Source organism: Catenulispora yoronensis (assembly GCF_039531695.1).
GTDB classification, from domain to species: domain Bacteria; phylum Actinomycetota; class Actinomycetes; order Streptomycetales; family Catenulisporaceae; genus Catenulispora; species Catenulispora yoronensis.
Genome location: NZ_BAAAQN010000002.1, coordinates 284,657 through 337,276, shown reverse-complemented (window position 1 = coordinate 337,276; position 52,620 = coordinate 284,657). Strand labels below are relative to the sequence as shown.

Below are 52,620 nucleotides of genomic sequence, written 5' to 3'. Positions count from 1 at the left end.
GTGTCCAGCTGCACCGCTCCCAGGCCGTGCAGCACGCCCGCCACCCCGGCCCGGCGGGCAGCGCGGCGGGCGGCTGGCCGCGTGGTGGGCCGGCGTGACGCCGGAGCCGGGGCCGCAGCGGGCCCTGGTGGCGTCCAGCTTCGTGAACCGGTTGGGGACCGGCATGTTCGTGGCGGTCTCGGCGCTGTACTTCACGCTGGTGGTCGGCATCCCGGCGCGCCAGGTGGGGACCGGACTCACCATCGCGGGGACCGCCGGCCTGATCGGGTCGGTGCCGGCCGGGATGCTGGCCGACCGGGTCGGCCCGCGGGCGGTGCAGCTGGTGACACTGCTCGTGCAGACCGTCACGATGGCCGGGTTCGTGTTCGTGCACTCGTGGTGGGTGTTCACGGTGGTGGCGGCGCTCGACCGGATCGCGGACGCCGCGAACAACGCCGCGCGCGGCACGCTCATCGGACGTGTCGGCGGCGAGCGCCCGGCGCTGTTCCGGGCGAAGCTGCGGACGTTCGTGAGCATCGCGGTGGTGCTCGGGACGCCGGTGGCGGGGATCGCGATCCAGATCGGGACGCGCGCCGCCTATGTGACGCTGATCCTGGTGAACGCGGCGACCTATGTGGTCTGTGCGTTGTTGCTGCTCCGGGTTCCGGAGTTCCCGCCGCTGCCCCGGCCGGCCGGGGCTCGGAGGTTCGCGGCGCTGGCGGACCGGCCGTACGCGGCGTTCGCCGCTCTCAATGGCCTGCTGAGCCTGCAAGGGGTGGTGACGGCGTTGGTGATTCCGCTGTGGATCACGGCGCGGACGCAGGTTCCGCCCTCGGTGGCCGCCGCGGTCTTCGGCTTGAACTTCGTGGTCGGCATCGTGTTGATGCAGCCGATCGGGCGGCGGGTGGAGACCACCGCGCAGGGCGGCCGGGCGCTGCGGGCCTCCGGGCTGGCGGCGGCCGCGGGCTGCGCGGTGCTCGCCGGCAGTGCCGCGGGTCCGCGCTGGGCGCAGACGTCGGTGCTGCTCCTGGGCGCGGCGATCGTCTCGGCCGCCGGGGTGTGGGCGCTGGCCGCCGGGTTCTCGTTGGCGTTCGGCCTGGCGCCGGACCATGCGCAGGGGGAATATCAGGGCTTGAATCTGCTCGGCCTGGACACCGCCGCGGCGGCCGGGCCGGCCGCGCTGACCGCTTTGGTGCTGGGGTTCGGCGCGCCCGGGTGGTTCGTGCTGGCCGCCGGGTTCGCCGCCGCCGGGCTGCTGGGGCCGGCGGTGACGGGGTGGGCCGGGCGCTGCCGGCCCGGGGCGGCGGTCACTGGCCGTGCCGCTCGGCCTTCAGCGGCCGGGTCATCAGCTCCTTGAGCATCTCGGCCGGCGAGCGGCCGTCGTGCACGATCGCCACCACGGTCTCGGCGATCGGCATCTCCACGCCGTGCCGGTCGGCCAGCTCCAGCACCGCCTCGCAGGACTTCACGCCCTCGGTGGTCTGCTTCACCTCCGCCTGTGCCTGCTCCAGGCTCAGGCCGCGGCCGAGGTACACGCCGAAGGTCCGGTTCCGGGACAGCGGCGAGGCGCAGGTGGCGACCAGGTCGCCCATGCCGGCCAGGCCGGCGAAGGTGTAGGGGTCGGCGCCCAGGGCCGCGCCGAGGCGGGCGGTCTCGGCCAGGCCGCGGGTGATCAGCGTGGCCTTGGTGTTGTCGCCCAGGCCCATGCCGTCGGCGATGCCGACGGCCAGGCCGATGACGTTCTTCACCACGCCGCCGAGCTCCACGCCGGTGACGTCGCCGACGGTGTAGGTGCGGAAGTAGGGGCCGTTGGTCGCGGTCTGGAGCCGCAGCGCCACGTCCTCGTCGCGGCTGGCCACCACGGAGGCGGCGGGCTGGCGGCGGGCGATCTCCGGGGACAGGTTGGGGCCGGACAGCACCGCGACGCGCTCCCGGCCGAAGCCGGTGACTTCGCGGATGACCTCGGTCATCCGCTTGGCGGTGCCCACCTCCAGGCCCTTCATCAGCGACACCAGCACGGTGTCCGGGCCGATCCGGCCGCCCCAGGCGGTGAGGTTCGCGCGCAGCGTCTGGGCCGGCACGCTCAGGAACGCGAACTCGGCGCCGGCCAGGGCGTCGGCCGGGTCGGTGGTGGCGCGCACCGCGTCCGGCAGCCGCACGCCCGGGAAGTAGTCGGGGTTCTCGTGGCCGGCGGTGATCGCCGCGACCTGGTCGGGCCGGCGGCCGACCATCACGACGTCGTTGCCCGCGTCGGCCAGGACGATGCTCATCGCCGTGCCCCACATCCCGGTGCCGAAGACGGCGCAACGCCTCATGCGGTGTCGACCTGCTTTCCGATCTCGTCCTCGCCGGGCAGGCCGGCGGTGGTGTGGCCGGCCGTGTCCTCGACGGCTTCAACGACGGTGGCGCCGAAGGCGTTCCGGGGGCGCGCGCCGTCGCCGTTCGCACCGTGCTCCGAAACGTACCGTGTCGCGGGCGGTTCCTCGCCCCGGAGCTTCGCGAGCAGCTCGGTGATGGCGTCCATGATGCGGTCGGTCGCGGTCTTCAGCGTCTCGGCGGTGACCGGGACGGTGCGCAGGTCGTCGAGGTCGACCGGGGGTCCGGCCAGCATGATCATCCGCTTGCGGGGCAGCAGGTGCGGCTTCTTCTCGCTGTAGGCCAGGATCTCCTGCGGGCCCCACTGGGCGACCGGCACCACCGGACAGCCGGTGGCCAGCGCGATCCGCGCCGCGCCGCTCTTGGCGGCCATCGGCCACAACGCGGGGTCGCGGGTGATGGTGCCCTCCGGATACATCGCCACCGCCTCCCCGGCCTCGACCGCCGCGATGGCGTCGCGCAGCGCGTTGGCGGCGTCCGCGGTGTCCCGGTACACGGGGATCTGCCGGGCCGCCCGCAGCACGCCCCCGACGAACTTGTTGCGGAACACCCCGGACTTGGCCAGGAACCGCGGGATCCGGCCGTTGCCGTACACGAAGTGGCCGAACGCCAGCGCGTCGACGTGCGACAGATGGTTGGCCGCGATGACCACTCCCCCGCTGCGCGGGATGTTCTCGCCGCCGCGCCAGTCCCGCTTCATCAGCAACCGGAGCAGCGGCAACAGCACGACGGAGATGAAGCGGAACGCCGGGCCTTGCTTCCTGGGCGGCCGGTAAGGGGTGGATGAGGGCATCCACCAAGTGTTGCCGAGGGCCGGGCCTCGGAACAAGTAGCGGGGTCTGCGCCCCGGCATGACAGGATCAACGCATGCCCCGGTCAGCCCCTTCCGACCCTTCCGAAGCGACACGCTGGTGTCTGGTGGTTCCGGTGAAACGGTTGGGACACGCCAAGAGCCGGCTGGGCGGCCCCCGCGTTCCACCAGCCCTGCGCGAGCAACTGGCGCTCGCCTTCGCGACCGACGCGGTGAGCGCCGCCCTGTCCGCTCAACGCGTGACCGCCGTCCTGGTGGTGACCGACGACCCGACAGCAGGAGCGGTCCTCGGCGCCCTGGGCGCGATAGTGGTGCCGGACGAACCGGACGCCGGCCTCAACGCGGCCTTCGCCTTCGGGGCCCGCACCGCGCGGGCGAAACTCGGGACCGACATCGGCGTCGCCGCGTCAGCTGCTGATCTTCCGGCTTTGCGGAGCGGGGAGTTGGACATTGCGTTGGGACGCATTGTCGACAAGCTCCACGAAATCGACGAGGGAGATATCACCCTCACCCGTCATCACAATAAGCGCTTTTTCGTTCCCGATGCGCACGATATCGGCACCACGATGCTTTTCGCGCCACCGGGAGTGGAGTTGGCTCCCCGTTTCGGCGGACCGTCCAAGACAGCGCACAGCGCATCCGGCGCCATCGAGCTGACCGGCCCGGACATCAGTTCGCTGCGACGCGACGTCGACACTGCCGAGGATTTGGCGGCTGCGCTACTACTTGGAGTGGGACCCGCCACCGCGATGGTGTGGAGCCAACGGGATGGGTCAGGAGCGGGGCCGGGTGTATAAACGGTCCGTGACGAGCACAGAGGTCCAAGCCACCGCTCGGGTTTTCGACCCCGCGACGCGCACCGGCACCGTTCTCCTGGACGACGGCACTGAGGTTGCTTTCGACGCTGCTGCCTTCAACGCTGGTGGGCTGCGGTTGCTGAGGTTGGGTCAGCGCGTGCGGATGCGGCGGGATGAGGGTGGGCGGGTGACGGTTTTGACGCTGATTACGTTGCCGTTGCCGGTGGGGTTGGTGTAGCAGGCGAGGTTCGTGTAGGTGGGGTTGAGTCTGCTGGGTTGAGGTTGAGAGCCAGGCAAAGTCAAAAGCTGGGTAAGGCAGGCGCCTCCGGCGAGGGCCTCTGATCCCTCGGAGAACTGGCGCTGCTCCATAGGTGGGCCCGGCTAGTCCCTGCGCTGGCGGTTTGTGAGGTGGGGGTTTGTTCCCCTCGCTCACGTCGGCAGCCCTACGGGTACAGCACCGCCGCCCAGGTATCAAGTCCATGCCGGAACCTTGTTGTTCTGGCGCTGCGGTTGCGCTTGCATGAACTTGACACCTGGTCGGCGGTACTGTAGGCAAAGCCCTGCCGACGTGACCGAGGAGAACAAACCAAAAACCCAGGCAGAGGTCTGACAATCACTGGGTAGGAGGCTGGGCGCCTTGCTGACTACGGCCGCCGGGAAGGTTCAAAGCAAACCCAAAGGCTGAAGACCTCGCGAAGGCGGTCAGTCGAAGTCCTGCCCCACCGGTGACTGAAGGTCGGCCTCACCGGGGGCTGAAGGGTCGGCACCGCTGAAGGCTGGCCTCACCGGCCGCCGCAAGATTCTCCTCGCCGAAGGCTGGCCCCCACCGGCAGCCGAAAGGTCGGCCCCGCCAAAGGTTGGCCTCGCTGGCGGCCGAAGGTTGGCCCGCCAAAGGTTTGACCTCACCGGCAGCCGAAGGTTGGCACTCCCCAGCGGTCGAAGGTTTGCCCCACCGGCGGCCGCAAGGCTGAAGCGTGCCGCCTCCGCCCCCGGATCCTTCAGTCCTCTCCCTGGGTTTTTGGTTTGTTCTCCTCGGTCACGTCGGCAGGGCTTTGCCTACAGTACCGCCGACCAGGTGTCAAGTTCATGCAAGCCCAACCGCAGCGCCAGAACAAAGAGTGCGGGCATGGACTTGATACCTGGGCGGCGGTGCTGTACCCGTAGGGCTGCCGACGTGAGCGAGGGGAACAAACCCCCACCCCACAAACCGCCAGCGCAGAGACTAACCAGACCCCCCTATGGAGCTGGCGCCAGTTCTCCGAGGGATCCGAGGCCCTCGCCGGAGGCGCCTGCCTTACCCAGCTCTTGACTTTGCCTGGCTCTTGACTGGCTCTTGACTTCAACTAACGCTCGACCCTCGACCCAAACACCGCGAGGCGGCATCCCAGTCACCCGGAACACCGCCTCGTACCGGCCCACACGGCCCCACACGGCCCACACAGCCGACACGGCCCACGCAGACCCAAAAAACCCACGTAGAGGAGCGCAGACCCAACTACCGCTTAGCAGCAGTCTTCTTCGCCGGCGCCTTCTTCGCGGTGGTCGCGGTGGTTCGCTTAGCAGGCGCAGCCTTCTTCGCCGGGGCCTTGGCGACCTTCTTCGCGACCGGTCGGGCGGCCGCCTTCTTGGCCGGGGTGGCCTTCTTGGCCGGGGCCTTCTTCGCGGTGGCGGCCTTCTTCGCCGCCGCCTTGACGACGGTCGCCTTCTTGGCGGCGGCCTTCTTCGCGGGGGCTGCCTTCTTGGCGGGGGCGGCCTTCTTCGCGACGGTCTTCTTCGCGGCGACGGCCTTGGTGGCGGTCTTCTTGACCGGGGCGGCCTTCTTCGCGGGTGCCTTGGCCGGGGCCTTGGCGGCGACGGCCTTGGTGGCGGTCTTCTTGGCCGGAGCGGCCTTCTTCGCCACCGCCTTGGCGGTGGTCGCCTTCTTCGCCGTGGTCTTGGCGGCGGCCGGGGCCTTCTTGTCGCCGTTGACGATGTCCTTGAAGCCCTGGCCGGCCTTGAACTTCGGCGCCGAGGAGGCCTTGACCTTCACCGACTCACCGGTGCGGGGGTTGCGGGCGGTGCGAGCCGGGCGCTTGACCTTCTCGAAAGAGCCGAAGCCGGTGATGGAGACCTTCGTCCCACCGGCCACCGAGGAGACGATCGCGTCCAGGACCGCGTCCACCGCGTCGCCGGCGTCCTTCTTGCTCGCGTTGAGCTTGTCGGCGACGGCCTCGATCAGCTGGGCCTTGTTCATGTCTACCTACCCTTGGGCTGTTGGTGCGTTTTCGCTCTGATTTCGGCCGTACGTCGCATCCTTGCTCCGTATCAGAACCAATCGCACCGTATGGGGGCGCCAGAGGGCGAATCAAATACCTAGGGGTTAAATCACCCTTGTGTCGCAGTGTTTTTCCCAGAAGGGGTGTCTGCGGGGCTTGTGGCGGCCTCCGGGACGAGCGCCGACAACTCGCTGAAAAACGCTTCCAGCCGATGGGCCGCGACCGTCACGTCATGCCGCGCCAGGGCGGTGATCGCGAGCACTCTCTTGGTGAGTTCGGCCCGTCGCGGCGCCGGGATCCGTGGGTCGCCCAACGCCTTGTGCGCGTCCTTGAGGCGCGCGGCGAAGGCCGCGTAGCGCGAAGGACGAGGCCGAGAGGGGAGATCCGAGGGCATTCACCAATACTGCCCTCGGGAGCGGCCGAAGCAGAAACCGATCAAGACCGAGGGGCGCCGGTCCCGGACCGGCGCCCCTCGGTGTGGTGCTCGCTGTAGTGCTCACTGTGGTGCTTCAGCGGTGCTTCAGCGGTGCTTCTGTGGTGCGTGCTGCTGCTCGCCCCGGTACTCGCCGTACTGTCGAGCCTCAGGCAGCCTCAGACAGCCGCAGGCAGCGTACGCGGCTTGTAAGCCGGCCGCTCCGTCTCGAACTCGTCGATCACCTCGCCGTGGCGCAGCGTCAGGCTGATGTCGTCCAGCCCTTCCAGCAGGCGCCACCGCGTGTAGTCATCCACCTCGAAAGTGAACACATGCCCCTCGACGCGCACCTCGCGCGCTTCGAGGTCCACCGTCACCTCAGCCTCGGGGTGGTTCTCCAACAACTTCCACAACAGCTCGATGTCGTCCTGCGCCAGCACCGCCGTCAGCAGCCCGTCCTTGGCGGAGTTGCCGCGGAAGATGTCCGCGAAACGCGCCGAGAGCACGACCTTGAACCCGTAGTCCTTCAGCGCCCACACCGCGTGCTCGCGCGAGGAGCCGGTCCCGAAGTCCGGTCCGGCCACCAGGACCGAGACGCCCTGGTACTGCTCCTGGTTCAGGATGAACTCGGGGTCGGCGCGCCACGCGGCGAACAGCCCGTCCTCGAATCCGGTGCGGGTGATGCGCTTGAGGTACACCGCCGGGATGATCTGGTCGGTGTCGACGTTGGACCGGCGCAGCGGCAGCGCGCGCCCCGTGTGCGTCGTGAACTTCTCCATGTCCTGCCAGCTCCTTCTCGTCGGCCGGTTCAGGCGGCCAGGTCCGACGGGGACGACAGCGTCCCCCTGATCGCGGTGGCGGCGGCGACCAGCGGCGACACCAGGTGGGTGCGGCCGCCCTTGCCCTGGCGGCCTTCGAAGTTGCGGTTGGAGGTGGACGCCGAGCGCTCGCCGGGCGCCAGCTGGTCGGGGTTCATGCCCAGGCACATCGAGCAGCCCGCGAAGCGCCATTCGGCGCCGGCCGCCAGGAACACCTCGTGCAGACCCTCGGCCTCGGCCTCCAGCCGGACCCGCGCGGAGCCCGGGACCACCAGCATCCGCACGCCGTCGGCGACCTTGTGGCCCTTGATGACGGCGGCCGCGGCGCGCAGGTCCTCCAGCCGGCCGTTGGTGCACGAGCCCAGGAAGACGGTGTCGACCCTGATCTCGCGCAGCGGGGTGCCGGCCTCCAGGCCCATGTATTCCAACGCCTTGCGGGCCGCGGTCTTGTCCACCTCGGCCTCGAAGTCGGCGTCCGGGTCCGGGACCGAGGCCGACAGCGGCAGGCCCTGGCCGGGGTTGGTGCCCCAGGTGACGTACGGGGTCAGCGCGTCGCCGTCGATGACCACCTCGGCGTCGAAGGTCGCGCCCTCGTCGGTGCGCAGCGTCCGCCAGTACTCGACGGCGGCGTCCCAGTCGGCGCCGGCCGGCGCGTGCGCGCGGCCCTTCAGGTAGGCGAAGGTGGTCTCGTCCGGGGCGATCATCCCGGCCCGGGCGCCGGCCTCGATGGACATGTTGCAGACCGTCATCCGGCCCTCCATCGACAGCTTCTCGATGGCCTCGCCGCGGTACTCCAGGACGTAGCCCTGGCCGCCTCCGGTGCCGATCCGCGCGATGACCGCCAGCACCACGTCCTTGGCGGTGACGCCCTCGCCCAGCGCGCCGGTGACCGTCACGGCCATCGTCTTGAACGGCTTGAGCGGCAGCGTCTGGGTGGCCAGCACATGCTCGACCTCGCTGGTGCCGATGCCGAAGGCCAGGGCGCCGAAGGCGCCGTGGGTGGAGGTGTGGGAGTCGCCGCAGACCACGGTCATCCCGGGCTGGGTCAGGCCCAGCTGCGGGCCCACCACGTGCACGATGCCCTGCTGGGCGTCGCCGAGCGGGTGGATCCGCACGCCGAAGTCCGCACAGTTCTTGCGCAGCGTCTCGATCTGCAGCCGGGACACCGGGTCGGCGATCGGCTTGTCGATGTCGAGGGTGGGGGTGTTGTGGTCCTCGGTGGCGATGGTGAGCTCGGGGCGCCGCACCTGGCGGCCGGCCGCGCGCAGGCCGTCGAAGGCCTGCGGCGAGGTCACCTCGTGCAGCAGGTGCAGGTCGATGTAGAGCAGGTCGGGCTCGCCGTCGGCCGAGCGGACCACGTGGTCCGCCCACACCTTCTCGGCCAGGGTGTGGGGCATCGTCGCTCCTGTCTTTCCCACTACGGTTCGCATCTGTCGCCATCGGCGGCCCGGGGATTCGATCTTTCCGGGCCGGACGCCTTGCGTCTCGGGATCTGAGACGGCAGAATTCGGTCTATGGACAACTCTAGCGGAGTCGGCGTCCTGGACAAGGCCGCCGTCGTACTCAGCGCCTTGGAGGCGGGCCCCACCACCTTGGCGGGACTGGTCACGGCCACGGGTTTGGCCCGTCCCACGGCCCACCGTCTGGCCGTCGCACTCGAACACCATCGTCTCGTATCCCGGGACATGCAGGGCCGGTTCATCCTCGGCCCCCGACTGCAGGAACTGGCCTCGGCGGCCGGCGAGGACCGGCTGCTGGCCGCGGCCGGACCGGTGCTGGCCGCGCTGCGCGACCACACCGGCGAATCGGCGCAGCTCTACCGGCGCCAGGGCGATCTGCGGGTCTGCGTCGCGGCCGCCGAGCGCATGTCAGGGCTGCGCGACACCGTGCCGATCGGCTCGGCGCTGCCGATGACCGCCGGCTCGGCCGCGCAGATCCTGCTGGCCTGGGAGGAGCCGGACCGGCTGCACCGCGGGCTGCAGGGCGCCCGGTTCACCGCCACCACGCTGGCCGGCGTGCGGCGGCGCGGCTGGTCGCAATCGGTGGCCGAGCGCGAGCAGGGCGTGGCCTCGGTGTCGGCGCCGGTGCGCGGACCGAACAACCGGGTGATCGCGGCGGTGTCGGTCTCCGGGCCGATCGAGCGCCTGACCCGGCAGCCGGGGCGGCTGCACGCGCAGTCGGTGGTGGAAGCCGCGGCGCGGCTGAGCGAAGCGGTGAAGCGCGGCTCCTGACCGGAGCGCGCAGGACTCGTACCAGTCGGCGCGCATGGCGCACACTGGTCGCGTGGGATTCATTCGGGATCGACGACACAACGGCGTGTCCGTCGCCCGGCTCCGGCCGATGGCCGCGGTGCTGGCGACGATGGCCATGGGCACCGCCGCGGGATGCTCGGGAAGCAGCACCCGGGCCGATTCCCGACCCGCCATCTCCACAGTCTCCACAGTCTCCACCGCTTCCAACACGTCCAATGCTTCCAACACTTCCACCGCCTCCACCGCGGGGGTATCAGCGGTCAGACTCGACGGCGCGGTCTACGGACGGCCTGCGGACGGCGGCACTCAAGTCTTCGCCGCAACGGAGAACAACACGGTCTACGCACTCTCACCGACCGACGGATCGGTGAAGTGGAGCAAGCACTTGGCCGCACCGTTCCGGCCGCACGGATGCGGGAACATCGTCCCGCTGGGGATCACCGGGGCCCCGGTCTACGATCCCGATTCCCATCTCGTCTACGTGGTCACGGAGGACCCGGACGCGAAGCACGTCCTGTACGGACTGGCCGCCTCGGACGGCCACGTGGTCTCGCAAGTAGAGGTCGACGCACCGGTCGGCGACCGAGCCTTCTTGCAACAGCGCCCCGCACTCACCTTGTGGCACGGACATGTGTTCGCGGTCTTCGGCGGTCTCGCCGGCGACTGCGGCGACTACACCGGCGCCGTCGCATCCGTCGACACCGCCACAGGATCCGTGCATTGGTTCGAGGCCTCGACCTCCGGACGCGGCGGCATGTGGGCGCCGGGCGCACCCGGGATCGGCGACGACCGCTTGTATTTCTCCATCGGCAACGGCAACGCCGACAAGGCGGGCGAGCCCTTCGACGGCACCGACTCGGTCGTGGCGCTGGACGAGAACGCCCAGCGCGTGGACCTGTTCGCGCCGACGTCCTGGGCCGCCGACAACGCCAACGACGCGGATCTGGGTTCGATGAACCCCGCACTGGCCGCCGGACATGTGATCATCGCGGGGAAATCAGGACAGGGATATCTGCTGGACCCGGAGCACCTCGCGACCACGACCCCGACCACCTTCCCGGCCTGCGCGGCCTTCGGAGCGGCGGCGGTCGACGGGGACGTGGTCTACCTGCCGTGCGCGGACGGCACACGCGCCTTCCGGATCAGCGCCCAGCCGACCGCGCTCTGGCACGCGCCGAAGGCCAACGGACAACCGGTGCTGAGCAACGGACGGATCTGGGTCACCGACTGGGACGACGGCGAGCTGTACGCACTCGACCCGGCCACCGGCGCCACCGACCGCCGCTTCGCAGTCGGCACGCTGCCGCATTTCGCCACCCCGACCGTCGTCGGCGCCAAGCTGTTCCTGGGCACGACGGACGGCGTGGCGATCGTGACTCCCTGAATCAGCGGCGCCCGAGCTGCCGCCGCGCCGCCGCGACCGTCTGCTCCAGCAGCACCGCGATCGTCATCGGCCCGACCCCGCCGGGCACCGGCGTGATCAGGCTCGCCGTCCGCGCGGCGGAGTCGAAGTCCACATCACCGACGTTGCCGGGGTTGTAGCCGGCGTCGATGACGACGGCACCGGGCTTCACGGCGTCACCGGTGAGGAAACGCGGCTTGCCGACAGCGGCGACCAGGACATCGGCCTGGCGCGTCAACGACGCCAGGTCGGCCGTCTTCGAGTGGCAGTACGTCACCGTCGCGTCCCGCGCCAGCAGCAGCATCCCGACCGGCTTGCCGAGGATCGGGCTGCGGCCGACGACCACCGCGTGCTTGCCCGCGAGCTCGACGGAGTACGCCTCCAGCAGGCGCATGATCCCGCCCGGCGTGGCGGAGGCGAATCCGGGTTCGCCGAAAGCCATCGCGGCGAAGGAGTGCATGGTGACGCCGTCGACGTCCTTCTCCGGCGCGATGGCCTCGAACGCGGCGCGCTCATCGATGTGCGCCGGGACCGGGTGCTGGAGCAGGATTCCGTGGACCCGCGAGTCCTCGGACAGCTCGGTCAGGACCGCGACGAGTTCGGCGGTGGTCGCCGACTCCGGCAACTCCACATGCCGGGAGTCGATGCCGGCCTTCGCGCTGCGGCTCTGCTTCATCCGCACGTAGGTCACGGAAGCGGGGTCGGCGCCGACCAGCACAGTGGCCAGACACGGCGTGACGCCGGTGACGGCCTTCAGCGCCGCGGCGTCCGCGGTCGCCTGCTCGACGATGCGGCGAGCGACCGCGGTGCCGTCCATCAGCACGGCGGAGGTGGTCTCGGTCATGGGCGTGCCTCCTGGGCGTCGTCACTACGAATCGCCCAGGCGCACGGCAGAAGACCAGAGGGTCGGGCCGCTCCCCGGTGGTGACCCACCTCAGCGCCAGTCACGGCCTGACGCAGAGCTTACCCGCGGCCCGCCCCACCCCGCCGAGCCGTAAATCAGGACTCACGCATCCGGAGCGATCTTCGCCATCACATTGATGATGCGGTCCATCGCGTCGCCGCCCTGGGGGTCGGTCAAGTTCGCGAGCATCTTCAGCGTGAAGCGCATCAGCATCGGGTGCGACAGGCCGCGCTGGGTGGCCAGGCTCATCACCTTCGGGTTGCCGATCAACTTCACGAACAGGCGGCCCATCGTGTAGTAACCGCCGTAGGTGTCCTTCAGCGCGCGCGGGTACGCCGACAGCGCCCGCTCCCGCTCAAGGCCCACCGGACGCGCCAGCGCCTGCGCGATCACGTCCGCCGCCAGCTCCCCGGACTCCATCGCGTACGCGATGCCCTCGCCGTTGAACGGGTTCACCATGCCGCCGGCGTCGCCGACCAGCAGCACGCCGCGGGTGTAGTGCGGCTGCCGGTTGAAGCCCATCGGCAGCGCCGCGCCGCGGATCGGCTCGGTGCGGTTCTCGTCGTTGAAGCCCCACTCCTCCGGCGTGTTCTTCAGCCACGCGCGCAGCAGATCCGGGTACTTCACGTTGCGGAACGACTTGGTGGTGTTCAGGATGCCCAGGCCCACGTTGGAGGTGCCGTCGCCCATGCCGAACACCCAGCCGTAGCCGGGCAGCAGCCGCTCGCCGTCCCACAGCTCAAGCCACGACTCCAGGTAGTCGTCATTGGTGCGCGGGGACTTGTAGTACGTGCGGTAGGCCACGCCCATCGGGCGGTCGTCGCGCTTGTGCAGGCCCAGCGCGATCGACAGCCGGGTGGAGTTGCCGTCGGCGGCGACGATCAGCGGGGCGTGGTACGAAGTCTCGCGCTTCCCGCCGTCGGCGTCGGTGATGCGCGCGGTCACACCGATCACCCGGTTGCTGCGCGGGTCCACGACCGGACCGGTGACGTTGGTGTTCTCCCGCAGCCGGGCCCCGGCCTTCTCGGCCTGCCGGGCCAGGATCTGGTCGAAGTCGGCGCGCGGGCGCACCAGGCCGTAGTTCGGGTACGCGGCCAGGTCCGGCCAGTTCATCTCCAGCCGCATGCCGCCGCCGATGATCCGCAGGCCCTTGTTGTGCAGCCAGCCGGCCTCCTCGGAGGTGTCCACGCCCATCCGCACCAGCTGCTTCACGGCGCGCGGCGTCAGGCCGTCGCCGCACACCTTCTCGCGCGGGAACTGGGACTTCTCCAGGAGCAGCACGTCCAGGCCGGCGGTCGCCAGGTGGTACGCGGTCGCCGAGCCCGAGGGCCCGGCGCCGACCACAATGACGTCGGCGACGTTCTCCGAAGGCACGGTCGCGTTGCCGGCCGGGGCGGGGGAAACAGATTCGGCGGTCACGAGGCCGATTCTAGGCCCCCGACATGCAAGCTATGGCGCTTGCCCACCCTCACTGGGAGCGGGCTTCAATCTCGCGGTGTTGTCCTGCGCCGGATGGTCCTTGCCGGCCGGCCCGGCGGCGAACGCCAGCAGCAGGTTCGCGGTCACCCGCTGCGCGAAGGCGTGCGCCGGCCCGTCCATCTTGTCGGTGCACCCGCCGTCGACCAGCGCGCAGTTCCAGCGCATCGTGCCGGTGGCGAACACGCCGGCGCCGGAGGGCACGGTGTAGTAGGCCGCGTCGGCATAGGACTTGGTCTTGCGGCAGGTGATCGGCGAGTGCGAGATGGCCTGGATCGGGTGCGGGGTGCCGCTGTCGGAGACCACGCGGTCGTACTCGACGCCCACCAGCCCCTTGAACGCCTGGCCCGCCTTGGCCCCGGTGCCGGCCAGCAGCCAGGACGACGGGTCGTAGACGACGAAGTCCGCGTTGGCCGGATTGCACTCGTAGAGCACGCCGGTCAGCACGTTCTCCGGCCGCGGCTGCGGCGGATAGCGCCAGTCCTGCGTGGCCTCCGCCGGATTGGTCACGTGCATCGGGTCCTCGGCCGCGTCCTTGTAGTCGACCTGGACGCGGTCCTTGCCCAGCGGCGAGTCCTCGAACCGGATGTGCCGGAAGACGGCATTCGCTCCGAGGAAGGCCACGTTGGTCCCGGCGTCGCGCGCCTTGGTGACGGTGTCCCGCATCTGCGACGACCAGTACTCGTCATGCCCCAACGTGACGATGGCCCGGGCGCCCTGGAACAGGCCGGGGTCCTCGTGCAGGTCCAGGTCGGTGGCGTAGGCGAGCTGGAGGTTGTGCTCCGCGGCCACCTTCTCGGCGAAGACGATCGAGGACTGCTCGTAGGTCTGGAAGCGGTCGGCGCCCGTGGTGTCGTAGGGCCGGTCGAAGGACACGATGCGGGCCCGGTGCGCGTAGTCGTTCTTGGGGCCGCCGCTGTAGAGGTCGAAGCCGCCGTAGGAGTTGTAGGCCTGCCAGGTGGTGACCGCGTTGATCAGCACCACCTTGCCCGCGGTGGATGTCGACTTGACGGTGATCGGCACGAACCGCGAGCCCTTGGCGAGCGCCTTGCCGGGAATCCCCACCGGGTCCAGGCGGATCAGGTAGGAACCCTCCGGCCAGCCGCCGGTCGGCACCGTCAGCGACGGCTGCCAGGCGGTGCTGACGGTGTTCACCTGCGCCTTGACCGTCGCCGCGGGCTGGATCCGGCCGGGCGTCGCCGCGGACTTCCAGACCTGGCGGCCCTGCGCGCCGTTGTAGTACCCGATGCGGAACGCGGTGGCGGTGAACTGCTGCGCGATGGTGTTCACGTACAGCTTGAACGGCTGCCCGGAGGTGACGGCGACCTGGTCGGCGAAGCCCTCGATGCCGTGGTCGTCGCCGCTGTCGATGCCGGCCTTCCAGGCCGGCGCGCCCGGCTGCGCGTTCTCCGCCTTGACGTCGAGGGCGCCGGCCGGCGCCGCCGGGGCGACCGCCGGACCGCCGGACGTCCCCGCGGCGGCCCCACCGGGACTGCTAGTACTCGGACCCGACTTCTTCGAGCCGCCCCCCGAACACGCCGCCGCCGATGCCACCAGGAGCACCACGGCGGCGAGTGCTGCCGCCCGGCCTATTCGAGCCTTCACAGGCTCAATCTTCCTTGATCCCACGATGCAATGCGACGATTCCGCCAGTCAGGTTACGGAACGCGACGCGGCGCCATCCGGCCTTGCCGATGATCGCGGCGAGTTCGCGCTGGTCCGGCCAGGCCCGGATGGACTCGGCGAGGTACACGTAGGCGTCCGGGTTCGAACTCACCTTCGTCGCGACCGCCGGCAGCGCCTTCATCAGGTACTCGATGTAGACGGTGCGCAGCGGCGCCACCGCGGGCCGGGAGAACTCGCAGACCACCAGCCGCCCGCCGGGCTTGGTGACCCGCAGCATCTCGCGCAGCGCCGAGTCCGTGTCCTGCACGTTGCGCAGGCCGAAGGAGATGGTGACGGCGTCGAAGACGCCGTCCCGGAACGGCAGCCGGGTGGCGTCGCCGGCCGCGAACGTCAGCTGCGGCAGGCGGCGCTTGCCGACCTGGAGCATCCCGAGCGAGAAGTCGCAGGACACGGTCTGGGCCCCGGCGTTGTGGAACGGCTGGGTGCTGGTCCCGGTGCCGGCCGCGAGGTCCAGGACGCGCTGCCCGGGCCGGGCGGCGACGGCGTCGCGCACGGCGCGGCGCCACAGGCGGGTCTGGCCGAGCGCCAGGACGTCGTTGGTCAGGTCGTAGCGTTCGGCCACGCCGTCGAACATGGCGGCGACTTCGTGGGGCTGCTTGTCCAGCGATGCTCGGCTCACGCGGCCGATTCTCTCACCCGGGCCGGCGGCCTCAGACCTTGCGGTGCACGATCGTCCCGTCCAGCACGGTGATCACGCAGCGGCCGTGATCGATCAGCTGCCGGTACGGGTCGGCGTCGGCCGGGTCCGGCACCGCGAACACGGCGAAGTCGGCGCGCACGCCGGGCTCCAGCCGTCCGACCCGCTCCGGGCCCTCGGTCAGGCCCAGCGCGGCGGCGCCGCCCAGGGTCGCGGCCTCCACGATCCGGTGGTCCAGGTCGTCGGCGGTGTAGCCCTGCTCGCGGGCCACGACGCGCAGCGCGCGGGCCTCGTCCAGCAGGTCCAGCGACGGCGAGGAGGCGGCGGAGTCGGTGCCGATCCCGATCGGCGAGCCCTCCGCCAGGTAGGCGGCCACCGGCGGCTCTCCGGCCTCCAGGATCCGGTTCGAGCGCACGCACAGCGCGACCGCGGTGCCGCGCTCGCGCAGCAGCGCGCGGTCGGAGGCGCTGACGTGGATGCCGTGCGCGATGTGGCAGTCGGCGCCCAGCGCGCCGCGCGCGTCGGCCCACTCCACCGGGGTCAGGCCGGTGCCGCGGTCCAGGACGTCGGAGAAGTCCAGCCCGAACTGCTTGGCGTTCTGGGCGAACGGCCCGGTGCCGGTCAGGACGTACTCGGACTCCTGCGCGGTCTCGGCGATGTGCGGGTGCAGCCGCTTGCCGCGCTCGTGCGCGATGGCGACGCAGTCCTCGTACACGCCGGTGCTGATGGTGAACGGCGTGTGCGGGGAGACGCCCCGGACCGGCACGCCGGCGCCGTCGACCGCGGCGAGGAACTCGGAGCGGCGCCCGGCGGCCCAGGAGGCGTCGTCGGCGAAGACCGCCTCGATGTAGGACACGCCGCGGATCCCGCTGCGGGCGATCGCGGAGAGCACGACCGGCTCGGTGACGATGTCCGCGACCGCGGTGGTCCCGGTCTCCAGGTACGCGTGCAGGCCGCGGCGCGTGGACTCCTGCCACATGGCGTCGGTGAAGGTGGCCCGGCGCGCGACCATCTGGTGCAGCCACTCGGGGAACGGCAATCCCGAGGAGGCCAGGTCGCCGAAGTCGAAGTACTGGGTGTGGGCGTGGCTGTTGACCAGCCCGGGGGCCAGGATGCCGGGCCAGTCCCGGACCCGGGCGCCCGGATGCGCGGCGGTCAGGTCGGCGCGGGTGCCGACAGCCGTGACGCGGCCGTTGTCGACGAGGATCGCGCCGTCGCGGATCGGGGCGGAGGTCATCGGGAGGACGAGCGGGGCGGCGTGGAGGGTCAGCACGGTTCGAGGTTATGCCACCGGCTGAAGGGACGGGACGTGCTGCCCGCGTTCGCGGGCAGCAGGTCCCCTTCCGGACCGACGAGCCGGCGTCAGTCCTTCAGACCCGGCAGCACCCGGGTGTGCTCGATGCGCACGGCCTTCAGCTTCGCCGGGTCCAGCCCGAGCAGCCGCAGGATGGTCGGCGCGATCTGCGTGGTCTCCACCGGGGCGCCGTTCACGCCGCGCTCGGCGACGCCCGCGCCGGACACCACGATCGGCACGTTGCGGTCGTCGGCGTCGGCGCCGCCGTGCTCGGCGATCTTGCCCTTGCCGCCGGTGTAGACGACGCCGTGCTGCACGATGCCGAACAGGTCCGGCACGCGCTGGTCGCCGCGCCCGACGTGGAAGTAGTCGCGCGCCTCCTCGCCCGCGTAGACCTTGGACAGGCCGCCGTTGGTGAACGCCTTCGGGTTGCCGCTGATGTCGGTACCGGTGCCGCTGGCGGACAGCAGGTACCGCTTGGCGAAGTCGGCAGCCGCCTGGCTGCGGTCGTTCAGCCACATCATCACGGCGTCGTCGTCGGTGGCCATCGCCACCAGGTCGCCGGCGCCGGGGTGGGCCGCCTTCCAGGCCGCGTTAAGGCCGTCGATGAGCTTGCCGTCGTCGATGCGGGTCAGCGCGGCCGGGTCCTTCGGGGACTGGCCGTGCTTGGCCGACAGCACGATGGCGGTGCTGTCCTGCAGGCCCTTGGCCTTCAGCTCGGCGGTGAACCGGCCGACCTCGCTGTTGACGAAGTCCAGCGATCCGGCCAGCAGCGGCCCCGGGGTCCGGCCGTCGGCGAGGTAGCCGCCGCCCTGGCCCTCGGAGGTGGGCAGCTTCTGCGCGGTGGAGACCGACTGGAAGTTCAGGCCGAACAGGGCCGGCACGCCGACCTTGGTCTTGCCGCTGTGGTCGTAGCCGTCGATCTCGTTGAGGACGGCCTGGACCTTGTAGTCGTCGTACTGGCGGGTGGCCGCGTTGTCCTTGGTCCAGTCCTGCCCGGCCGGCAGCGCCGGGTCCTGGCTGTTGATCTCCGGAGTGAACAGGTCCTCGATGCCGGTGCCGGACGGGCCGTTCAGCAGCTCGTACGCGGCGTGCTTGTCGGACCACGCGGTGCGCAGCCCGGCCTGGCGGGCCACTTCGAAGACGGTGTTCACCTGCAGGTACTGGTGCGGGTAGACCGGCTTGCAGGTCTTGGGGTCGACCGGCAGGGTCTTGGGGTCGATCAGGTTCCGGGCCTGGCCGGTCAGGTTCAGGATCGAGCCCGGCAGGCCGGCCAGGCCCTGGCCGGCGTCGATCGAGTTCTGGTTCAGGTCGTCGCCCTCGGTGTAGGCGACCTCGGTGCCCAGCGGGACGCTGCCGTCGCACTTCGTGGTGCCGGGCGGCAGCAGCGCGTGGTTGTAGGAGTCGTCGTAGTAGACCCCGGTGGTGCCCGGGTTGCCGCCGGTGACCTGGGCGGTCATGCCCGGGAAGGAGTCCGACGGGACCGGGGTGGAGGCGTCGGAGAAGTCGACGCCGCCGCGGACCAGCCGGGCCAGGGCCGAATCCGGGTGCTGCTTCACGTACCAGGCCAGGTCGGACTGGTGCAGGCCGTCGACGGAGACGAGCAGGACGTGCTTGGCGGACGCGTGGTCGCGCCCGTGCGCGGCGGCCTGCGAGGGCGCGGCGGCCAGCACACCGCCGAGCAACGCGGAGACGCCGCCGGCGACGGCGAGCCGAGTGATGGTGCGAGACAAGGTTGGGACCCCCTTGTGACGTGCGACGGCCCGAACGCGGCCCCGATGGCCGCGCGCCGCGTGTCATCGTCGAACCCGAAAATGGCCGACACCCCCACCGATGGCTGAACACCGGGCCAACGACGCGCTCCCCGACGATGTCCGCGGCCCCAAATCGGGGCGGGCACTACGCAATCAGGAGAACCCCTGATGAGCCAGGGCGGCCGCGAGGCGGTCCGGGTGCCGGGTCGGGACCAGCCACAGCGCGCTGATCTCTGTGGTGTGGCCGCGACTGAAGGAGTCCACGTTCAAGTAGTTGCCGAAGTAGCGGCGCGGCGGCGGCGGTTCCCCGGCCACGGCGGCGGTCTCGGCGAGTTCGACGATCAGCACCGCGCGGGCGAACGGCGGCACCAGCACCCCGGCCGGGATGCTGAAGGCGGCCATGCCGCGCGGCACACCCCAATACCGGGTCGGGCTGAAGACCCGGCGGGCCCGCATCATGGCGTCGACCAGCCGCGGACCGGTCTCGATCCGCGCCGCGGCGACCGCGGTCCACGGGATCTGATACACCCCGCGGGCCGCGCCCAGGGCGCCGACGGTGAGGCCCGCGTCGTCGAGCACGATCCCGGTGCGCCGGTTCCGCATCAGCAGACTGATGTAAATCAGGAACGGCGGGGCCAGCGGCACCACCGGGACCAGCACGAACCACGCCGGGGCCGCGACGATCCCGAGCGCCACTGCCGCCGCGACCAGCAGCGCGGGCAGCACGCCGCCGAGCGCGACCAATGGTGCGCTCAGCGCGGAGCGCCGCTCCCGGTACCGCTCGGCTCCGGACAACGGCTCACCAGGAACCGGTGGCGAACACCCGGCCGAGCAGCGTCCGCAGCTCCTCCGCGGTCAGCACGGTGACCTCGTCAGGGGTCTGCGGATCGGTGCGGAACAGCCGGACGTGCGCCGTCGGCCCGGCCCCGAGCACCGAGATCCCGGCCTCGGTCACCGGCCGGCCGTCGTGGTGCTTGAAGCGGCGGATGTCGTAGGGATAGGAGCCGGCCTGGTCCTGCCTGGCCACCATGGCGACCTCGGTCAGGACGTCGACCGCGGCCGCCTCGGACAGCAGGAGGTAACGCGTCATCCAGCCCAGCGGGCCGAGCTTCTTGGCGTTCTTGTAGGGCTGGTCGGCCGGCAGCGCCGTCGGCTGCTCGACCACGATCGCGCGCACCGGCCGTTCCAGATCGCCGACGGCGTAGAACTGGAGGCAGCGCGTCTGCTTGTTGACGACGTCGGTCGCCACGACGAAGGTCGGCCGCTCCCGCGCCGCCTGGATCAGGCCGAGCTCCGGGGACAGGTTCCAGCTCGCGGCGTCCGGGCCCGGCGGCCGGTCGTCCAGCAGCAGGCCGCGCTCCCGCAGGCCGTCCAGCGTCAGGTCCATCGCCTTGGCGCGGTTCTTCGCGCCGAACTCGTTCCAGGCGTTCAGCACCGTCTGCTCGAACAGGGCCTGCGCCGGGCCGCCGAGCACGCAGCGCTCCAGCCCGGACAGCACGGCCAGCTCGACGGTCTCGCCGGCCGCGGCCCGGTCCAGCAGGCCGGCGGCCGCGGCCGCCCGTGCGGACGGCGTCATCAGGTTGTCGGTGTTCATGGCTTTCTCGTCCTCGTGCCGCCGCTAGAACAGACTCGTGACCGCGTGCCAGGCCTTCTTCGCGCCGTGGCCGATGTCCTTCGCCGCTGTGACCGTACCGTGGCCCACCGCGTCGCAAACGTTCGTGAACGGCTTCCAGTGGTGGTACAAGAAGGTCCCGGCCAGGTAGACGCCGGTCCCGATCATCACCACCTCGCCGACCACCGGGATCTCGTCCATCATCATGTTGGCCGCGATCAGGCCGCCGTTGATGCCGGCCGCGCCCCGCTCGGTCCAGCCCAGGACGCCCTTGTCCGGCGGGTCCAGGATGGTCAGCCCGTCGGCCAGGATTCCCAGGCCGCCGAGCCCGTAGCTCAGGCCCTTGATACCGAGGACGCCGCGCGCGGCCACCTGGAGCCAGCCCGGGGCGAAGGCCTGGAAGGCGTCGAGCTCGCCGCCGACCCGCTCGGCGAGGTTGGCCGCCTCGATCAGCGCCTCGGAGGCGGACTTGCCGGCCTTCTGCAGCCCCTCGACGTTCTCGATGGCCTCGTCGACTTCGCCCAGCCACTCGCGCGGCTGGCCGGCGGCCTTCTCCAGCAGGCCGATCCAGTGGTCGGCGGCCACGATGTCCAGCGGCGACAGCACGCCCTCCAGGATCAGCCGGTAGGGCTCGATCTGCTCGAACCAGCTTTTCTTCTCCTCGCCCTCGCCGCCCTCCTCGCCGGCGTCCTTCTTGGCCGCCTCCAGGTAGTGCTCGTTGAGCTCGTGCGCCTCGGTCTGCACCGAGTCGGCGGAGTCCTGGGCGTCCTTGACGTCCATCTCCTTCAGCCGGCCCGGGCCGCTTTTCTCCTGCTGCGCGGACGCCACGTCGGCCTTCGCCGCCTTGGCCTTGGCCTCCAGCGCGTCGGCGTCGTGCTGGAAGCCGGCCAGCTGCCCGGCCCAGCCCCGGGAGGCCTCGGCCATCTTCCCGGCGTCGGTGATGATCGCCTGGAGCGCCGGCACCGCCTTCTCGAAGACCTGGACCTCGGTGGCCTGTTTGGCGTCGCCCTGCCAGGGGCCGAGGTCGATGCCCTTGAGCAGGGCCATGATGGCGTTCAGCTCGGTGATGGCGTCGGCGTGCCGGCGGGCCAGGCCCTGGGTGCCGGCGACGTCCCCGGGCGCCGGGTCCCAGCCCAGGTTCGGCATCGGCCGGGCGTGCGCGCTCACGGCAGCTCCCGGTGCGGGCCGCCGACCGTGGCGAGCTGGTGGTCGGCCGCGTGGAAGGTGGTGCCGACCTCGGTGGTCTTGGCGGCCAGCTCGTTCAGGCTGACCGCGAGCAGCCCGAGCCGGCCGCCCAGCGCCTCCTGCATCTTGTGCAGGGCCTCGATGAGCGGGTCGGCGCCGACGGCGTCGGCGTCCAGTCCGCGCAGGGACTGGCCGAGGGCCTGCATCCGCGTCGCCGCGTTCTTCAGAGTCGTCGCGATGGTGGCCAGCGTCGCGTCGTCGAGCACTAAGGTTCCGGACATGGGTCGCCCCCTGTGCTGCGGGCCGGAGCCCGCGAGACCGTCGTCTGCGCCCGATGAGAACTCGCGACAATCTAGCGGGACCCGCGCGCCATGTACAAGAACCCTTAGATCAACTTCTTGGTGATCTTCAGTTCACCTTGCGCTCCCGGCCGGCCCAGTAGGGCTCGCGCAGCTTGAACTTCTGGAGCTTGCCGGTGGCCGTGCGCGGCAGGCTCTCCCGGAACTCGACGCTGGTCGGCGCCTTGTAGCCGGCGATCAGGCCCTTGCAATGCGTGATCACCTCGGCCTCGGTGGTGGCGCGGGAGGAGTGGTCCTCCTTCAGCACCACGAGGGCCTTGATGGTCTCGCCCCACTTCTCGTCCGGGACGCCGATCACCGCGCACTCCGAGATCGCGGGGTGCTTGTAGAGCGCGTCCTCGACCTCGATGGAGGACACGTTCTCACCGCCGGTGATGATCACGTCCTTCTTGCGGTCGGAGATGGTGAGGTAGCCGTCCTCGCCGATCGTGCCGCCGTCGCCGGTGTGGAACCAGCCCTCGGCCAGCGCACGCTCGGACTCCTCGGGCTGCTGCCAGTAGCCGGCCAGCACGACGTTGGAGCGGACCAGCACCTCGCCCTCGGGGTCGGTGACCATCCGGGTGCCCAGCGACGGCACGCCGGCGCGCATGAGGTTCTGGGCGCGCTCCAGGCTCGACAGCTGGTCCCACTCCGCGCGCGGGCGATTGACGGTGACCAGCGGCGCGGTCTCGGTGAGGCCGTAGATCTGGTTGAACTGCCAGCCCAGCACGTCCTCCACCTGCTGGATCACGGTGCTCGGCGGCGGCGCGCCGGCCACCACCGCCCGCACCCGGTCCCGGCCGGGGATCTCGCCGTCCCACTCCTTGGCGGCGGCCAGGACCATGGCGATCACCGTCGGCGCGCCGTTCAGCAGCGTGACGCCGTGCTCCTCGACCCGGCGCAGGATCTCGGCACCGTCCACCTTGCGCAGCACCACCTGCCCGGCACCGAGGCCGGTGACGACGTAGGGCATGCCCCAGCCGTTGGCGTGGAACATCGGCAGGGTGTGCAGATAGACGTCGCGCTCGCCCACCCCGAGGTGCAGGCCCATCAGCACGGCGTTCAGCCACAGGTTGCGGTGCGTCATCTGCACACCCTTGGGCCGGGCGGTGGTGCCGGAGGTGTAGTTGATGGTGGCGGTGTCGTCCTCGGCGACGGGGTGCCGCACCGGATCATGGTCCCCGTCGAAGAACTCGGCATCACTGTCCGCTCCGATGACGAAGCGATGCCGCGCCGACACACCCTTGAGCGCGTCCTCCAACTCCGGATCGACCAACAGCACCTCGGCCCCACTGTGCTCGACGATGTACGCGACCTCATCAGCCCGCAGCCGGAAATTGACCGGCACCAACACCCGCCCATACCCACTGACCCCGAAGAACGAGGCCAACAACCGCGCCGAGTTGTGCGACACCACCGCCACCCGCGCCCCACCACCGACCCCCAGCCGGTCCAGCGCCGCAGCCTGCGCCCGCGCCCGCCGCGCCAGCTCACCGTAGGTGAGCGTGCCCCACGAGGGCGCGGGCTGATCGGGCTCGTCGACGATCGCGGGGCGGTCGCGGTAGACGAGCTCCGCACGGTCCAAGAAGTCCGAGACTGTGAGGGGAATCTGCATCCCCTCACTGTCTTACTTCTCAGTAGCGATGCCTAGAGGCTGGGTGGGGGATCGTGTGCGTGTCGCTGGAGAGCGGTCGCATAAGCAGGTTCGAGGCGGCGAGACCCGCCTGACGATCAGCGAATCACCGGCGCCCGGCCTTCGAGGTAGTCCTCAAGGCGGAGCCTGATGGACGACACCATAGGAAGCGTTGCCACCTCATCGGGGGTGAACCAGCCGACCTCGGTCGACTCCTCCGAAACAGCCAGAACGCCGCCCGTGACCCGGCAGGCAAGGCAGATCGAGAACTCCTGCCTCACCTCGCCATCGGAGTAGGCGAAGACATGACGGGGATCCGAGACGATCGCCGACGCGGCGGGCACCAGGCTGTTGGCTGTCCACCAGAGATGCGATGTGAGTACAAACGACGGCCTCATCATCGAACTGCCAGACGGACAGGGCGATGTGACGGTCCGAATAGCGCGCCTCGACGTTGGGAAGCCCCTTCAGGTGCTCCAGCTCCCCCATCGTGATGGCGATCCGCGACGAAATGGTGAGCGACACCGCTTCCTCAGCCTCCCGACGACGAGTCACCTCCGATTCGGGATCACCGAGCAGGAACCGTACGCGCGCCCCGCCCTCGGCCTTGACCCGCAAGGCTTCACGAAGAGACGGAACGATCGACCAGAGGAAGTAGCTCGTGTAGCCCGCGAACGTGAGATCCATACGCGCCTTGCCGATGGCGTCGACCCAAACCGTCGACGGCATGGCCGACCGGGTCGGATAGGCGGCCGTGATCTCGCGCTCCGGGCCGTCAGCTCGCCGCTCCCACCACCGCCCCCACCCCTCACCGCACGTCGACGAGCTTCAACTCCGGGTGCGCGGTCCCGCCCTCAATCGCCGTCGAGGCGATGTGGCTCATCACGTGGTCGTCGACCGGGTCCTGGGCCGGGTCTTCGTGCACGGTCAGCAGTTGGTACGTGGTGCTGCGCTGGGCCGGGACTCGGCCGGCGGCGCGGATCAGGTGGATCAGTTCCATGCGGTTGGAGCGGTGCTTGGCGCCGGCGGAGGAGACGACGTTCTCTTCCAGCATCACTGAGCCGAGGTCGTCGGCGCCGTAGTGGAGGGAGAGTTGGCCGGCTTCTTTGCCGACGGTGAGCCAGGAGCCCTGGATGTGGGCGACGTTGTGGAGGTAGAGGCGGGCCACCGCGATCAGGCGGAGGTACTCGAACATCGTGGCCTGGGTGCGGCCCTTCAGGTGGTTGTTCTCCGGCTGGTAGGTGTACGGGATGAAGGCGCGGAAGCCGCCGGTGCGGTCCTGGACGTCGCGGATCATCCGGAGGTGCTCGATCCGTTCGGCGTTGGTCTCGCCGGTGCCCATCAGCATCGTGGAGGTGCTCTCCAGGCCCAGGCCGTGGGCCGTCTCCATGATCTCCAGCCAGCGCTCGCCGGACTCCTTCAGCGGCGCGATGGCGGTGCGCGGGCGGGCCGGCAGGAGTTCGGCGCCGGCGCCGGCGAAGGAGTCCAGGCCGGAGTCCTTCAGGCGGGTGATGGCCTCCTCGATGGAGACGCCGGAGACCTTGGCCATGTGCTGCACCTCGGAGGCGCCGAGGGAGTGGATGACCAGCTGCGGGAAGTCGGCCTTGATGGCGCGGAAGTTCTTCTCGTAGTACTCGACGCCGTAGTCCGGGTGGTGGCCGCCCTGGAACATGATCTGGGTGCCGCCCAGGGCGACCGTCTCGGCGCAGCGGCGCAGGATGTCGTCGAGTTCGCGGGTCCACACCTTGTCCGACTTCGGCGCGGCGTAGAAGGCGCAGAACTTGCACGCGGTGACACAGGCGTTGGTGTAGTTGATGTTCCGCTCGATGATGTACGTGGCGATCTCGCCGTGTTCGCCGTACACGCCGGAGAAGCGCTTGCGGCGCGCGGCGTCGGCGGCGGTGCCCAGGGCGTGCAGCGGCGCGTGCCGGTACAGCTCCAGCGCCTCGTCGTACTCGATACGCCCGCCGTCGGCGGCCCGGTCCAATGCGTCCTGCAGCTCGGCGGCGATCTGCCTGCTCATCGGGGATGCCCTTCGGTCCGGGAGTGGGTCGCGTGCGCCTTCCAGGGTACTTCGCGGATCAGTGGGGGAACTGTCTGGGTACCCGGTGCGCGGCCGCATCGTCGCGGAAGGCCCCGATGACCGTGGAGATCTGCCCGATGGTCTGCGTCCCCTCCAACCGCGGCAGATACAGGTGCCGCGCGGCGAGTCCCTCGACCGTGACCGTGAAATACATCGCCATGAGCGGGTTCACGAAAAGCACACTGTTGTGTGTGCGTTGTGTGAAATGGACATTTCCCGACACGCCGAGCATCGCGGAGGCGATCTGGCCGTGCACGATCGACGGCCGGAGCGGGGTGTGCTCCTGGGCGTGGGCGACGGCGTCCAGGTACAGCGCGCCCTCCCGGCTGGCGCGGGGGATGGAGAAGGCGCCGAGGTAGGCGCCGTCGGCCTCCAGGTCGGCGAGGTTCTCCAGCACCTGCACGTGGTTGACCCCGTGGTAGGCGTCGATGCCGAACCCGACGCTGACCACCAGCCGCACCGGGATCTCGGGCATCCCGGCCACCGCGCCCAGGCTGGCCATGTCCTCCTCGGGGGTGCCCAGCCCGGCCTCGTCGCCCCGCATCAGGATGTCCGTGCCCCCGTCGACGAGCACGATGGCGTCGATCTCCAGGTGCTCGACCAGCGCCCGGTAGGCAGCCCGCAACGGCTCGACCCCGGTCCGCTGGAACGCGTAGACGGTCGACGGCTCCCCCACCGTGTCCAGCCACCGCGCCAGCGTCCGCTCCGGGTTGTACTCCGCGAAGCCGCCGCTGCTCGGCGTGATGGCGGCGACGTCCGGCGCCAGCCAGGAATCGAGGGTGATGCCGGAGCCGACGAAGCTCAGGTTCCCGAGGAACACCTCGGCCCCGCGCCCTCGCAGCGCCAGGGCCAGGGGCAGGCCGCCGTAGATGTCGAATCCGCCGCCGGCTCCGGCCACGAGGATCCGGTGCGAGTCGGCGAGGGCGGCGAACAGCGGCAGGTCGCGCAAGCTGGCGCGGGCGGTCGTCGTCATATCAGAGGACGATAGTGATGCCGGCGCCGATCCGGCGCGCCCGCCGCGACCGCCGCTACGCCTGCTCCGCCCGGAAGATCATGCAGCTCGACGTCGCCGTCGCGTACAGCTTGTCGTTCGCGTCGACGATGCGGGCCTCGGCCAGGGCGGTGCGGCGGCCGATGTGGGTGACGGTGCCTATGCAGCGGACCGGGCCGGTGTCCTTGGTCATGCCGCGCAGGAACTTCACCGAGAGGTCGAGCGAGGTGTAGAAGTCGCCGGCCGGGAGCATCGACATGACCGCGCAGCCGCAGGCGGAGTCCAGGAGGGTGGCGAAGACGCCGCCGTGGACCGAGCCGATCGGGTTGTAGTGCATCTCCCCCGGCGTCATGTGGAAGGTCACCTGGCCTTCGGCGACGTCGGTGAGGCCGTCGATGGCCAGCGTGGAGGAGACCGGGGGGCGCGGGATGCGGCCGGCGGCCATCGCCTGCAGGGCTTCGAGGCCGGACAGGCCGGCGAGCTCGGCGAAGGAGGCCAGCGGATCGTGCCAGGTGTAGGTGCGGGTGCGCCCGTCGACCAGGTCCTCGCCCAGCTCCACGCCCTGCACGCCGTGAACGGTCTCGGTCATGGCCACGCTCCTCCGGTCCCCAGACAAGTTAGTTACCACTAAGTAACCGCAGTCTAGACGATCGGCGCAGACGTTCGAGTTCCGGCTGTCGAATCCTGGTTGTCGAATCCTGGTTGTCGAGTTCCGGCTGTCGAATCCCGGCCGTCAGACCCGGGCGCCCAGCAACGCGATCTCCGGGACCTCCGGCACCCCGATCTGCGGCCCGACCCGCCGCGCGAACTCGCGCACACCCTCCAGCTGCCGCTCCCCGAGGGAGAAGTCCAGCGTGGTGAAGTAGTCCTCCAGCTCGGCGGCCGGGAACTGCTCCCAGCGCTCGACCTGGCGCGCGACCTTGTCGACGTGCTCCAGCGAGATGTCCCGCGAGCGCAGGAAGGCGGCGTGCACCTCGTGCACGATGTCCGGACAGCGCTCCAGGTACTCCCTGCGGACCGCCCAGACCGCGAACACCATCGGCAGCCCGGTCCAGTCCTTCCAGGCCTGGCCCAGGTCCAGCAGGTGGGCGTCCAGGCGCCGGGCGTCGTAGAGCCAGGCCCGCAGCGCCGGGTCGCCGATGATCACGCCGGCGTCGCCCTCGCGGAGCATCAGCTCCAGGTCCGGCGCGCAGGGGAAGTAGTCCGGGCGCACCCCGTACTTCTCGCGCAGGATCAGCTGCGCGAGCTCGACGGTGGTGCGGCTGGTCGAGCCCAGGGCCACCCGGGCCCCGTCGAGCGCCTCGAAGGGCACCTTGCTGACCAGGTTGCAGCTGGTCACCGGGCCGTCGCTGCCGACCGCCACGTCCGGCAGCACCACCAGGTCGTCGGCGTTGCGCAGGTACTCGACCAGGCTGATCGGGCCGATGTCCAGGTCGCCGGCCACCAGCAGGTTGGACAGCACGTCAGGGCTGTGCTTGACGAGCTCCATGTCCAGGATGGCGCCGGAACTGACCAGGCCCCAGTAGATCGGCAGGCAGTTGAGGAACTGGATGTGCCCGACGCGGGGTCGCCGCCGGCACTGGGTGAGGTGCGCTTCGAGCCGTGCGCCGGAGTTGTCGTCCACTCACCCAGGCTACGTCCGGCTGATCAGTCCTCGTCCTCCAGGGCGGCGTTCGCGCGCACCGTGGCGGTGAGCTTCTCGGTACGCCGGGTCACCTGTGCGGACATCGCGTCCCGCTGCCGCGACAGCAGGAAGAACGACGCCACGCCGGAGACCAGCAGCGAGCCCATCATCAGGTACAGCACGCCGTTGCCGGTGACGATGTGCCCGGTCGCGGCGACCCCGCCCCAGAGCACCCCGAGCGAAATGATGAAGATCGCGATGCGCAGCGTGGTGTAGCGCAGGGTGGCGTGCTTGGCGGTGGCCGAGACCACGCGCGCCGCCAGATCGGGCGTGTCGGTCGCCTCGGGCGTGCCGGTCGCGTCCGCGGTGCCGCTCGTGCCCGGCGTGTCGGCCGGGTCCAGCGCGTCGGCCAGGTCCGGCGTGTCGGCCGCGGCGGTCCGGGCGGCCGTCTTGTTGTCGGCAGGCATCCGCCGACTCCTTCCATCGGTATGAGAGACAGCGACGGGCGAGGCTACAGGGTCAGGGCCATGTGGATCTCGTCCCGGTAGTCGTCCGCACCCACCCGCAGCATGCGCGGGACGCGGCCGACCTCGGTGTATCCGCACTTGCCGTAGAACCGCTCCAGACCGAGCCCGCCGCGGCAGGTGAGGTGGAGCAGCTCGACACCGTCGAGGGTACGCGCCACCCGCTCGGCCTCCCGCAGCAGCTCCGTCCCGTAGCCCTGGCCCTGGTGCTTCGGGTCCACGATCACGGTCTTGAGCAGCCGGACGTGGTCCATCAGGCGGAACCGGTGGTCGGTGACGACCAGGAACGCGGCCGGCGCGCCGTCCGGGGACTCCGAACCGACCAGCAGCAGGTCCAGCCCGACGCCGAACTGGCGGAAGGCGGTGGCGTCGACGGTCTCGCGCTCCACCGGGGCGACGAAGCCGACGGCGCCGCCGGCGTTGGTGGCGTCGACCCACAGGTCGACCAGCCGGGCGCGCAGGTCGTCCGGTATCTCGGTGTGGACGCGGAAGGTCAGGGCCATGATGATCAGTGTCGCATTCAGCGTTCGAGCGCGTCGGCCGCGCGCCGGGAGCGCCGCAGCCCGACGACGATGTTCACCGCCGCGACCGCGACGACGATCAGCGCCGCGCCGGCGACCTCAGCCGGGCCCAGCTGCTCGGTCCGGTCCAGCAGCAGCGCGCCGCCGGCGACCGCGAACAGGCCGACGGCCAGGATCCGCAGCTCGGTGGCCAGGCTGAAGGGGCGGGGACGACGGTCTGGGGACTTCACAAGATAGGACTATGCGGCACCGGTCGGCCGATTCCCAAATCACGCTCGCATGACAGACGGCGAACACGCACCCCCCGAAAAGGGGACATGTTCGCCGTCTGTGACAGAGCGATCCCGGAGGGTCACTCCGGGGCGCTTCAGAGCGTTCGCGTCCTCAGAACGTCATCAGCTGCGGCTCCTCGCGCCGCGCCTGCTCCGGACCCTCGTACTCCTTGAGGACCTCATAGCGGGTGTTCCGCTCCACCGGCGTGAACCCGGCGTCGCGGATCAGCTCCAGCAGGTCCTCGCGGGTCATCTTGTCCGGGGTGCCGTAGTTGTCGGCGTCGTGCGTGATCTTGTACTCGACCACCGAGCCGTCCAGGTCGTCGGCGCCGTAGTTGAGCGCCAGCTGCGCGGTGGACAGGCCGTGCATGACCCAGAAGCACTTCACGTGGTCGAAGTTGTCCAGCAGCAGCCGGGAGACGGCGAAGGTCTTCAGCGCCTCCACGCCGGTGGCCATCGGCTGGCCCATCAGCCGGTTGCGGACCTTGCCGTCCTTGCTGTCGTGGAAGTCGTGCTGGAAGCGCAGCGGGATGAACACGGCGAAGCCGCCGGTCTCGTCCTGGAGCTCGCGCAGCCGCAGGACGTGGTCCACCCGGTGCCGGGGCTCCTCGATGTGCCCGTAGAGCATGGTCGCCGGGGTCCGCAGGCCCTTGGCGTGGGCCAGCCGGTGGATCCGCGACCAGTCCTCCCAGTGGGTCTGGTGGTCCACGATCCGCGAGCGGATCTCCTCGTCGAAGATCTCCGCGCCGCCGCCGGTCAGGGACTCCAGGCCGGCCTCGATGAGCTCGTCGAGGATCTCGTCGGCGCCGAGGCCGGAGATGCGCTCGAACCAGTGGATCTCGGTGGCGGTGAAGGCCTTGATCGTGACGCCGGGCAGCACCGCCTTCAGCTCGCTGATCGACTTCGGGTAGTAGCGCCACGGCAGCGTGGGGTGCAGGCCGTTGACGATGTGCAGCTCGGTGATGCCGTCCGGCTCCATCTGCTTGGCCAGCCGCACGGCCTCCTCGATGCGCATCGTGTAGGCGTCCTTCTCCCCCGGCTTGCGCTGGAAGGAGCAGTAGGCGCAGGAGGCCGAACAGACGTTCGTCATGTTCAGGTGCCGGTTGACGTTGAAGAAGACCTTGTCGCCGTTCTTGCGCGTCCGCACCTCGTGGGCGAGCTCGCCCAGCCAGGCCACCTCGTCGGTGCCGTACAGCGCCACCCCGTCGTCGAAGGACAGCCGCGAGCCGGCGAGGACTTTCTCCTCGATCTCCCGCTTCAGCCCGGTATCCATGGCTTCACCTCTTCTGTCGCTGTAGCACCTGCAGAAGCAGGGTACGCCTGCCGGGTGTCACAACATCGTTCGGATTCCTAGATCACGTTGCCATTCGGAGCCCGGACAGCGGATAGTCGTCATCATGTCCGAATCACCCTCCAGACGAGCCGCCGACTGGCCCCCGCCGGACGAGCGGGGCGGCGGTCGCGGTCAGCGGCCCGACGGCTACGGTCAGCGAGCGAACGCGGCGCAATCGCCGTGGGAGCCGCAACCGCGGTCGGCGCAGCGGCCGGCCGGGCGCGACGAGCGCACGCGCCGTGGAGGATACGACGACGGATACGGCAGCCAGGGCGGCCGTCCGGGTCCCGGCGGCGGCAGCCGCGGCGGGGGTCAGGCGGACTACGACGGCAACTACGACGACGGCGGTCGCGGCGGCGGGGGCTCCCGCGCCGGCGGCCGGGGCTATGACGACGGCTACGGCGATCCGCGCGGGCAGCGGGGCGCGAGCGGCTCCGGCGGCTATGACGATGATCACGACGAGGCTCCGCCGCGCGGCGGCACCCGGCGGGCCGGCGGCGGCTCCCGGGGGGCTTCCGGCGGCTCCCGGGCGGCGGCTCCGGCCCGCGGCCGCGGCGGCGCGCCGACCGGCCCGGCGGTCCCGCTGGGCCAGCGCCTGGGCATCGCGTTCGCGATCGGCGCGGTCCCGTCGCTGATCGTGGCGTTCCTGTGCGGCGCCGCGTCGGCCGGCGGGTCCTCCCGCTCGATCGCCGGCGTGACCCTGAACTCCCAGCTGCTGACCTACTCCGCGCTGGCCATCCCGGCCACGATGGCGATCATCGCCGGCCTGCTGCACTGGCGGCGCATCACCCCACTCGGCCTGACCTGGGGCTTCACCGTGGTGGCCGGCCTGAGCTGGCTCAGCCTGCTGTTCGCCGCCCAGGTGAAGAACGTGATCCCGCACCTGACGCCGCTGCTCACGGTGCCGCTCGTGACCGGCCTGGCCGTGCTGGCCGGGGCCTACCTCACCGACGAGAACACGCCGCCGAACGGCCGGTACGCCTGCCTGGCGGCAGTGATCGCCTCGCACATCGGCATCGTCGCGATCGTGGTGACGATCGTCCTGGCCTGACGGACAGCGGGCACTCCCCCGCACAGCGCAACGAACCCCGGCCGGGATCATCCCGACCGGGGTTCTTCGTCCTCGGCCCCGCAGGGCGGTTCCTACTTGCCGACCTCTTCCTCCGGCTCGGCCAGCGGCATCGGCCGGTCCTCCCACTTGGTCGACAGCGCGATCGTGGTCCGGGTCCGGGCCACCCCGCGGATGCGGGTGATGCGGCCGATGATCCGCTCCAGGTCCTCCGGATGCCCGGCGCGAACCTTCAACAAGAACGACTCCTCGCCGGCCACGAAGAAGCAGTCCTCGATCTCCGGCACGTCCCGCAGCCGCCAGGCCACGTCGTCGAGCTCGGCCGAGTCCGACAGCAGGATGCCTATCATCGCGGTCACGTTCAGCCCCAGCTGATCCGGCGCCACCAGCGCCCGATAACCAGTGATCACCCCGTTGGCCTCCAGCCGGTTGATCCGGTCGGTCACCGACGGACCCGACAGGCTGACCAGGCGGCCCAGCTCCGCGTACGACATGCGGCCGTTGGTCCGCAGCGCGTCGATCAACGCGCGGTCCACCGCGTCCATGCTTCCTGACCACCTCTTCATGTCGGTCCTGTGGGTCCCATGCGTCCGAATGCGAGCGTAGCGGCTCCCGTCAGCGCCCCCGCGCCACGACCACCCGGCAGGCCACGTTCACCCCCCGTTCACGATCTGTGACCGGCTTCACCTTCAATCCAGTGGACACACAGCGTGAAGCTCCTTAGAATTAAAGGCGTACTAGAGATTAAGCCCGACGGATCAAAGGAGTCAACGATGAACTTCTCACCGTACGAGGCCGCACACACCCGCCTCGCCGAACTCCGCAAGCAGGCCGCCAAGGCCCGCGACCGGCGACGCCACGCCTGAGCCGCGCCTATAGCGCCGGCCAGCCAGCCCTTGAGCACCACGAGAAGCACCACGAGCACCATCCACCCAAAGCTCCGGCCGCCGTTCGCGTCGATCGACTCCCCCCTCGGATCGACGCTCGGGTGATCGGCGGCCGGGAACAACGGGAGCGCCCGTCCAGTCCGTCCCCCCGGGACTGGAACGGGCGCTCCTTCGCTACGCCTCCGGCGCAAACGGCCGCTGAAACCAGAACGCCCGCGCCGTCGCACCATGCCGCCGAAAGTGCTCCAACCGATCCTGCGCCTCCTGCACCGTCGGCCGATGCCCATCCGGCACCCACCACATCGCCGAAGTAGCGACAGCCTGCGCCTGGAAGAACTCCTTCCGCCGAGCCAAAAACGCCCGATGCTCACCAGTGAAGGCAAACTCGCGCAACGCACCAATCGAGGTCCAGACCGTCAAATTGACGATCGTCTCCGGATCCCCAGGCCACGCAACATCACTGGCCCCAAGCTCCGGATCATCACCCTCCAACAACCAGACGAAGCCAGGCATGCTCTTACCCTGAGCGTTGATCCGCCCCAGGTTCTTGGTGAAGTCCGCGACGGCAGGGTCGTGCAGAGGCGCGACCAGCCGACCGATGTTCACCTGCGCTAGATGGAAGCCCTCGAACGGGCCGGACAGGGAATCGGCAGTGTCCATGGGCGCAGGCTACTGACAGCCTTGAGGTCTATGAGGAGTTGGTCCGTGGCGAGGCAGCGGTAGAAGGTGGCAAAGCCTCACCGATCGGCCAAGGCTCCACCCCACCGGCAGCCGCAGTCCTAAAGCGGACCACCCTCTTCCCCCGAATCCTTCAGTCCTCTCCCTGGGTTTTTGGTTTGTTCTCCTCGGTCACGTCGGCAGGGCTTTGCCTACAGTACCGCCGACCAGGTGTCAAGTTCATGCAAGCGCAACCGCAGCCCCAGGACTCTCACCGCAGCGGCATGGACTTGATACCTGGGCGGCGGTGCTGTACCCGTAGGGCTGCCGACGTGAGCGAGGGGAACAAACCCCACCTCACAAACCGCCAGCGCAGGGACTAACCGGGCCCACCTATGGACTAGCGCCAGTTCTCCGAGGGATCAGAGGTCCTCGCCGGAGGCGCCTGCCTTACCCAGCTTTTGACTTTGCCTAGCTTTTGACTGGCTTTTGACTGGCCTCTGACTTCACCTAGCCACCCCACCCCCACCCCCCTCACCCCCCAGCCCCAATCTCCCCCCGCCACCGCCGAAACAACACGTGCTCGACCCCCAGCACATCCAAAATCTTCCCCGCCACAAAATCCACAAGCTGCTGAACATCCTTCAACCCCGCATAAAACCCAGGCGCAGCAGGCAGCACCACAGCCCCAGCCTCATCCAGCTCCAGCAGATGCCGCAGCGTCCCCCGGTTAAGCGGAGTCTCACGGACACACACCACCAACGTCCGCCGCTCCTTCAGCGTCACATCGGCGGCGCGCTGCAACAGATCCTTCGACAGCCCCAGCGCGATACCCGCCACAGCAGCCGTAGAAGCCGGGACCACGACCATGCCCCGCGTCGGATAACTCCCAGACGACGGCCCCGCAGCGAAGTCGCCCGCCGTCCAATACCGGACGGCATCAAAGCATGGATGATCCGCCGACCGGCCAAGCCAAGCAGCAAGGTCCTCACGCCAATGGCCATCGCGGAACGAGATACCAGTCTCGTCCAGCACAGTCAGCCGAGCCGCGCGGCTGACCACCAAATCCACGTCCTCGCCGGCGTCGAGCAGAGCTCGAATAGTCGCGGCAGCATAGGGCGTCCCAGAGGCACCGGAAACACCAACGACCCAGGGGCGACGAGGACGATCGATCATGCCCCCATTGTCCCTCAGTCCTCAGTCCCCCTGTCCCCAAGTCCCCCAGCCGAACCCCGTCAGGTACTCGCCTTCGCGGTGCTCGGACCGGTCATCGCCGCCACCACACCCAGCCCTATGTAGACACACCCCGCCACGATCTGCTGCCGCCGCACCACCTTCGGCTTACGCAGCAGCGCCTGCCCCACGCCCCCAGCCAGAGCCGCGTAACCGCAGTCGCTCAGCAACGTAATCCCGACCACGAGCGTGCCCAGCACCATCATCTGCGTCGCCACGGAGCCATGCCCGCCGACCACGAACTGCGGCAGGAACGAGAAGAAGAACAGCGCCGCCTTCGGATTCAGCAAGCCGACCAGAGTCCCCTGCCCGAACAGGCGGCGCAGCGGCTGCGCAGGAGCCGCATCGGCCTCGAACGTAGTGCGCCGGTCCAGCAGACGCCGGACGCCGAGGTAGATCAGGTAGGCCGCGCCGGTGAATCGGACCACGTTGTACGCGGCAGTGGAAGTAGCCAACAACGCCGACAACCCATAGGCCGCGCCAACCACCAAGACCCAGTTGCCGACCGCCACACCCAGCCCGGACGCCATACCGGCGCGCCGATTCTGGTCCACGGAGCGGGTAACGACGAACACCACCGCCGGACCCGGCACAAGCGCGAAAACCAACGCCGCGCCCGCGACGAGGAGGAGCTGCGAGAAGGAGACCATCGTCACAGAGTGCCCCAGCCGCCGTCGGCTGGTCCACCCTTTTACTCGCCAAGCCACACACACCAAAAACCACAAAACAACATCAAAATCATCAACCAACATCAAAAACGCAAGACAACATCAAAAACATCCCGAACATCAAAAACATCAAAAACCATCAAACATCGAGCATCCGCCGCAACACAAACTTGATCCGCTCAATCTCCGCACCGGTCAACGCACCCCGATGCGGATTCACAATCCGCCCCCGCGACAACGCCTTGACCTGATCGCACATCGCAAACCCAGGCCGCCCACCCAACTCCACCCGGGGCTGGAACGGCAACCCACGATCAGTACTGGTACACGGCACAACCAGCACCAACCCATTGGGCAGCGCACAAGCAAAGCGCGAACCAACCACAATGGCCGGCCGCCGCCCACCCTGCTCCCGCCCGGCCTGCGGATCGAAGTTCATCCACCACACCGACCACGGCGTGATGGTCTGGCTCATCCGTGCACCGCGACGTCGGCCTCGGCCAACTCCTCGGCCTCGGCCCGCATCCCGGCCAACTCGTCCTCCGACAGCCGGGCCAGCGCGGCGAACGACTCGTGTTCGAACAGCAGCACCTCCAACGCGCCGTCGAGACTGGCCCCGCCCAGCTCGGACGTCGCTATGGCCGCGAGCCGATCCCGGTTGCGGGTGGTCACCTTCATCGTCGTGGTCGTCATACCGGAAGTATACCCAAGGTAAACCAGACCGACTAGCCCTCAGACTCCCGCCCCTCAGACCCCCAACCCACCAACGATCAAGTCCACCAACGCAAAGCAGAACAGCGAGATCCCCACAAACCCATTGGTAGTGAAGAACGCCCGATTCACCTTCGACAAATCATCCGGCTTCACCAGCGAATGCTCGTACCAGAAAGCCCCAGCGACCACAGCCACGCCCACGAACCAGAACGCCCCGCCGTCCGCCACCACACCGAACCAGACCAACAACCCAAGCGTGATCACATGCGTCACCACCGACGCCCGCAACGCAGCGGCAATGCCGAACCGCGCCGGCACCGACTTCACGCCGATCACCCGGTCCGCGGCCACATCCTGACAGGCGAAGATCAGGTCGAACCCCCCGATCCAGAAACCCACCGCCAGCCCGAGCAGCGTCGCCTGCCAGGACCACTGCCCGGTGACGCCGATCCACGCCCCGATCGGACCGATGGCCTGCGCGATGCCCAGAATCGCGTGCGGGTAGTTCGTGAAACGCTTCCCGTACGGATACAGCACCAGCGGCACCACCGCCACCGGCGCCAGAACCAGCGACAGCGGGTTCAGCAGAGCCGCGGCCGACAGGAACACCGCCAGCGCGGCCAGCGCCCCCAGGTAGGCCGTACGCACCGACACCGCCCCGGTCACCAGCTCCCGCATCTGCGTCCGCGGGTTCCGGGCGTCGATCTCCCGGTCGATGATCCGGTTCATCGCCATGGCGAAGGTCCGGGCCCCGACCATGGCCACGGTGATGATGAGCAGCTTGGCCCAGTTCACATGCCCGGTGGCCTCGGACATCGCCCACAGCGCACTGATGTAGGCGAACGGCAGCGCGAAGACCGAGTGCTCGATCAGCACCAGGCGCAGGAAGGCCCGGGTGCCCCCGACCAGGCCGTGCGCGGTCTCCGGGGCCTCGTTGACCTCGCGGGTGGTACCAGTGGGCTCGGCGGCAGGCCCGCTGCCAGCAGGCCCGGTGCCAGTGGGCCCGGCGGCGGACCCGGTGCCAGTGGGCTCGGCGGCAGACCCGGTACCGGCCGGCTCAGCGGCAGGCCCGGTGCCAGTGGGTTCCACAGGGGCAGTGGACATCAGAAGCCGTATTCCTTCCAGCGGCGGTCGACCTTCGCGGCGGTCATGGGATCGGAGGTGATCATCTCGGGCCAGCCGCGATGGTAGCCCTCCTCCGGAAGCTTGCGGGTGGCGTCGATCCCCGCCTTGCCACCGTAGAACTGCTGATAGGAGGCGTGGTCCAGGTGGTCCACCACCCCCTCGACCACAGTGAGGTCGCGACCGTAGTCCACATTCCCGAACGCGCGCCACGCCACCTCGGCGTAATCGTGAACATCACAATCGGCGTCGACCACGATGATCAGCTTGGTCAACGACATCAGGTGCGCACCCCAGATCGCGTGCATCACCTTCTGCGCGTGCTTGGGATAGCGCTTGTCGATCGACACGATCGCGCAGTTGTGGAAGCCCCCGGCCTCCGGCAGCGAGTAGTCCACCAGGTCCGGGATGATCACCTTCAGCAGCGGCAGGAAGAACCGCTCGGTGGCCTTGCCCAGCGGCCCGTCCTCGGTCGGGGGCCGCCCGACCACGATCGACTGGAACAGCGGCCGCTCCCGCATCGTCACCGCGGTCACCGTCAGCGCCGGGAACGGCTCCACCGGCGTGTAGAACCCGGTATGGTCCCCGAACGGCCCCTCGGGCAGCGTCACGCCGGGCTCCAGCCAGCCCTCGAGCACCACCTCGGCCTGCGCCGGCACCTGGAGCGGCACCGTCTTGCAGTCCACCAGCTCCACCCGCTTGCCCTGGATGAACCCGGCGAACAGGTACTCGTCGATGTCCGAGGGCAGCGGCGCGGTGGCCGCGTAGGTCACGGCCGGCGGGCAGCCGAAGGCCACGGCCACCGGCAGCCGCTCACCGCGCCGCTGCGCGACCGCGTAGTGGTTGGTGGAGTCCTTGTGGATCTGCCAGTGCATCGAGATGGTGCGCCGATCCTGGCGCTGAAGCCGGTACAGGCCCAGGTTCCGGCCACCGGTCTCCGGGTGCTTGGTGTGGGTCAGCCCCAGGTTGAAGAACGCGCCGCCGTCGTCCGGCCAGGTGTGCAGCGCCGGCAGCCGCTCCAGATCGACGTCGTCACCGGTCAGCACCACCTCCTGCACCGGCGCCTTCTTGACGTGCTTGGGCGGCACCGACTTCAGCTGCGCGGCCTTGCCCAGGGCGTCGCGCAGCCCGGAGACCCCCTGCGGCAGCTCCGGCTTGAGCAGGCCGCCGATCCGCTCCCCGATCTCGTCCAGGTCCTTCAGCCCCAGCGCCAGGCACAGCCGCTCCTCGGTCCCGAAGACGTTCATCGCCAGCGGGATCGGCTCGCCGTCCGGGGTACGAGCGCCGCGCACGTTCTCGAACAGCAGCGCGGCATTGGCATGATGATCGCCCCGAGGCGCCTTCTGCACCCGATCGGTGATCTCCCCGACCTCCAGATGCGGATCGACTTCTGCGCGGACACGCTTGAGCTGCCCTCGCCGTTCGAGGGCTTTCAGGAAGGAGCGCAGATCGTCGTAGGCCATGGTCACCAGTATGTGCCAGGGGTGGGAAGACCCCGGTACCGGTCCCGCAGAGCGTGGTTCGCCGTTACTGTTGAAACGTTAGAACCCCCGAGTTCCTGGGAGGGTGGCGGTGCTCCGTTTCGTGGTCCAGTGGCTGATCCCGATCGCGCTGGCGATCTTTGCCTGGGTCGACTGCCTGCTCACTCCCCGTCCGTACGTCCGGCTGCTGCCCAAACCGGTCTGGGCGGTGCTGATCGCGGTGCCGTATTTCGGGGCGCTGATGTGGATCCTCAGCGGCCGGGCCGGCCAGCCGCACGAACCCCGGCGCCGGGCCACCGACAGCGGGGCCGGCCTGTTCGGCTCGCTGAGCCGCGGCGGGACGCACCAGGCCCGCCCGCGCGTCGTCGACACCCGCGGACGCGGGGTCCGGAGCGGGACGGCCCGGGGCGGCGTCACGCCCGGCGAATGGGCGGTGCCGCCGGACGACGACCCGGAGTTCCTGCGGCGGCTCGGCGAGCAGCTGCGCAAGGACCGGCCGGAGAGCTGAGCCCCGCCCCTCAGCTTGACTCAGCCCACCTCAGCTTGCCTCGGCTCGGCCCGGCTCAGCTTGCCTCGGCTCGGCCCGGCTCAGCTTGCCTCGGCCCGCCTCAGCCCGCCGTGGACTGCATGGTGAACCCGAACATGTGCCGGTCCATGGTGAACACCGGATCCCCGTACGCCTCCGGGAAGTCCTCGAAACTCTCCTGGAGCTCCTGCACCAGGTAGTCGACCACCGGCTCGGCCAGCCCGACCCGCCGCGTGGACCACCGCGCCCAGGCCATCGCGACCGGCTCCAGCAGCTCCAGCTGGGCGTCGTCGGCGTTCACCCGGGCCGGGATCAGCACATTGATCAGTGTGTCGAACTTCTCCGGACCGTACAGCGGCGGATCCCCGGCGAACTCGGTCAGGCTGAGGCGGGCGAAGACCTCGCCCCACTCCCGCACGATCGCCGGATACGGCAGGCTGCGCGCCTCGTCGCAGGCGGCGAACTCGTCCAGCAGAGTCGGCAGGTCGTCGAGGTCGTAGCCGAAGTCGGCGCCGCCGGGCAGCTCGGCCGGCTCCGGGAGCACGGCCAGGCGGGAGAGCATCAGCGCCCGCAGCGCGGCGAAGTCGTCGCCCTCGTCGTCCTCCTCGTCGAGGTCGTCCAGATCGCCGCCGAAGTCCTCGAAGTCCTCGAAATCCTCCAGGTCCTCGATCTCGTCGAGGTCGTCGTCCGACTCCTCGTCCTCGCCGTCCTCGCCGCCCTCCTCGTCTTCGTCCTCGTCCTCGTCCGGCTCCAGGTCGTCCGGGCCGCCGTCGAACTCGTCCTCGTCGACCACCGTCTCCAGCACCGCCGGCTCCAGCCGCCGGCGCAGCTCCCCGGCCTCGATCCGGTCCAGGGAGAACACCCCCTCGGCCGCCTCGGCGAACTCGGCGCGGATCTCGGCCAGGATGTCCGGCAGATCCGCCGGGTCGACCAGCAGCACCTCCACGACGCTGCCCTGGGCGTTGTTGGCCACCGTGGCGGTGAAGGCGTATTTGTCCTTGCCCCGCTTGAAGGCCGCGATCAGCAGCTCGCCGTCGGCGAAGACGTCGGAGACCGACCAGCCCTCCAGGAACTCCACCGGCTGCAGGGCCGCGCCGTACCAGTCCGGACGGCGCACCCCCTTGCGGAACAGGCGCTCCGAGGCCTCCGCTGCCCGGCCGGCCACCGCCGGCGAGGCGACCGAGGCCACCGCGCACAGCACCGCCTGGGTGCGCGGCGAGCCGACCAGCTCCAACACCTCGACCAGGCCCAGCTCGGCGCCCTCGGGCTCGTCGTCCTGCTGGAGCGCCGCGGTCCACAGGCCGCCGAGGAACGCCGAGGCCCACAGCTCGGCGTCCAGCGGCGTGCGCACGGTGCGCGGATCGCCGTACACCTCGTCCAGCGCGTCAAAGAGCTGCTCGAACTCCGGGGGCAGCTCCGGATGCCGCGCCGGGGAGGGGGGATGCGCCCGCCGGTTCGGGGTACCGGGACGCGAGGAGTGGTGGGGCTGACGGCGCGGCTTGGGTCTCACCGTCTCATGCTCTCAGACAACCGGCGCCGGGAAGGGAGCAATCCCCGACACAGAAGGCGGGCGCTGCCCATTCGGATGGAGGTGGCCTTTGTGGAAGCCCCCGAACATCAGGGACAAGATCAACATCACCACGAGGAGGATGAGCGCGTACCAGACGCAGCCGCTCCCCCGGGAGCCGCGTCTGCCCCGGTCATCGTCGTCGTAACGCTTTCTCGATCGCCCGCCGATTGCCGCCATAGGTCTTAAGATAACTGCGTTAGGGGGTCACTGTGACAGGTGGGGAGAAGCCCGTTTCCGGGAGTAGCTCGGACGGACATACGCAGATCGTGGTCCGCACCGAAAGCGGACGCGGACTGCGCGGAACGCTGGTCCGCTGGGGACTGGGCGCCGTGGCGCTCGTGGTCGTGTTCACCTTGTTGGGAGCCGTCACGAACTTGATTCACCTACGGAACCCGTTCGGCGAGACCACGACGATCCGCAGCAGCCCGGTGCTGTTGAAGTCGATCAGCGAGCTCAAGCGCTTCGAAGCGGCCAGCGGCGAGTTCCAGGTCGTGGTCGAGGTGCAGAACAGCTCCTGGCTGCCGTCGTTCCTGGCCGGCAGCGACACGTTCTTCCTGGGTGACGGCACCGTCGGCGCCTACGTCGACTTCGGCAGCCTGGGCGCGGACAAGGTGCAGGTCTCCTCCGACCGGCTGTCCGCCACCATCACGCTGCCCAAGCCGGTGCTCGACCCGGTCGCGCTGGACGTGCACAAGAGCTACATCATCGGCCAGCAGCAAGGCGTGTTCGACCGCCTCTTCAACAACGACCCGAACCAGGTGCAGCCGCTCCTGGTGGAGGCGACCAAGCAGATCGACGGAGCCGCGGCCAAGAGCCAGCTGGTGACGATCGCCGAGAAGGACACGACGCAGATGCTGCAAGGACTGCTGCACTCGCTCGGGTTCACCGGGACGATCGCCGTCAACTACAAGTAGGGCGCGAGAGACAGACGCGGAACGGCCGCCGCATCCCTGGATGCAGCGGCCGTTCCGCGTTCCCGTGTTCCTGCGTTCCCGTGTTCCTGCTCGCAGTGCGCTACTTCACATTCGCGTAGGAGTGCAGCCCGTTCACGAAGATCGACACGACGAAGTAGTTGAAGATGAAGCAGCCGTAGCCGACCAGCGCGACGATCGAGGCGTTGCGCCCCTTCCAGCCGCGCGTGGCCCGCGCGTGCAGATAGGCGGCGTACACGACCCAGGTGATGAACGCCCACGTCTCGGTTGGGTCCCAGCCCCAGTACCGGCCCCACGCGCGCTCGGCCCAGATCGAGCCGGCGATCACCGTGAAGGTCCAGATCGGGAACGAGAACGCCAGGATCCGGTACGCCACCAGGTCCAGCTTCATCGCCGAGGGAACCCGCCGCCACATCGAGCCGGGGCTCGCGGTGCCGAGCTTGGCCCGCGTCTCGTACCGGGACTTGAACAGGTACAAGACGGTGGCCAGGGTCGCGACGGTGAACGCCCCGGAGCACAGCACGGCGGCGGCGACATGGATCACCAGCCACGGCGAGTGCAGCGCCGGGACCAGCTGCTCGGCGTCCTTGTAGAGCACCTCCACGGCCAGGCCGAGGATGACGACCACGAAGCCGGTGACGAACACCCCGAGCCAGCGCGCGTTCTTGCGGAACAGCAGGCCGACGTAGATGGCCATGGCCACGGCCGACCCGGCGATCGTGAACTCGTACAGGTTGCCCCACGGCACCCGGTGCGCGGCCAGGCCGCGGCAGGCCACGCCGACCACGTGCAGCAGGAACGCCAGCACCGTGGTGCTGACCGCGATGCCGCCGGCGGTGATGGCGCGCAGGTTGCCGCCGTCGATCACCGGGTCCGGCTCGTCCAGGTCCGGCAGGTCGTCGAGGTCGGCCAGATCGTCCAGCTCGTCGAGCCCGGACAGGTCGTCCGGGACCGTGACCGGCTTGGCGTCGCCGCCCTGCCCGCCGCCGGCCCCCTGGCCCCCGGCCGCCACGAGCGCCTCGGCCTGCGCCGGCACGGTGGCCGCGGCCTGGGCCCCGGCACTCTTCCCGGCCGCAGTCTTCCCGGCAGCGCTCTGCTCGGCCGCCGTCACCACGAACGACGACTTCCGCCCGAACACCCACTCCGCCGTATAGGCGAAGAAAGCGATGAGGTACACGAACATCGCGCCGTAGATGGCGTAGTTCGAGAACCGCGCCAGCGATTCGTTGATCACTTCTGTGCTCCCACCTTCGCCGGACGCAGACCCCTGCCCACGCCCCTCACCTCGTCCCGCAACCGCGCGTCCTCGGCCCGGGCCAGGCCCGCCACCTCGACGCGGATCGCCTCGTCGCCCGCGGGTTTCACCCGGACGAACACCCGCCGCCGCCGGATGCCCAGCGACAGCACCAGCCCGCCGACGATCCCCACGGCCGAGACGAGGACCAGGGTCTTCGACGGGTCGTGGTTGATGTCGAACTGCGCGTACTCCTTGAAGCCGTCGAAGGTGACCGACCCGATCCCGTCCGGCAGCTGCACGGTCTTGTTGTCCACCAGGTTCAGCTTGGCGGCGAAGTTGTTCTTGTCCGCGGTCAGCCGCAGGTGCTGCGCCTTGCTCTCGTCGAACCGGTAGACCGACGGCACGTCGCCCAGGTCGCCGATGTACACGTTGACGATCAGCGCCGGGTCGTAGGCCGCCGGGAAGTCGGACACCGGGCCCATGGTCGGGCTCATCCCGCCGTCCACCGGCAGGAACGTCCCGTCGACGCCCAGCTCCGTGGCCTTGCCGTCCTTGTCCTTGATGCCGTCGTTGACCCGGAGCATCCCGGAGGACTTGAACATCGCGCCGGACTCGAAGTACTTGACCGGCCCGCTGTAGACCACGGTGCCGGCGCTGTTCCGCACGGTGATGACCGGCGAGTACCCGTGGCTGACCAGGTAGAGGCTCACCCCGTTGACGGTGATCGGCACGTTGGTCTTGACCGTCTTGTGCTTCTCGGTGGCCGACCCGGCGGCCCGGTAGGTGACGTCGGCCGTGAAGTCGCGCGGCTGGCCGTAGTCGCCGGCCTTCCGGCTGGTCTCGTAGCGGGCGTCGAACCGGTCGAGCTTCAACGAGAACGCGGGCAGGCCGTCGGGGTCGACGCCGCCGCCGAAGTCCCGGTCGTCGTACCTCAGTCCGATGTTGTTGAAGGTCTCGCCCTCGTTGACCAGGACCTTGCCCTGGTACCCGAAGTAGCCCTTGACCGCGAACCCGGCCAGCACCCCCACCAGGGACAGGTGGAAGACCAGATTGCCGACCTCGCGCAGGTAGCCGCGCTCGGCCGAGACCCAGCCGCCGCCGGCGGCGTCGGTGCCGCGCACCACGCGGAAGCGCTTCTTGCGCAACACGGCTTCGGCGGTGTCGAGCTTGGTCCCCACCGAGGTCCCGGAGGCGTCGGTCCAGCGGTAGTGCGCGGGCATCCGCGCGAGGTTCCGGGGCGCGGCCGGCGGCGGCTTGCGCACCGCCTTGTAGTGCTGCCAGGACCTCGGGATGATGCAGCCGATCAGCGAGACGAACAGCAGCAGGTAGATCGAGGAGAACCACACCGACTTGTAGACGGTGAAGAACTGGAGCCGGTCCAGCCAGGGTCCCAGGGTCCGGTGGTCCGCGATCCACTTCGTGGCCAGCGACGCGTCGGTGTTGGCGCTGCGCTGCGGCAGCAGCGACCCGGGGATCGCGGCCAGCGAGAGCATGAACAGCAGGATCAGCGCCACGCGCATCGAGGTCAGCTGCCGCCAGGCCCAGCGCAGCAGTTCCAGCCGGCCCAGTCTGGGCAGGGTGACGGAGCCGTCCGCGACCGGCCCGCTGTCCTCCCGGGGAGCCGTGGACAGGCTCTCCGCGTCCATCTCTTCCGTCGGCGACGCCATAGTCAGTCTCGGTTCTAGATCGGGGACACGAACCCGGGGGCCTGGCCCTGGAGCCAGGCCACCAGGTGGTTCCACTGGCCGGTGACCAGCAGGACGCCGATGACGACGAGCATGCCGCCGCCGATCCGCATCACGGCCTGGTAGTGGCGCTTCACGTACCCGAACGCCCCCATCGCCTTGCGGAAGGCCACGGCGGTGAGCACGAACGGCAGACCCAGACCCAGACAGTACGCCACGCCGATGAGGACCGAGCGCCCGGCGTTGCCGGAGTCGATGGACAGCGAGGCCACCGCCGACAGCGTCGGGCCCATGCACGGTGTCCAGCCCAGGCCGAACAGGATCCCGAGCAGCGGCGCGCCGGCCAGGCCGACCCGCGGGTCGCGGTGGAACCGGGCCTCGCGGTTGAACACCCGGCTCAGCACGCCCGGCAGCACCCCGGCGAAGGACAGGCCCATCAGGATCGTGATCGAGCCCAGCACGATCTGGATGGTGCGCCGCTCGCTGACCAGGAAGTGGCCGCTCCAGCCGGCGAAGACCTGGAGCAGCACGAACACGATGCTGAAGCCGAGCACGAACAGCAGCGCGCCCAGGATCATCCGGCCGCGCTTGGCCCGGGCCGCCTCGTCCAGGGTCTGGTCGCCGAGGTCCACGCCGGTGAGCCCGGTGACGTAGGACAGATAGCCCGGGACCAGCGGCAGCACGCACGGCGACAGGAACGAGATCAGGCCGGCGGCGAGCGCTATCGGCAGGGCCACCAGGAAGCTGCCGTACTCCACCCGCATCTGCGTGTCGGTGTATCCGGAAGCCAGGTGCGCCACGACGGCGGCGGAGGTACTCACGGCCGTCGGCTACTTCTCGGCGGCGAGGGCGTCGAGCTCGGCGGCCACCTCGGTGTAGGTGATCTCGCGCAGCGCGCGCCAGGCGATCTTGCCCTGCCGGTCGATGACGATCGTCGAGGGCACGTTCTGCAGCGAGGTGATCCCGACCAGCTGGGACAGCAGCGCGCCGTCGTCGCCGTCGACCAGGTTCGGGTAGCTGAGCTGCTTGTCCGCGGCGAACGCCCGGGCCTGCGGGACGTTGTCGCGGGTGTCGATCCCGACCACCTGCACACCCTTGTCCTTGTAGGCCTCGTAGACGTGTTCCAGGTACGGCGCCTCGCGCTGGCAGGGCGGGCACCAGGCACCCCAGATGTTGACCACGATCACCTTGCCCTTGAAGGTGTTCATGTCCAGCTGGGGGCCGTCCAGCGTCTTGCCGGACAGCATCGGGAACGCTTTGCGCTGGCCGACCGAGAAGGCCACGGCGGTGCCGTCGCCGTCCTTGTTCTTCGGCCCGCTCCCGCCGCAGGCGGCCGGCCCGAAGGCCAGGGCGGCGGCCGCCGCCACGGCGAGCGACCTGCGTGTTCGTTCCGTCCTGCGCAGCATGTGAAAAGTTTCGCATGCGGCCCGCGGCGGTCGGCCACAGGGTCCGCCGCAACGGACGAACAGTCGCACTGCGCCCATGATGGGCGAACCCAGCGCGACGGCGGGCGGCGGTACGGACAACTCCGTACCGCCGCCCGCCGGGGTTGCTCAGGGCTCACGGCCCGGCCGGACCGTCGGCCGGGCTGTCGGCCGTACTACGCGCCGGCGACGAACTTCTTGCCGTTCTTGACCGGCAGCAGGTCCTTGGCCGGCTCGCTGTAGCGCACCGCGGTGATCCGGCCGTCGGTGAACTCGAAGGAGGTCAGCGACGCCAGCGTGCACTCGCGCTTGCGCGGGTCGTGCAGGAACGAGCGGTGCTCGGCGGCCAGCCGGCTGATCCAGATCGGCAGCTGGTGGCTGACCAGCACCACCTCGTGGCCGGGGGCCAGCTTCGCGGCGTCGGCCAGGGCCGCGTGCATCCGCTTCACCTGCTCCTTGTACGGCTCGCCCCAGGACGGCTTGAACGGGTTCCACAGCTTGAACCACACCGACGGCCGCTTCAGCACGCCGTCGCCGACCGAGAACTTCTTGCCCTCGAAGAAGTTCCCGGCCTCGATCAGCCGCTCGTCGACGCCGACCTCCAGGTCGTGGCGGGCCGCGATGGGCGCCGCGGTCTCCTGGGCGCGCTGGAGCGGGGAGGCCACGACCGCCCGCACGTCGTGGTCGGCGAGGTGGTCGGCGACCCGTTCGGCCATCTTCTGCCCGAGGTCGGACAGGCGGAAGCCGGGCAGGCGGCCGTACAGCACGCCGTCGGGGTTGTAGACCTCGCCGTGGCGCATCAGGTGGACGACGGTCTTGGTCTCGGGCATGGCTTGTGAGGTTTCCTCTCGGAGGTGGGACGGTGCTCGGGTCGGGCGGGGTCAGGGACGTTCCGCCGCGGCCGCCGCGCGGGCCGCGTGGGGCAGCGCCTCGGCGATGGTCTCGACCGCCGCCTCGTCGTGCGCGGCCGAGACGAACCAGGCCTCGTACGCGCTCGGCGGCAGGTACACGCCGCGGTTCAGCATGGCGTGGAAGAACTCGGCGTAGGCCTTGGAGTCCTGGGTCTTGGCGTCGGCGTAGTCGCGCACCGGCCGGTCGGTGAAGAAGACGGAGAACATGGTCCCGGCGAACTGCACGGTGTGCGGGACGCCCTCCTTGGCCAGCGCCTCCGAGGCCAGGTCCGCGATCCGGTGCGCGGTGGCGTCCAGGTGGCTGTAGACGTCGGGGGTGCAGTTCCGCAGCGTGGCCAGGCCGGCCGCGGTGGCCACCGGGTTCCCGGACAGCGTCCCGGCCTGGTAGACCGGCCCGGCCGGGGCCAGGTGCGCCATGACGTCGGCGCGCCCGCCGAACGCCGCGGCCGGGAACCCGCCGCCCATCACCTTGCCGAAGGTCATCAGGTCCGGCACCACGCCGTCGATGCCGTACATGCCCTCGCGGGAGGCCCGGAACCCGGTCATCACCTCGTCGGAGATGTACAGCGCGCCGTTGGCCTGGCAGATCGCGGCCAGGAACCGATTGAAGCCGGGCTCCGGCGGGACGATGCCCATGTTGCCGGGCGCGGCCTCGGTGATCAGGCAGGCGATCTCGGAGCCGTGCGCCTCGAAGGCGGCCTTGACCGCCTCGGGGTCGTTGTACGGCAGCACGATGGTGTCGCCGGCCTGCGCGCCGGTCACGCCGGGGGTGTCCGGCAGGGCGAAGGTCGCCAGCCCGGAGCCGGCCGCGGCCAGCAGCGCGTCGACGTGGCCGTGGTAGCACCCGGCGAACTTCACGACCTTGCCGCGCCCGGTGAAGCCGCGGGCCAGCCGGATCGCGCTCATCGTCGCCTCGGTCCCGGAGGACACCAGCCGCACCTGCTGGACCGGGGCGATCCGGGCGACGATCTCCTCGGCGAGCTCGACCTCCCCGGCCGACGGCGCGCCGTAGCTGGTGCCGTTCCGCAAGGCCTTGGTCGCGGCCTCGACCACGGCCGGGTGGTTGTGGCCCAGGATCAGCGGCCCCCAGGAGCAGACCAGGTCGACGTACCGGTTGCCGTCGACGTCGGTCAGGTACGCGCCCTGTCCGGAGGCCATGAACCGCGGCGTCCCGCCGACCGCTCCGAATGCCCGCACCGGGGAGTTCACGCCGCCGGGCGTGACCGCCCGCGCCCGCTCGAACAGGTGCTGGGACTGGGTCTCGGGGGCCTCGTAGGGATGCGCGTTCATGCCGCCCATCGTCTCAGACGGCGAGGGGTGGCCAGGCACCCCCGGGGGACGGCCGCCGGGCCGCACCGCGGGCCCGGCTCACGCCGGGGCCGGGGTCCGGGCGGCCGACGCCGCGATCGCCGCCACCGCGACGACGATGAACAGCGGGAGCAGCAGGTAGGCGCCGTGGATGCCGACCCGGTCGGACAGGAAGCCCAGGGCGAACGGAGCGGTGCCGACCGCGATCCCGGCGCCGAACATGTTCACCGCGCCGGCCAGTTCGGCCTGGCCGCCGGACAGCTCGATGCCGCGCGAGGAGATCAGCGGGAACTGGAGCGCCACGCCGAGGCCGGCCACCGCCAGGCCGAGGAACATCGACACCGCGTCGGAGCCCAGCCAGAAGATGGCGAAGCCAAGCAGGTTGGTGCCGAACGAGCCGTAGATCAGCCGGTCGATCGAGATCCGCAGCGCCAGCCGCCCGCCGACGGTCCGGCCGATCGCCATGCCGGCGACGACCGCGGTGACGCCGGTCGCGGCGGCCCCGGCGGACAGGCCCGCGCGGTCCTGGAGCAGGGTGGCGCACCAGAGGGTCAGGCAGAACTCGATGGCGCCGGCGCAGACCCCGGCGACCTGGTTGAGCCAGAAGCGGCGAGGCAGGTCGCGCAGGGAGTTCGTGGTCATGGGCAGGTTGGCCGGGACGGCGCCGAGCGGGCTCTCCACGCGCGGCGCGGGCACCGTCACCTGGGTGTCCTTCTGAGTGCCCGTCTGGGTCTTCAGCTCCACCGCCGTCGCGCCGCCGACCCCGGCGAGCGGGACGTCGTCGAGATCGGCCTCGAAGACGACCTGCTCGACGTCCGGCAGCAGCCAGTCCGGCTCCCGGATCCGGCCCAGGAGCAGGTACAGCACCCCGCTGAGCGGGGCCACCAGCAGCAGCGCCACCCGCCAGCCGATGCCGATCGCCGCCGCGCCGCCGACCGCGAGCGGGGCCGCGACGCCCACGAAGGCGGCCACGGCGTTGGCCTCGGTGATGGCGGCCGGACCGGTCTCGGGACCGTGGGCCCGGGCCAGGGCGGCGGGCACGGCTATGCAGAGCCAGGACCCGAAGACACCGCAGATGGCGGCAGCCGGAATCGTTACCGTCAGAACCGGTACGGCACAGAACAAACCGACCGCCAGCGACAGCCCGACCAGCCCCCACCACAGCGCGGGCCGGGACCCGCCGGCCCGGCGGATGTACCAGGGCGCCGTCAGGCCGCCGATGGTGACGCCGACGGCGTACCCGGTCGAGTGCAGGCCCGCGACGCCCGCCGATATGTGCAGATCGTCCTTGAGCAGGTTGATCGAGGGGCTGAAGGCGTAGAGGAAGAAGGCGAAGGCGCCGAGCTGGAGGTACAGCAAGCGGGTCCAGCTGTCGCGCCGGACCCGCCGGGTGGACTCAGGAAAGGTGGTGCTCACATCTCACGCATCGCAGGTCAGCTTTCATCGGCGGGCACTTCCTCAAGCACAGCCCGGGCCACGGTGACGGCGTCGGCGCTCACCTCGACGGCTTCGACACCGGCGACGGCGACCGCTTCGGACCGCTCCGACGGCTCGGAGGCTCCGGGGGAATCTGCGGATTCAGCGGATTCAGCGGATTCAGCGGCGGACTCGGCCTCCGCATTCCCGGCCGCGAGCCCGGTGGCCTCGGCGGCGACCGCTTCGGCCAGCATCCCGGCCACCTCGGCGGAGCCGCCGTCGAGCGCGGGGGCGCCGGCATCGGCGGCACCAGTTCCGGCGGCACCCCGCACGGCCGCGGTCCCGACCGATCCAGCAGGCTCGGCGGCGACCTCCTCGGCCAGCATTCCGGCCACCTCGGCGACGTCGGCGACGACGGCGATGTCGGCGACCACGGCACTGTCCGGTCCGGCGGCAGCAGCTCCGGCCTCGGCGACCGCGACGCTGTCCGGCCTAACCTCGGCGATCTCCGCCTCCGGCGTCACGACCCGCTCCCCGAAGGTCACGGTGTCGTAGACGTACTCGTCCACCACCGGCTCGGACGTCGGGTGCGCGGCCGGAACCACGGCGGCCTCGGAGTGCGCGCCGCAGCCGTAGTCCAGCGACACCACGCGGCCGTCGCTCGGCGCGATCTCGTTGGTGCACACGCCGAAGGCCTGGCCCAGCATGCCGGCCAGGGGGGCCAGGAAGCCGCAGCCGGAGCAGCGGGCCGGCGCGGCCTGGGCCATCGGGGTGTGCGGGCCGAACTCGCCCTCGTGCCAGCGCTCGGCGGCGTCCTCGCGGCCCTCGCGGGAGAGCACCCGCGGCCGGCCGAGGCCGAGCTGGAAGGCGACCAGCGGCAGGCTGTCGCGGCGCACCTCGCGGTACGGGTCGGGCTGCTTCTCGTCCTCGCCGGTGTAGGCGGGCACCAGCCGGGTGTCGTCCTCGGCGATCGGGAGCAGGTCGCCGGGGCCCAGGTCGCCCGGGCGCAGCCGCTCGCTCCACGGCACCCAGTCCGGGGCCAGCACCGATTCGGAGCCGGCCACCAGCACGGTCTCGTCCAGGGTCACGAACTTGGTGCGCGGCGCGCGGGTCAGCGTCACGGCCCAGTTCCAGCCGCGGTAGCCGCGCTCCTTGCACTCGAACAGGTGGGTGACCACCCGGTCCCCCTCGGCGACCACGCCGACGTGCCGTCCGACCTCGCCGATGCCGGCCACGTCCTCGGCCGCCGCCAAGGCCAGTTCCACCGCCTCGGCGCACACCGGGTCCAGGACCGGCTGGCGGGTGCGCGGCCGGCTGTCTGCTGAGCGGGCTGGGATGGCGGTCGCGGCGTTCACGCCTCGATTCTCCCCCATCCCGGGGGGTCCGTGTGACAGAGGTTCGGCCACCGGGGAAACCGCGGGGAAATCCGCGCCGCGGCGGGCTGTCGGCCGCCGTTTGAATCACCGGCTCCCCACGTACGCGTTTTCCGGGCAGGATAGGGGCGTGGCCAAGGATCAGACGCCGAATCGGGACGGCGAGGAACGGACGCGGGTGTTCGACGCCCCGGAGTCGACGCAGTCGTTGATCCCGCAGCCCCCGCCGTTGCCGCCGAAGCGCTCCCGGACGCCCGCCCGGTCCGCCGACCGGCCCTCGGACCCGGTCCCGGCCCCGGTCTCCACGCCGGTCTCCACGCCGGTCTCGGCCCCGGCCGCCCCGGCCGCCCCGGCAACCTCATCAACCTCAGCACCCTCGGCGGCCGCCGGATCCGATCCGGTGCCCACCCGCACCATGGCCACCCAGGACCTGGAGGCCCTCACCGGGGCCACCCTGCACCTGGCCACCACCGTGCCGGAACTGGCCGAGGTGGCCCAGGACCTGTCCCCGGCCGACATAGAGCTGCTCACCCCGCGCGAGCCGGTCCGGCCGGAGTCCGACGCCGCGCGCCTGCTGCGCCGGTTCGGCGAGGGCACCGAGGCCACCGGCCGCGCGGTCGGCCGGGTCGGCGGCGTCGTCGGCCGGCGGATCCGCAAGGTCACCGGGGCCGGCGGGGCCCGGGAGTCCGGCCTGTCGCAGCTGATCGAGCTGCACGCGGTGAACTCGGCCGGCGACCTGCTGATCACGCTGGCGCTGGCGCAGTCGGTGTTCTTCGGGGTGCAGCCCGGCCAGGCCCGCGGCAAGGTCGCGCTCTACTTGGTGATCACGATGGTGCCGTTCGTGCTGCTGGCGCCGGTGATCGGCCCGCTGCTGGACCGGTTCGGCCACGGCCGCCGGATCGCGATGGCGCTGACCATGGCCACCCGGCTGATCCTGGCGCTGATCATGGCGCGCACCGTCAACGGCTCGGCCAACCTGGCACTGTACCCGGCGGCGTTCGGCTGCCTGGCCGCCTCCAAGGCGTACGGCGTCACCCGCTCCGCGGTCATCCCGCGCCTGCTGCCGCCGGGCACCACCCTGGTGAAGGCCAACTCCCGGACCTCGATGGCCGGCATCGTGGCCACCTTCGTCTTCGCCCCGATCGGCGGCCTGCTGGTGCACTTCGGCGCGGCCTACTGCCTGGTAGGCGCGGCGCTGGTGTTCGCCCTGGGCTCCTATCTGTCGATCCGGCTGCCGGCGCACGTGGACTCCGCCGAGGGCGAGCAGAAGGCGCAGCTGAAGAAGAAGGACCGGGACCTGGACCCGCGGCTGTCCGAGACCATGCCGAACCTGCGGCTGCGCTCGGTGGGCCCGGCGGTGGTGCTGGCGCTGCGCGCCAACGCGGCCTTCAAGTGCTTCTCCGGGTTCCTGACCATCTTCATGGCCTTCCTGGTCCGC

General features: G+C 70.3%; 52 protein-coding genes, 1 pseudogene and 1 riboswitch (1 of these 54 running past the window's edge). Of the genes and pseudogenes, 9 read left to right on the top strand and 44 right to left on the bottom strand.

Features of this window, described 5'->3' with window-relative positions; genetic code table 11:
• Nucleotides 1-1,336, top strand: a 1,336-nt coding sequence (locus ABD481_RS02990) for an MFS transporter (RefSeq protein ID WP_344663910.1), incomplete at its 5' end; no start/stop codon positions are given.
• Here ABD481_RS02990 and ABD481_RS02985 read toward each other — a convergent pair.
• Both ABD481_RS02985 and ABD481_RS02980 read right to left on the bottom strand, forming a co-directional pair.
• Entirely contained in the window at nucleotides 1,287-2,294 is a 1,008-nt protein-coding gene (locus ABD481_RS02985) for an NAD(P)H-dependent glycerol-3-phosphate dehydrogenase (protein ID WP_344663909.1), read from the bottom strand. The two genes, ABD481_RS02990 and ABD481_RS02985, sit on opposite strands and share 50 nt — an antisense overlap.
• Nucleotides 2,291-3,148: a lysophospholipid acyltransferase family protein gene (locus ABD481_RS02980; protein ID WP_344663908.1), complete on the bottom strand. Its 858-nt coding sequence runs from the start codon at nucleotides 3,146-3,148 to the stop codon at nucleotides 2,291-2,293. The genes ABD481_RS02985 and ABD481_RS02980 overlap by 4 nt, the downstream gene beginning before the upstream one ends.
• A 74-nt stretch (nucleotides 3,149-3,222) precedes the next feature.
• Between ABD481_RS02980 and cofC the strand changes: the two genes are divergently transcribed.
• Both cofC and ABD481_RS02970 read left to right on the top strand, forming a co-directional pair.
• Nucleotides 3,223-3,963, top strand: a complete 741-nt coding sequence (gene cofC / locus ABD481_RS02975; protein WP_425559098.1) for a 2-phospho-L-lactate guanylyltransferase — start codon at nucleotides 3,223-3,225, stop codon at nucleotides 3,961-3,963.
• Nucleotides 3,935-4,201, top strand: a complete 267-nt coding sequence (locus tag ABD481_RS02970; RefSeq protein WP_344663906.1) for a hypothetical protein — start codon at nucleotides 3,935-3,937, stop codon at nucleotides 4,199-4,201. The genes cofC and ABD481_RS02970 overlap by 29 nt, the downstream gene beginning before the upstream one ends.
• Nucleotides 4,202-5,458: 1,257 nt before the next feature.
• On the opposite strand, the gene ABD481_RS02965 is transcribed toward ABD481_RS02970, so the two are convergent.
• From ABD481_RS02965 to leuC, 4 genes are all read right to left on the bottom strand, one after another.
• Nucleotides 5,459-6,196, bottom strand: a complete 738-nt coding sequence (locus tag ABD481_RS02965; RefSeq protein WP_344663905.1) for an HU family DNA-binding protein — start codon at nucleotides 6,194-6,196, stop codon at nucleotides 5,459-5,461.
• A 131-nt stretch (nucleotides 6,197-6,327) separates the two neighbouring features.
• A complete protein-coding gene (locus ABD481_RS02960; RefSeq protein WP_344663904.1) occupies nucleotides 6,328-6,612 on the bottom strand; it encodes an SCO5555 family protein in 285 nt (94 codons plus the stop codon).
• A gap of 197 nt (nucleotides 6,613-6,809) precedes the next feature.
• Nucleotides 6,810-7,409 carry a 3-isopropylmalate dehydratase small subunit gene (leuD, locus tag ABD481_RS02955; protein WP_344663903.1) on the bottom strand — a complete coding sequence of 200 codons (600 nt, stop codon included), beginning with the start codon at nucleotides 7,407-7,409 and terminating at the stop codon, nucleotides 6,810-6,812.
• Between the two features lie 29 nt (nucleotides 7,410-7,438).
• Nucleotides 7,439-8,845, bottom strand: coding sequence for a 3-isopropylmalate dehydratase large subunit (gene leuC / locus ABD481_RS02950; protein ID WP_344663902.1), 1,407 nt, complete (start codon nucleotides 8,843-8,845; stop codon nucleotides 7,439-7,441).
• Nucleotides 8,846-8,962: 117 nt separating this feature from the next.
• Here leuC and ABD481_RS02945 point away from each other — a divergent pair, with 117 nt between their 5' ends.
• Entirely contained in the window at nucleotides 8,963-9,679 is a 717-nt protein-coding gene (locus ABD481_RS02945) for an IclR family transcriptional regulator (RefSeq protein ID WP_344658741.1), read from the top strand.
• A gap of 52 nt (nucleotides 9,680-9,731) precedes the next feature.
• The gene (locus ABD481_RS02940; protein WP_344663901.1) at nucleotides 9,732-11,084 is read left to right on the top strand and encodes an outer membrane protein assembly factor BamB family protein; all 1,353 of its coding nucleotides are present in this window, start codon (nucleotides 9,732-9,734) and stop codon (nucleotides 11,082-11,084) included.
• A 1-nt stretch (nucleotide 11,085) separates the two neighbouring features.
• On the opposite strand, the gene ABD481_RS02935 is transcribed toward ABD481_RS02940, so the two are convergent.
• The 20 genes from ABD481_RS02935 to mqnE form a co-directional block, all read right to left on the bottom strand.
• A complete protein-coding gene (locus ABD481_RS02935) occupies nucleotides 11,086-11,946 on the bottom strand; it encodes a bifunctional 5,10-methylenetetrahydrofolate dehydrogenase/5,10-methenyltetrahydrofolate cyclohydrolase (RefSeq protein WP_344663900.1) in 861 nt (286 codons plus the stop codon).
• A 26-nt stretch (nucleotides 11,947-11,972) separates the two neighbouring features.
• Nucleotides 11,973-12,060: riboswitch (ZMP/ZTP riboswitch) on the bottom strand.
• Between the two features lie 48 nt (nucleotides 12,061-12,108).
• A complete protein-coding gene (locus ABD481_RS02930) occupies nucleotides 12,109-13,425 on the bottom strand; it encodes a geranylgeranyl reductase family protein (RefSeq protein WP_425559097.1) in 1,317 nt (438 codons plus the stop codon).
• A gap of 30 nt (nucleotides 13,426-13,455) precedes the next feature.
• The gene (locus ABD481_RS02925) at nucleotides 13,456-15,087 is read right to left on the bottom strand and encodes a N,N-dimethylformamidase beta subunit family domain-containing protein (RefSeq protein ID WP_344663899.1); all 1,632 of its coding nucleotides are present in this window, start codon (nucleotides 15,085-15,087) and stop codon (nucleotides 13,456-13,458) included.
• Nucleotides 15,088-15,091: 4 nt separating this feature from the next.
• Nucleotides 15,092-15,787 (bottom strand): demethylmenaquinone methyltransferase, encoded by a 696-nt coding sequence (locus ABD481_RS02920; protein ID WP_344663898.1) that lies wholly within the window; start codon nucleotides 15,785-15,787, stop codon nucleotides 15,092-15,094.
• A 31-nt stretch (nucleotides 15,788-15,818) separates the two neighbouring features.
• Nucleotides 15,819-17,078 (bottom strand): amidohydrolase family protein, encoded by a 1,260-nt coding sequence (locus ABD481_RS02915; RefSeq protein ID WP_344663897.1) that lies wholly within the window; start codon nucleotides 17,076-17,078, stop codon nucleotides 15,819-15,821.
• Between the two features lie 89 nt (nucleotides 17,079-17,167).
• Nucleotides 17,168-18,832: an alkaline phosphatase family protein gene (locus ABD481_RS02910; RefSeq protein ID WP_425559096.1), complete on the bottom strand. Its 1,665-nt coding sequence runs from the start codon at nucleotides 18,830-18,832 to the stop codon at nucleotides 17,168-17,170.
• A 174-nt stretch (nucleotides 18,833-19,006) separates the two neighbouring features.
• Complete coding sequence (locus ABD481_RS02905) at nucleotides 19,007-19,648, bottom strand: hypothetical protein (protein WP_344663896.1); 642 nt, start codon at nucleotides 19,646-19,648, stop codon at nucleotides 19,007-19,009.
• Nucleotides 19,649-19,652: 4 nt separating this feature from the next.
• Nucleotides 19,653-20,447: a hypothetical protein gene (locus tag ABD481_RS02900; protein WP_344663895.1), complete on the bottom strand. Its 795-nt coding sequence runs from the start codon at nucleotides 20,445-20,447 to the stop codon at nucleotides 19,653-19,655.
• A 24-nt stretch (nucleotides 20,448-20,471) separates the two neighbouring features.
• Entirely contained in the window at nucleotides 20,472-21,632 is a 1,161-nt protein-coding gene (locus ABD481_RS02895) for a hypothetical protein (RefSeq protein WP_344663894.1), read from the bottom strand.
• Nucleotides 21,629-21,931, bottom strand: a complete 303-nt coding sequence (locus ABD481_RS02890; RefSeq protein WP_344663893.1) for a hypothetical protein — start codon at nucleotides 21,929-21,931, stop codon at nucleotides 21,629-21,631. Before ABD481_RS02890 ends, ABD481_RS02895 begins: the two co-directional genes overlap by 4 nt.
• Nucleotides 21,932-22,058: 127 nt before the next feature.
• Nucleotides 22,059-23,603 (bottom strand): AMP-binding protein, encoded by a 1,545-nt coding sequence (locus ABD481_RS02885; RefSeq protein ID WP_344663892.1) that lies wholly within the window; start codon nucleotides 23,601-23,603, stop codon nucleotides 22,059-22,061.
• A gap of 198 nt (nucleotides 23,604-23,801) precedes the next feature.
• Complete coding sequence (locus ABD481_RS02880) at nucleotides 23,802-24,350, bottom strand: phospholipase D-like domain-containing protein (RefSeq protein ID WP_344663891.1); 549 nt, start codon at nucleotides 24,348-24,350, stop codon at nucleotides 23,802-23,804.
• A 79-nt stretch (nucleotides 24,351-24,429) separates the two neighbouring features.
• Nucleotides 24,430-25,644: a cyclic dehypoxanthinyl futalosine synthase gene (gene mqnC / locus ABD481_RS02875; protein WP_344663890.1), complete on the bottom strand. Its 1,215-nt coding sequence runs from the start codon at nucleotides 25,642-25,644 to the stop codon at nucleotides 24,430-24,432.
• Nucleotides 25,645-25,702: 58 nt separating this feature from the next.
• Entirely contained in the window at nucleotides 25,703-26,677 is a 975-nt protein-coding gene (locus tag ABD481_RS02870; RefSeq protein WP_344663889.1) for a DUF1152 domain-containing protein, read from the bottom strand.
• Between the two features lie 55 nt (nucleotides 26,678-26,732).
• Entirely contained in the window at nucleotides 26,733-27,284 is a 552-nt protein-coding gene (locus ABD481_RS02865; protein ID WP_344663888.1) for a PaaI family thioesterase, read from the bottom strand.
• 144 nt (nucleotides 27,285-27,428) lie between these two features.
• Nucleotides 27,429-28,319 (bottom strand): menaquinone biosynthetic enzyme MqnA/MqnD family protein, encoded by an 891-nt coding sequence (locus tag ABD481_RS02860; protein WP_344663887.1) that lies wholly within the window; start codon nucleotides 28,317-28,319, stop codon nucleotides 27,429-27,431.
• 23 nt (nucleotides 28,320-28,342) lie between these two features.
• Nucleotides 28,343-28,786 (bottom strand): DUF4229 domain-containing protein, encoded by a 444-nt coding sequence (locus tag ABD481_RS02855; protein ID WP_344663886.1) that lies wholly within the window; start codon nucleotides 28,784-28,786, stop codon nucleotides 28,343-28,345.
• A gap of 44 nt (nucleotides 28,787-28,830) precedes the next feature.
• Nucleotides 28,831-29,346, bottom strand: coding sequence for a GNAT family N-acetyltransferase (locus ABD481_RS02850; RefSeq protein ID WP_344663885.1), 516 nt, complete (start codon nucleotides 29,344-29,346; stop codon nucleotides 28,831-28,833).
• A gap of 17 nt (nucleotides 29,347-29,363) precedes the next feature.
• Nucleotides 29,364-29,594, bottom strand: a complete 231-nt coding sequence (locus tag ABD481_RS02845; protein WP_344663884.1) for a hypothetical protein — start codon at nucleotides 29,592-29,594, stop codon at nucleotides 29,364-29,366.
• 154 nt (nucleotides 29,595-29,748) lie between these two features.
• On the bottom strand, nucleotides 29,749-30,909 hold the full coding sequence (mqnE, locus tag ABD481_RS02840; RefSeq protein ID WP_344663883.1) for an aminofutalosine synthase MqnE: 1,161 nt from the start codon (nucleotides 30,907-30,909) through the stop codon (nucleotides 29,749-29,751).
• Nucleotides 30,910-31,033: 124 nt separating this feature from the next.
• Between mqnE and ABD481_RS02835 the strand changes: the two genes are divergently transcribed.
• Nucleotides 31,034-32,020, top strand: a complete 987-nt coding sequence (locus ABD481_RS02835; RefSeq protein ID WP_344663882.1) for a hypothetical protein — start codon at nucleotides 31,034-31,036, stop codon at nucleotides 32,018-32,020.
• A gap of 92 nt (nucleotides 32,021-32,112) precedes the next feature.
• Here ABD481_RS02835 and ABD481_RS02830 read toward each other — a convergent pair whose 3' ends face one another.
• The 8 genes from ABD481_RS02830 to ABD481_RS02795 all read right to left on the bottom strand — a co-directional run bounded on the left by ABD481_RS02830 (nucleotide 32,113) and on the right by ABD481_RS02795 (nucleotide 38,782).
• Nucleotides 32,113-32,583 carry an Lrp/AsnC family transcriptional regulator gene (locus ABD481_RS02830; protein ID WP_344663881.1) on the bottom strand — a complete coding sequence of 157 codons (471 nt, stop codon included), beginning with the start codon at nucleotides 32,581-32,583 and terminating at the stop codon, nucleotides 32,113-32,115.
• A gap of 516 nt (nucleotides 32,584-33,099) precedes the next feature.
• Nucleotides 33,100-33,585: a DUF3291 domain-containing protein gene (locus ABD481_RS02825; protein ID WP_344663880.1), complete on the bottom strand. Its 486-nt coding sequence runs from the start codon at nucleotides 33,583-33,585 to the stop codon at nucleotides 33,100-33,102.
• Nucleotides 33,586-34,116: 531 nt separating this feature from the next.
• Nucleotides 34,117-34,758, bottom strand: coding sequence for a UbiX family flavin prenyltransferase (locus ABD481_RS02820; protein ID WP_344663879.1), 642 nt, complete (start codon nucleotides 34,756-34,758; stop codon nucleotides 34,117-34,119).
• Nucleotides 34,759-34,817: 59 nt separating this feature from the next.
• The gene (locus ABD481_RS02815) at nucleotides 34,818-35,465 is read right to left on the bottom strand and encodes a LysE family translocator (protein WP_344663878.1); all 648 of its coding nucleotides are present in this window, start codon (nucleotides 35,463-35,465) and stop codon (nucleotides 34,818-34,820) included.
• Between the two features lie 157 nt (nucleotides 35,466-35,622).
• Complete coding sequence (locus tag ABD481_RS02810) at nucleotides 35,623-35,958, bottom strand: type II toxin-antitoxin system PemK/MazF family toxin (RefSeq protein ID WP_344663877.1); 336 nt, start codon at nucleotides 35,956-35,958, stop codon at nucleotides 35,623-35,625.
• Entirely contained in the window at nucleotides 35,955-36,176 is a 222-nt protein-coding gene (locus ABD481_RS02805; RefSeq protein ID WP_344663876.1) for a hypothetical protein, read from the bottom strand. The genes ABD481_RS02810 and ABD481_RS02805 overlap by 4 nt, the downstream gene beginning before the upstream one ends.
• Nucleotides 36,177-36,230: 54 nt before the next feature.
• On the bottom strand, nucleotides 36,231-37,301 hold the full coding sequence (gene mqnP / locus ABD481_RS02800; protein ID WP_344663875.1) for a menaquinone biosynthesis prenyltransferase MqnP: 1,071 nt from the start codon (nucleotides 37,299-37,301) through the stop codon (nucleotides 36,231-36,233).
• Nucleotides 37,301-38,782, bottom strand: a complete 1,482-nt coding sequence (locus ABD481_RS02795; protein ID WP_344663874.1) for a menaquinone biosynthesis decarboxylase — start codon at nucleotides 38,780-38,782, stop codon at nucleotides 37,301-37,303. The genes mqnP and ABD481_RS02795 overlap by 1 nt, the downstream gene beginning before the upstream one ends.
• Before the next feature lie 109 nt (nucleotides 38,783-38,891).
• Between ABD481_RS02795 and ABD481_RS02790 the strand changes: the two genes are divergently transcribed.
• Nucleotides 38,892-39,308, top strand: coding sequence for a PLDc N-terminal domain-containing protein (locus tag ABD481_RS02790; RefSeq protein ID WP_344663873.1), 417 nt, complete (start codon nucleotides 38,892-38,894; stop codon nucleotides 39,306-39,308).
• A gap of 100 nt (nucleotides 39,309-39,408) precedes the next feature.
• On the opposite strand, the gene ABD481_RS02785 is transcribed toward ABD481_RS02790, so the two are convergent.
• On the bottom strand, nucleotides 39,409-40,836 hold the full coding sequence (locus tag ABD481_RS02785) for a hypothetical protein (RefSeq protein ID WP_344663872.1): 1,428 nt from the start codon (nucleotides 40,834-40,836) through the stop codon (nucleotides 39,409-39,411).
• A 326-nt stretch (nucleotides 40,837-41,162) separates the two neighbouring features.
• Here ABD481_RS02785 and ABD481_RS02780 point away from each other — a divergent pair, with 326 nt between their 5' ends.
• Nucleotides 41,163-41,810: a DUF4230 domain-containing protein gene (locus ABD481_RS02780; protein ID WP_344663871.1), complete on the top strand. Its 648-nt coding sequence runs from the start codon at nucleotides 41,163-41,165 to the stop codon at nucleotides 41,808-41,810.
• A 100-nt stretch (nucleotides 41,811-41,910) separates the two neighbouring features.
• Here the strand turns inward: ABD481_RS02780 and ccsB are convergent, their stop codons facing one another.
• From ccsB to ABD481_RS02735, 9 genes and pseudogenes are all read right to left on the bottom strand, one after another.
• Nucleotides 41,911-43,011, bottom strand: coding sequence for a c-type cytochrome biogenesis protein CcsB (gene ccsB / locus ABD481_RS02775; protein WP_344663923.1), 1,101 nt, complete (start codon nucleotides 43,009-43,011; stop codon nucleotides 41,911-41,913).
• Nucleotides 43,012-43,058: 47 nt separating this feature from the next.
• On the bottom strand, nucleotides 43,059-44,732 hold the full coding sequence (gene resB / locus ABD481_RS02770; RefSeq protein ID WP_344663870.1) for a cytochrome c biogenesis protein ResB: 1,674 nt from the start codon (nucleotides 44,730-44,732) through the stop codon (nucleotides 43,059-43,061).
• Between the two features lie 14 nt (nucleotides 44,733-44,746).
• Nucleotides 44,747-45,514, bottom strand: a complete 768-nt coding sequence (locus ABD481_RS02765; RefSeq protein WP_344663922.1) for a cytochrome c biogenesis CcdA family protein — start codon at nucleotides 45,512-45,514, stop codon at nucleotides 44,747-44,749.
• Between the two features lie 66 nt (nucleotides 45,515-45,580).
• Nucleotides 45,581-46,156: a TlpA family protein disulfide reductase gene (locus ABD481_RS02760; protein WP_344663869.1), complete on the bottom strand. Its 576-nt coding sequence runs from the start codon at nucleotides 46,154-46,156 to the stop codon at nucleotides 45,581-45,583.
• A 194-nt stretch (nucleotides 46,157-46,350) separates the two neighbouring features.
• Nucleotides 46,351-47,004: a histidine phosphatase family protein gene (locus ABD481_RS02755; protein ID WP_344663868.1), complete on the bottom strand. Its 654-nt coding sequence runs from the start codon at nucleotides 47,002-47,004 to the stop codon at nucleotides 46,351-46,353.
• 51 nt (nucleotides 47,005-47,055) lie between these two features.
• Nucleotides 47,056-48,375: a glutamate-1-semialdehyde 2,1-aminomutase gene (gene hemL / locus ABD481_RS02750; RefSeq protein ID WP_344663867.1), complete on the bottom strand. Its 1,320-nt coding sequence runs from the start codon at nucleotides 48,373-48,375 to the stop codon at nucleotides 47,056-47,058.
• 78 nt (nucleotides 48,376-48,453) lie between these two features.
• Nucleotides 48,454-49,809 carry an MFS transporter gene (locus ABD481_RS02745; protein WP_344663866.1) on the bottom strand — a complete coding sequence of 452 codons (1,356 nt, stop codon included), beginning with the start codon at nucleotides 49,807-49,809 and terminating at the stop codon, nucleotides 48,454-48,456.
• Between the two features lie 557 nt (nucleotides 49,810-50,366).
• Nucleotides 50,367-51,182, bottom strand: a pseudogene (locus ABD481_RS02740) (DUF3027 domain-containing protein); the annotation flags it as partial.
• A 141-nt stretch (nucleotides 51,183-51,323) separates the two neighbouring features.
• Nucleotides 51,324-51,590, bottom strand: a complete 267-nt coding sequence (locus tag ABD481_RS02735) for a hypothetical protein (RefSeq protein ID WP_344663865.1) — start codon at nucleotides 51,588-51,590, stop codon at nucleotides 51,324-51,326.
• Here ABD481_RS02735 and ABD481_RS02730 point away from each other — a divergent pair.
• On the top strand, nucleotides 51,583-52,620 hold the 5' portion of the coding sequence (locus ABD481_RS02730) for an MFS transporter (protein WP_344663864.1). 507 nt of this gene lie beyond the right edge of the window; 1,038 of the gene's 1,545 nt are visible here — the first part of the coding sequence; it begins with the start codon at nucleotides 51,583-51,585; its stop codon lies beyond the right edge, outside the window. The two genes, ABD481_RS02735 and ABD481_RS02730, sit on opposite strands and share 8 nt — an antisense overlap.

Excerpts from the sequence above, each read along its gene's own strand:
- ABD481_RS02985 (WP_344663909.1), bottom strand. The coding sequence starts at position 2,294 with ATGAGGCGTTGCGCCGTCTTCGGCACCGGGATGTGGGGCACGGCGATG.
- ABD481_RS02980 (WP_344663908.1), bottom strand. The coding sequence starts at position 3,148 with ATGCCCTCATCCACCCCTTACCGGCCGCCCAGGAAGCAAGGCCCGGCG.
- cofC (WP_425559098.1), top strand. The coding sequence starts at position 3,223 with ATGCCCCGGTCAGCCCCTTCCGACCCTTCCGAAGCGACACGCTGGTGT.
- ABD481_RS02970 (WP_344663906.1), top strand. The coding sequence starts at position 3,935 with ATGGGTCAGGAGCGGGGCCGGGTGTATAAACGGTCCGTGACGAGCACA.
- ABD481_RS02965 (WP_344663905.1), bottom strand. The coding sequence starts at position 6,196 with ATGAACAAGGCCCAGCTGATCGAGGCCGTCGCCGACAAGCTCAACGCG.
- ABD481_RS02960 (WP_344663904.1), bottom strand. The coding sequence starts at position 6,612 with ATGCCCTCGGATCTCCCCTCTCGGCCTCGTCCTTCGCGCTACGCGGCC.
- leuD (WP_344663903.1), bottom strand. The coding sequence starts at position 7,409 with ATGGAGAAGTTCACGACGCACACGGGGCGCGCGCTGCCGCTGCGCCGG.
- leuC (WP_344663902.1), bottom strand. The coding sequence starts at position 8,845 with ATGCCCCACACCCTGGCCGAGAAGGTGTGGGCGGACCACGTGGTCCGC.
- ABD481_RS02945 (WP_344658741.1), top strand. The coding sequence starts at position 8,963 with ATGGACAACTCTAGCGGAGTCGGCGTCCTGGACAAGGCCGCCGTCGTA.
- ABD481_RS02935 (WP_344663900.1), bottom strand. The coding sequence starts at position 11,946 with ATGACCGAGACCACCTCCGCCGTGCTGATGGACGGCACCGCGGTCGCT.
- ABD481_RS02900 (WP_344663895.1), bottom strand. The coding sequence starts at position 20,447 with ATGAACACCGACAACCTGATGACGCCGTCCGCACGGGCGGCCGCGGCC.
- ABD481_RS02890 (WP_344663893.1), bottom strand. The coding sequence starts at position 21,931 with ATGTCCGGAACCTTAGTGCTCGACGACGCGACGCTGGCCACCATCGCG.
- ABD481_RS02885 (WP_344663892.1), bottom strand. The coding sequence starts at position 23,603 with ATGCAGATTCCCCTCACAGTCTCGGACTTCTTGGACCGTGCGGAGCTC.
- ABD481_RS02880 (WP_344663891.1), bottom strand. The coding sequence starts at position 24,350 with ATGCCGTCGACGGTTTGGGTCGACGCCATCGGCAAGGCGCGTATGGAT.
- mqnC (WP_344663890.1), bottom strand. The coding sequence starts at position 25,644 with ATGAGCAGGCAGATCGCCGCCGAGCTGCAGGACGCATTGGACCGGGCC.
- ABD481_RS02870 (WP_344663889.1), bottom strand. The coding sequence starts at position 26,677 with ATGACGACGACCGCCCGCGCCAGCTTGCGCGACCTGCCGCTGTTCGCC.
- ABD481_RS02865 (WP_344663888.1), bottom strand. The coding sequence starts at position 27,284 with ATGACCGAGACCGTTCACGGCGTGCAGGGCGTGGAGCTGGGCGAGGAC.
- ABD481_RS02855 (WP_344663886.1), bottom strand. The coding sequence starts at position 28,786 with ATGCCTGCCGACAACAAGACGGCCGCCCGGACCGCCGCGGCCGACACG.
- ABD481_RS02850 (WP_344663885.1), bottom strand. The coding sequence starts at position 29,346 with ATGGCCCTGACCTTCCGCGTCCACACCGAGATACCGGACGACCTGCGC.
- mqnE (WP_344663883.1), bottom strand. The coding sequence starts at position 30,909 with ATGGATACCGGGCTGAAGCGGGAGATCGAGGAGAAAGTCCTCGCCGGC.
- ABD481_RS02835 (WP_344663882.1), top strand. The coding sequence starts at position 31,034 with ATGTCCGAATCACCCTCCAGACGAGCCGCCGACTGGCCCCCGCCGGAC.
- ABD481_RS02830 (WP_344663881.1), bottom strand. The coding sequence starts at position 32,583 with ATGGACGCGGTGGACCGCGCGTTGATCGACGCGCTGCGGACCAACGGC.
- ABD481_RS02825 (WP_344663880.1), bottom strand. The coding sequence starts at position 33,585 with ATGGACACTGCCGATTCCCTGTCCGGCCCGTTCGAGGGCTTCCATCTA.
- ABD481_RS02820 (WP_344663879.1), bottom strand. The coding sequence starts at position 34,758 with ATGATCGATCGTCCTCGTCGCCCCTGGGTCGTTGGTGTTTCCGGTGCC.
- ABD481_RS02815 (WP_344663878.1), bottom strand. The coding sequence starts at position 35,465 with ATGGTCTCCTTCTCGCAGCTCCTCCTCGTCGCGGGCGCGGCGTTGGTT.
- ABD481_RS02810 (WP_344663877.1), bottom strand. The coding sequence starts at position 35,958 with ATGAGCCAGACCATCACGCCGTGGTCGGTGTGGTGGATGAACTTCGAT.
- ABD481_RS02805 (WP_344663876.1), bottom strand. The coding sequence starts at position 36,176 with ATGACGACCACGACGATGAAGGTGACCACCCGCAACCGGGATCGGCTC.
- mqnP (WP_344663875.1), bottom strand. The coding sequence starts at position 37,301 with ATGTCCACTGCCCCTGTGGAACCCACTGGCACCGGGCCTGCCGCTGAG.
- ABD481_RS02795 (WP_344663874.1), bottom strand. The coding sequence starts at position 38,782 with ATGGCCTACGACGATCTGCGCTCCTTCCTGAAAGCCCTCGAACGGCGA.
- ccsB (WP_344663923.1), bottom strand. The coding sequence starts at position 43,011 with ATGTTCGTGTACCTCATCGCTTTCTTCGCCTATACGGCGGAGTGGGTG.
- resB (WP_344663870.1), bottom strand. The coding sequence starts at position 44,732 with ATGGCGTCGCCGACGGAAGAGATGGACGCGGAGAGCCTGTCCACGGCT.
- ABD481_RS02765 (WP_344663922.1), bottom strand. The coding sequence starts at position 45,514 with ATGCGGGTGGAGTACGGCAGCTTCCTGGTGGCCCTGCCGATAGCGCTC.
- ABD481_RS02760 (WP_344663869.1), bottom strand. The coding sequence starts at position 46,156 with ATGCTGCGCAGGACGGAACGAACACGCAGGTCGCTCGCCGTGGCGGCG.
- ABD481_RS02755 (WP_344663868.1), bottom strand. The coding sequence starts at position 47,004 with ATGCCCGAGACCAAGACCGTCGTCCACCTGATGCGCCACGGCGAGGTC.
- hemL (WP_344663867.1), bottom strand. The coding sequence starts at position 48,375 with ATGAACGCGCATCCCTACGAGGCCCCCGAGACCCAGTCCCAGCACCTG.